A 57,671-nucleotide genomic window follows, 5' to 3' on the forward strand; every position below is an offset into this window, starting at 1 on the left:
TGGAGCACGCGAGGCGCTCCGCGGCCCCCGGTAGGGTCATCGAGGCGACCCTGCCTGCGCCACTGGCCCCCGCTGCCCGCGGCTTCGGCCGCTTCCTCCAGACCGGCCCGCACCGTGGCCTCGCGGTCCTTCAGACTCTTCCGGAATTCCTCTCCCGGTCTCGCCGATTCACCGATCGGGAACAGTCCGGCGATTTCACGCATGCGGAGGTTCGCGGCGTGCAGGGCTTCGCGGGCGTTGAGATGGGCTGCTGACCAGCTCGATTCGTGATCGGCCATACAGGTGCGGGCCGCGTCGTCCTGATCGGTCAGCTTCCACAGGGTGGCCCGGGCGATGAGATCGGCGCGCCGCAACCGCAGCAACGCACGTTCGACCCGGTCGGCATGGGCGATCCGGCGCCGGTGCGGGGCGCCTGCGGCTACTTCGGCGTCCTCGGCGGCGAGCGCGATATCGCGACGCTCGTCCGCTATCCATGTCGTGAGGCGGCTGTCGAGGTGGCGGGGGTTCTCGAGCGCGGCCTCGGCGACGGGTATCGCCTCGAAATCCCCGTCCTTCAGTTTCCGAATCGCGTCCTTCTCGCTCCGGATCTCGGCTTCCAGACTCCGGATCAGGCGCTTCTGTTTCCTGATCTCGGCTTTCCGATTCGATTTCTGGGCATTGTGTTTCCGGGTCCGGGCTTTCTGTATCCCGCTCTCGGCGTTCCGTATCCGGATCTCGGCATTCCGTATCCGGATCTCGCCTTCGAAGTCCACCCCGGCGTAGACGGTGAGCTCACGCAGATCGGCCACGATCCGCCGACGCCGCTCGGCCACCGAAGCCTCGGCCGCCCGGCGCACGTCGGCCAATTCCCTGCTATGGAATTCCGAGCTCCCGGCCGCACCCACCGCCGCCGGCCGCACCCCGGCACGCACCAAACGGTCCTGACCCGAGTGGTATTCGATGGCGGCTTCATACGCATCGGCCCCGGAGCGGAAACGCGCCGCACGCCGCTCGACCAGGAATTCGGCATCGGTCAAACCACCCTTGATCAGGCGAGAAGAACCGATATCACGCCGATCGGCGGCGTCCATCCGGCCACGGATCGCGGCGAGGAGTTCACCCACATCGGTAACCTCGCGGTCGACCCCGTACTCGGTCGCGATCGCCCGCAGCCGACCATACGCCGCCTCGGCCCGCTCCCGGATCTCTGCATCCACCCCCGGGATCTCTGCATCCACCCCCGGGATCTCTGCATCCACCCCCGGGATCTCCGCGCCTACCTGCTGGATACGAGCCACCTGTCCGTCGGCGGCCGCAATCAACCCTAGGAGTTCCCGGACCGCGCGGAAGCGACGGGATTTCGCCTCGTCGGAATCGCCGCCCGCCAGCTCCCCCGCCTCACGGGCCGACAGGTTCTCCGTCACCAATCTGCGCGTTCCCGGGTTTTGCGACTCCAGCCACCGATCGACGGTTTCCGCGCCGGCGATCTTCCGGACGTGGCCGAGTACCGCCGCCGTGTCCACCTCCGTATGGGACGCGAGCCATCGCGACATCGCCTTGCGCTCTTCGTAGAAGCGGCTCTGCGCCTTCCTGAGTTCGCCCGGCGACATATCGGATTCGGCCACCGTGCCGTCGGCAGTACGCATCGCGGTCCGCCGCATCAGCTCACGCACTGCCTCCGGATCGGTCTCGAGGCCCTTACCCGTCAACTCCTCGACGACGGCGGCGAGAGCAGCGTCGAACGTACCGTCCTCGCGCACCCACGATTCGCGGATGATCAGCCACTGCTCCTCCGGTGTGGGAACGCCGCGCGCGAGGGTGTGCGCCAGCGCGCCCACCGCACCGAGAACCTGCTGCGGAGTCGTCCCGTCGGGTGTCCCGGCAAGAACCTCCGGCAGGGATGCCGCCAGGACCTGTGCCGCGCCGCGGGCATCCGGTCCGGCCCCGATCAGATCCTCCAGCACCACGCGATGCTTGGATTGCAGCACCCGCAGAGCGCGCTCGAACACCTCTGGAGCAGATCCCGCCACCGCCCGGACCAGCTCCCACGCCTCCACCTGGGATTCCGCCACCGGCGGCGCCGGATTACCCAGCGTCGCGGAAGGATCGGCGGCGAGTGTGGTGAGCAGCCCGGACAGGATCGCGACCGGCCGGGGAACATTGTCCGGGTCGACCCTGGTCCACGTGTACGCCTCCACCACGGCCTCGCGGGCGTTCAACGAGCCGTCCGGGTCGAAGCTGTACCCCGACAGCTCCTTCAGCCAGCCTCGATAGTCGGCCCCCTCCAGTTCCGCCCTCGTCTGCAGGTGCAGTTCCGCCCGCCGCACGGCGAGTCCGGCACCCGCATGGTTCAGCGCGTGCCCGATCTCGTGCGCGAGCACCGCCCGTACCGGCCGCTCGCTCGCCCGCGGGACGAAGTGGCCCGGGGAGTTCACGGCCGGTGCCCACCGCGCCGGGCGGCCGGGCTCCTGCCCGACGATGCGGCGCGAGGTCTCCCCCGCCCGCACCCACCGCCGCAACCGCGCCGGGCTCTGGACCACGGCACGATTCAGGATGATCTCGGCGGTGTACTGCTTGCCGGTTTCGGGGTCGATCGCGCCGACGGCCTCGGACAGGTCCCCCTGCCCGGGCATATCCTCGATACTGAGCCCGCGCACATCCACCGCAGGGGCTGCCGCCAGTTCACTCTCCAGATTCCGGGCGACATCGCGGAGCACCGCGACACTGAGGAGCGCGGGATCGGAGGTGTCGGAGGTACCGTCCGGCGCCGGATCGCTGAGCTCCGGCCCGAAACCCTGCAGCGCGATCTCCGGGAACTTCTCGCGCAGCCGGTGGACCACATCGGCGACGGTGCGGGCGGTGGACCACTCGTCGTCGCGCAGTTCGGCCGGCACACCCAGGATGTCGTCCGCGGAGGACGCGAGCATCGCGCGGTCGAGTTCGGGGACTCCGATCAGACCGGCCGCGCGCATCAGGTCCCGGCGCGGGACGGTCGCCTGCGTGATCACCGGTTCCGGAATCAGACCGTGTGCGTATTTCCATGCCGTGCGGAAGAATTCGCGGTAGGTCAGGCCCGGCGACAGCTCGGTGCCGGGGAGTGCGTCGCGCAAGGCGTCCAGGCCGGCCTCATCCGGATCCGGATCACTGCCGGCCGGCACGCCGGCCCGAGCCTCGGTGTCCACCCGCTCCAATGGGGTCACGGGAATATCGAGTCCCACGCGGCCGGTTTCGCTCAGCGCCCGCAACTGCCGCCGCACGACGTTCTCGACGGCAGCCAGCTGCGCCTGTTCCTCGACCATGACGGTCTCGAATTCCTCGAGGGTTGCCGTCAGGATGAATTGCCGTGCTTCACCGGCGGTCCGGCCGCCGTGTTCGATGCGCCAGGCGGTCTGGGCGAGGGCCGTGATCCGGTCGATCTCGGTATCGCCGGGGTCGAGGACCAGCAGCCCCTGCGCGGGGTAGTACCGGGCGGCGGCGTGGGACCGGTATTCGATCCGGAGGCCGGCGGTCCGCAAGGTGTCGGCGACGACCGCACCGATGGGCGTCTGCCGAAGTATCCCGAGCAGCCGGTCGATGTCCCGGGCTGTGTTCCGCTGCGCCGACGTCGACCCGTCGCGGCGGCTCGGCGGATCCAGGCGATCCAGATGATCCAGCGTGGTGCGGGCACGTTCGGCCGGCCAGTCGGCCCTGCGGGCCCGGATCAGACCATCGGCGCCGACTTCGACCTCGACATACACCTTGACGAGGTCGGCGTCGTGGACGAAGTCACCGAGTTGGGCAGCTGCCGCCTCGAGTGCATCCGCATGCTCTCCTCGTCGCGCGACGATCACCAGCTGATCGGAATCTCCCGATACGAGCGCGACATCGCCGGTGCGCATCGTGGCATCCGGGGCTTCGAGGTCGAGCACCCTCGGCATCACCAGAGCATCCACGTGCCGCTGCGCGGCCCGCCATTCCGCTACCCGCCGGAGATACTCGTCGTGCAGATCGATGAGCCGATGCAGTTCGTGCCGGTAACGACGGAGTTCGGCTGCGGCAGCGGCGGATTCGATGCCCGCGCGCTCGAGCTTGCCGACGCGCTCGATCTCCTGATCTATCGGGTGCCGGCTTGTCAGGTCACCGAGACGCTCCGAGATCGAGAGCCGCTGGGCGAGCAGGACGGCCTCGGCCTGTGCCGCGTGCCGGCGGATATCGGCGCTGTCCAGATCCTGCAGCGCACGCCGCAGGGCGTCGTCGACCTGCAGACCCGGTACCCGCTCCCACCCCTCAGGGGAGCCCGGGCCGTGCCGCTCGGCATCGATCTGGCGGTTCGCGTCCCGGTGCGCCTGCCGGTGCCGCTCGGCGTGCGCGGCATAGAGCAGTCCGCGGACCGCGCCGACACCCTCCTCGTGCGCCTGCGCGGCGCGCTCCGCACCGGCGTCCGGCAACCCGAGGATCTCGTGTACGGCCGAGTCGTAGGCGATTTCGGCGGTAAAGGTGTCGACCGGGTACTCGACGCGCAGTTCGGCGGCGAGCCGGCGGGCCATCATCTCGATATCGGTGTCGATATCGTTCATGGCTTCGACGTATTCGTCGAGCTCGGCGGCGCGCGGATCGGGAATCAGGCCGTCGCGTTCGTACTGTGCGCGCAGGGCGATTCGCGCCAGATCCAGTGCCCGGGTGGGCAGTGTGGTGCCGCCGGTGGACACGGACGCGACGAGACTGTGTGAATCGTGGTGTCCCGGGACAGTGGCAGAGTCACCGGTCGTGGACGGGGCGGCGGGGTCGGCTGCACTGAACTCGATCCGCATGGGCAGGGACCGCAGGACGGCCGCGAGGGGCCGGCCGGTCTCAGTGGACTCGAGGAGGTCGTAGACCTGCTGATCGGGGTCGTCGAGCGCGACCGTCATGAGCTCACGCGGGGCTGTGGCCACGAGCTCACGCGGGGCCGTCTCCACCAGCAACTCGCGCCGAGCCGTCGTCACGAACTCACGCAAGGCCGTGTCGTTCAGCTCGTCTGCCGCGGCTTCGGCGAGTGCCTCGTGCGGGGCGCGCTCCGGGTCCCGACCCGATCCCCCCGCCGGCGGCGCGTTATCGACGGACTCCGGCAGATACTCTGCTGTTCCGTCACCCCCACCCTCCGGCGTCCCCGGCCGTGGCGGCACACCGCCCCGCGCCTCCGGGCCCGGAGCTGTCGGGGAACCGTCGCCACGAATCCCCGCGGTGAACGTCCGCTCGACACCACCGGGCCGGGAGAAATCGAACGGCACCGGCCCGCCCGATACCCCGTCGTCGATCATCACCGTATCGCCCTCGAGATACAGCGCATACGGGCGAGCGTTCACCCCGTTCGCATCGGCACTCCCGTACTCCTCGACCACCACCAGCGTGCCGCCGGGCCCGAGCTCCTCCAGCGACTCCCGCATATGATCCGCAGTCGACGCCTTCTTCCAGTCCTCCCCCTCGATACCGCGACGCTCCTCGGCCAGACGCCTCAGGCGAGCTTTCTCCCGAGTCCCCCGCTCCACGAACTCCGCGGCCGCCCGCGCCCCCGCAACCAGCTCCGCCTCACGGGCCTGTTCCCGCTCCGTCCACATCTGCTGGATCTGTTCGTCGAGTATCGCCCCGTACACCCTCCGGCGACCGGCCTCGGACATACCTTCCACATCCAGACCCCGCGAACGCGCGGCACCCGCCAGCGACGCCTCGATGTTCGCGCCGAGATGCTGTCCTGCCGCCAACCCCGCCTGCGCCTCGCGCAACCGGTCAACCGTAGCGCGCACCTTATTGAGCGGCCGCGCCTGCTTTTTCACCGCCCGCGCCATGCTGTGCCCTATACCGGCCAACCGGCGCTCCTCGTGGGCGGCCAGCAACCGCAATCGCCACGACTCCTGCCGCGGCGTCGCCCCACGCTCGGTACCAGCCCGCACAAAATTCCCGTCGAACACCTGCTCCAACGCCCGCATATCCATAACGGACGCATCCACCAGATCAGGCCGGACCAACCCACCCGGATGCCGCGCAACAAGCGTATTCGCCAGCGCCGCAAGCACCCCTGCCGGTTCACGACCGTCGCCACCCGGCGGCACACCGATATCGCCCGGCGGCACCCCCCCTTCGTCCCCACCGGCACCGGCCCCGCGATCGGCCACGGAATCCGCACCAGTCGATTGCCCGGAACCCACTACCCCTGAATCGGGCCCGTCCACCGCAAGCGCACCGTGGTCACCGGATCCGGTCCAGGCCTGCTCGCCCTGGTCACCGGATCCGTCTCCCGAAATCCTGTCCCCGGCAACCACACCGAGCGCAGTCGCATCCGATCCCGCGCCGGCGCCGAATTCTGGCTCACCCGAAATAGCTTCACTCGAGCCTGCACCGTCCCGCAGACCGGTGTCGGAGTCCTCGGCAACCGGCTGGTCACCGCCGGGTACCGGCCCGGGCCGGCTTCCCCTCTCTTGGCCGGGCTCGGTGCCGGACGTCGAATGCTCGCTGCCGGCCACAATATTCTTGCCGAATCCGGCGTCACCGTCCGCGGCACGTGCCGCGATCGACGCCCCGGCCCCGTCCACTGCGGACGATCCCCATTCGTCCGCCCCGGCACCACCGTCCACGACCCCCGCATCCACCGGCATCCCCGCCCTACCCGCACCCGGCGGCGCCCATCGACTGTCATCGCCCTCGCCCCCGCCACGCCCGGCAACACCACTCGCTCCCCCGGCCTGCCCATCCGGCTGCTCGTTCCCCCCCACACCAACCGGCGCATCACCCAACACCGGATCCCCCACCTGCACCCGCCGATAATCATCGGCAGTAATCGGCCGACCCGAATAATCCGAACCCCCGTAATACCCATACACCGCACTCGGAAAAGCCCCGCCCACCGCACCCGTCAACATCCGCGGATCGAACGCCCCTCCCTGAATCGCCCACACCGCCAACGAACCCGCCAACTCCGCCCCCGTCCCCACCAACAGACCACGCGCTGCACCACCCCACCGATCCACCCCCAACGGCAACCGCGACACCGCCCGCACCAACCCCTGACCCGCCCCACCCGCCGCCGCGCCGGCCAACGCCGACAACCCCGCATTCGACACAAGAGCACCGACGTCATACCCCTGCTCGTACCCCTCGTGAATCAGAACCGACCGAACCCCCAGTTCCTGCACCGTCCCCTGCACAACCTCCTCGAACGCCTCCTGCAACACCTCATACACAAAGCGCGACAACCCTGTCCGCAACCCCCGCTCCACCACAAACCGCCCCAAACTCCCCATAATCCACCCCGACAACCGCAAACCGATCATCCGGAAGAAATACCGAGCCGCCGCAACCGCCGTCACATGCCCCAACGGCCCCAACGTGGACGCCCACACCAACTCCGCCAACAACCACGACAACCCGATAATCGCGTTCAGCTTCGCAGCAAGAACCTGACCACCGAACTCACGAATCACCTCCGCCTGGCGACCGAGCTCCTCCGCGGTGGCCTCCACATCCCCACGCACACTCCGCAGCTGGGCGACGATCGCCGCACCACCATCACCATCGGGATATGCCGCACCCACCGCGGCAATCGCCGCATCGATCCGCGGCAACTCCTCATCCACAAGCTGCCGCACCACCCCCTTCAACCCGTCCCACATCACATCGGCGAAATCCTCATTCGCCTCCGGGATCTCGAAACCCCCCACCCACTCCAGCAGGCCCGCCAATTCCGCGGGGATGGTAATAGCCATCAGATCACCAAGTGGAACCGAGAATCGGAGGATCGCTCCGACCACGGCCCTCGGCCCGGTCGACCTCCTCCACATTCTCGAAGACCAGCACCGGGTCGGCGGCCACCTCGGCATCCTCCGGGTCGGGAAGAACTGTCGGCACCGCAGGCTCCACCGGCATCATCGCCTCGATATCGGGCAGGCCGGGCACGATCTCCGACAGTTTCGGCCGCTGCTCCCGCTCACCCTTCAGCGGCGCAATCAATTCCGCGTTCTTCCGCGCGACCTCGGCGGCCGCCAGCTGCGTCGCCTCCGTTACCGCCGCCGCGATCTCCGCATAACTCAATTCATCGATATCGTCGGCGAATATCGTCTCGACCAACAACCCATCGGCATTGACCGTGGCCGTCACCCGGCCCTCACGCACCGATACCGTCGCGGTCAACCGCACCCGCTGCCGCTGCGCCTCGGCGATCAACGCCAGTTGCCGCTGCAAACTCTCATACGCAGCGGCGGCTTCCTCCGCATGGTTACCGGATATCACCACTACCGCCCGAACCGCCTGCTCGACGATTCATCCGTATCGATATGCGCCTGCGCCGCACCGCGGCCCACCCCCATATCCTCGGCGAGCCCGGTGACGATTTCCGCAATCCGGTTCAACTTGTCCGCGGCCGCTTCCCCCTGACTCCGGAAACCCTGAAGACCACCGGCGAACTCCTGACCGAAACGGTCGGTACCACACGCTATGTCGGTGTGTTCCATAACGCTGTTCGCCTTGTCGCGGGCCGCCGCCAGATTCTGGCCGATCTCGGCAACCAATTTCGCCGCGTTATCGAGCAACGCCGGGTCGACTTCGACTCTTTTCGCCATCACCGATCCTCACCCTCGCCGGAGCATTTCCCTGCACTCATACCGCCGTCCCACGCCGTTCGTGGAAACGCTGCTCGAAACCGCTCGCGAACACTGCAGGCGCCACCGACGAGGAGGAATGCTCGAGCACCCCATCATCGGCCACATAGAAAATCGCCCGCCCGATCGCCATCTCCCCCTGCGGAACCGGCACATAGACCATCCATCCGCAGTTGATGCGCTCCCCGATCAATTCGTCCAGGGGATATCCGGTGGTATCCAGACCCCGGCTCTCGATATAGGTCCGCACCCGGTGCACCGCTTCTTCCTCGGACATCTCTACCGGAAGTGCGGTCAGCACACCGGCGGTGTCGAGCTGATAGACCGCTGCGTCGACATCGAAGATGTCCTCGTCGAACAGGGCGGTCACGGTATCGCGTGTGGCCAGCCCGAGTTCGGCCGCCTCGACCAGTGCCGACGCCGCGGCCCGGGTCTTCGCCGTGGGCGGGTTCGCCGCCAATCCGGCCAGCAGCCCGGCCACCGTATCCGCCGTCCAGACTCCGGGCACCGCCGTGGCGCAGTCCTCGGCATCCGGAGACTCCCCCCGATACCAGCGACCGGCCTCCCACCAATAGACGAACGACAGCAACCCGGTCCCGGCGCGTGGATTCAGCACCGGATTGGCCACCCAGCCGGGAGCGCCGGCGAAGAATTCCGGCATCGGAGCGTCCTCGTTGTAGGTGGCGTCCAGTGCCGGCGCATTCCAGACCCCGCCGGAGAGCACGGCCCGGCCACCGGGCAGCGAAAACAGCGTCGACCCGCCGCGGCGTGAACTCTCGAACCAGCCCATCGCCGGCGCGACTCGTGGCCCCCACTCCGACCGGACCGCCACGAAACCCGCCGCCAGACAGGCCCAGCGGGCCCACAGCTGCGGAAAGGCCGGGAATTCACCGGCGGCCACATCCGGCCAGACTCCGGCCTTCCGGTCGGCGCGTGCCGCCCGGGCCGCCTGCTGCGGGGTCCGCGACTGCCGGTCATCGTGCGAGATATAAGCGGCCAGCCAGACCGGTAACGATTCCCGCGGATACTCGTCGAGGTCCAGTCGGTACGCCTCGGGTTCGAAAAGCTGCCCCTCCGGGAACGGCTCGGCACCGAAGTCGTAATCGATAGCGAGTCCGCCCGCGGCATCCGCGCGCACCAGCATCCGCCACCACGGCCCCTCGGCGGATTCGGCGGCCAGGGCGCGCTGGCTGCGCACCTGCTCGAGCACCTCCGGCGCGGGTTGGACCCGCACGGAACGTGTGCCTTCGGTGTACCGCACCTCCGCGAACACCGCGGTGGTGGTCACCGCGAACACCGCTTCCATCTCCTGCCAGTCCGGTGGGCCGGAAACGCGTAAAGCGGAGGCGATTTCGCGAGCAGCGGCCTGGTCGGCCGTTGAGCCGGTACGGGAGTCGTTGCGGGCATCGAGACGGGCGGTATCGCCGGGCGGGGTGACGGCAGAACCCGCATCGGGCGAGGCGAGCCGGAAACCGATATCCGGCGACTGCTCGTCCACGCTCTCCGGCTGTTCCGGATCCTTGTCGCTCACGTTGCCCACTCGCTCACAGTTCGATCTGCTACCGACCGCGTCACCCGTCCACGCGGTAGCGGAAATACTTCCAGCACCCTTGAAAGCCGATTTCCCAGAATCGGGAAACAAACTGCCGACAATGACGGAAGCAGCTCACAACGGACACGGGAAACTCACCACGGCCCTTTACACGGGTAGGCTTCACCATTCCCGCCAGTGGCGATACTGAGACAGGACCGGCTCCGGCCGGCCGTATTATGCGCGCCTACGACGAGTGACCTGAGGTGCCATGACTACGGAAACGGAAAACGATTTCGAACCGCAGCGCCGGCCGAGGTCGATATGAGCGAGGCAATGGATGCACTGGAGGCGCGGGTGCACCGCCAGCTGAACCTGATGCACGACCTGGCGGACCGGCTCGCCGCGATCCGGGTGCGTGAAACCTCACCCGACGGCACCGTGACCGCCGAGGTCGACGGCAACGGCGCACTGTGCGATCTCGTTCTCGCACCGGCGATTTCGGCAATGTCGCCGAGTGAGTTCGAATCGGTGGTGGTGGCGACCGCCGGGCGGGCCGCCCATCTCGCGATCACCCGGCGCGGTGAACTGGTCGAGGCCTTCAATACCGAACTCGCCGAGTCGATGCCGGGGTACGACTCCGGCCACTGACCGGTTCACGATCCCGCCCCAAGGCACGGAACTTCCCATCAGCGGCAAGTTCCCGGTAATCGGCACGCACCAGGACTGGATACGTTTATCGGCGAGAATATCAATTCCCGGCCCCTAGGCGTTCAAATGACTGATCTTGTGGCGGAATCCCATGTTGTGCGTACGTTCGGCGATGCTTCGGCTGCTCTAGCAGTGGAGACAGCGGCGGCCGGAGCAGTGAACCAGGCCGCGCTCATCGCGGCCGCGATCCCGGTGTTCGGCCTGATCGGTCAGGATTTCCTGGCCGCTTTCGCCTACGCGCAAGCCAACAATCTCAGGTCGGTCAACGAGCTGGCCGGCGTCCATGCCGCGACAGCGCTGACCTCCTACGAGGGCGCTACCGCCTACGAACTGACCGAGGAGGCCTCGGCCGCCGAATTCGGCGCGATCGGCAGAACGGTATGAGCGGACCGATCGACGAGACCGTGCTCGAACTGCTGCGCCGGAGCGCGGCCGGCCCCGCGTTGGACCGCCCGGTCAATGCGGTTCTCGCCGATATGGGTCTCGGACCGCTGCCGCAGTTGCCCGCACAGATTCCGCTGCCGGAACTACCGCCGCTGCCGGCCCTGGACCTCTCGCTGATCGCGAAGCCGATCACCGATCTGGCCGACAGCTTCGGTACCGGGCAGTTCGCCGGCGCAGCGGATCGCGATCCGTCCGAGGTGTTCTCGCAGATCTCCACCGTCCTGCAGACCGTGATGCAGCTGGGCGCGTCCGCGGTGCAGACCGCGATGGCGTTGTGGCAGGGCATGGGTGCGACGTCGGCAGCGAACAAGTCCACCGCGGCACAGCGTGACGGCGTGGCGATAGCGGGTCAGAGCGCCGGCACCGCGGCCGGTACGGCTGCCGCGACAACGTCGGTCTTCACGGGCGCCACCGCGATGGCGGCGGTTGTGGCACGCTACCTGGCCTCTGTCGTCGCCGCCGGTCCGTTCCTGGCGACCGGGGCCGGACAGGTGTTCCTGCTGGCGGCGACCACCGAAACCCTCGCGGAAGCCACCCTGATCATTGCGAAGACCCGCACCGAATTGGGTGTGGAGAGCACGAAGATGATGGCGACCGGCGAGAAAGTACCGGTGACGAACGCGCCGACCGGTGTGGATCCGCTGCAGATCGTTTCGCAGCTGATCCAGATCGTGCCGTCCGTGGTGGGTGCGGTGTCCACCGGAGCGCAATCCGTCGCCAAGCTTCAGGAAACCCTGAACCCGGTGAAGCCGATCGCCGACGGAGACCGTGCGGATTCGGCTGCCCGGATCGGTGGCGCAGGCGTGCCCGCGGCCGCTCTCGCGGGTGGCGGTGGAATCGTGGGCGGCGGTGGAATCGCGGGAACGCCCGCGCAACCGTTGGCACCGTGGCCGGGAACGCGCGCCGGCGGCAATGCCGGTGCGAGCGCCGGAAGCCCCGGCAGCTCACCGGCTTCCGTGATGAGCAGCAGTGCCTCCCGCACCGTGGGCGGAGCCCTCCCGATGGGCGGGGGTCTGGGCGCTGCCGGGCTCCCCCGGGGCAGTGAGTCGTCGACGGCGGACGGCACGCGCGACCATCTCGTCAACGCAGCGCACGGCAATGAGGTCGTCGGCCCGATGGACGGGGCGTCGCTGCCGGTTGTCGGCACGGCCGAGCGGGTGTCCGTACCGCTGAGCGGCGATTCGCCGGATAAACCACTGACTCTCTGACAGGAGATCGGCATGGAATTCGATCCACCTCAGGTCCGGCAGGCCGGCACCGAACTGGACGCCCTGGCCGCACGGCTGGAAGACGCACTACGGGTGAATCTGCCGGCCCTGGCTGTCGAACCGGCCGGTATGGACGAGGTGTCGGTCCGCGCGGCGGACACCCTGCGGGCCGTGGCCACCTCCTACGACGATTCCACCACCCGCGGTGTCCACGAGATCCGGAAACTGGCCGCGGCGCTGCGTGCGCAGACCGATCAGCTGGTCCGGATGGACGAGGGCAATGCCGGCGGCTTCAGGACAGCGATCTAGCGGCGGAGCACAGCGATGATCGAACCACCGATACCCGGTTTCACCGGCGTGATCTGGGCGGCCCGGCCCGCGGAGAAACTCGCCCACGATCTGACCACCGGTCCCGGTGCGCGGCCCATGACCGATGCGGCAGCCGCATGGTCGCGGCTGGCCGCGGAATTCGGCGCGGCAGTGCTCGAATACGACCGGATCATGGCCCGGATGCGGGAGGCGTGGCGATCGACCGAGAGCGGTCCCGCGATCGACCGGTTCACGACGCTGCGGCACTGGCTGGTCGATGCCGCCGCGGCCGCCGGGCGGAACGCCGCGCTCGCCGGTGGACAGGCAGTCGCGTACGAGGTGGCCGGTCTGGCCATGCCACATACGGCCGATATCGCGGCCCTGACAGCGACGATACGGAGTCTCGAACAGGTAGGGGCCGCGCTCGGCGCGCCACTGGTCGCGACAGTCGCCGATACCGATGCCGAACAGCACCTCGCCAAGGCGAACGCGGCCCGGGTCATGCACAGTTACGAATCGGCGTCTGCGACGCTGGCCGAGCCGTGGCAGCAGGCGCAGCCACCGGAAATCGTGTCGAGTACAGCGTGGGCAGCCGAGCGTAGTAGTGCGGCGCCTCCGGTATCCGGGACGACGCTGCCGGTATCCGCTGCGCTTTCGGCCGCGACCATGGGTGCGGGTTCCGGTATGCCTCGAGCGCCGCGGGCCCTGTCTCCCTATCAGGCGAAGACACTCACGGCTGCCGCACCCGCGACGGTACCGGTGCAGTCCTCACCCGCGGCCGCGCAGCCGGCGGGGACTCCGATGCTCCCCGCCGGGATGAGCCCGTCATCCGCCCTGGCCGGCGCCGACCGCCCCGGCCGGGCCGGCGTCATCGACGAGGACACCGATGCGGCGATGGAGATCGATGCCGGGATCCAGGCGGCACCACCGGTGCTGGGCGCCGCCGAGACCTCCCGTCCGGTCCCGGCATCGGGGGCGTCGTGACGCGGCACTTACCGAGGGGGACGAGATGGCGACACTGACCAATGACGGCCTGCTGGCCGTGACGGGCCTGCTGGATGTGCAAACTCTTCCGCTGGTACTCGCGGTGGGGCCCCAGCAGGATTCGGCTGCCGCCTGGGCTGCCGCACAGAACGAGGCACTCGCCGGACTGCGCAGGTCGGGTCTGGTGGACGGCTACGGCGACGTCGACACCGAGCTGGCCGCGGCCCTGCATGTGCTGGCGCAGCCGGAGCGTGAACTGGTGGCCCGGATCCACACCGGGGTGGGAGTCCGGCGGGCGTGCCTGGCCCGCCGCGGCGATCGGCATGCGGCGGCCATTAGGGACGGTGACACCTTCGACGTGCGAACGACGTGGGCCGATGCGACGGGCGCGACGTTGGCGCGCCCACTGCTGGAAGCGCTCGGGACCTGCCCACCCGCGGCGACAACGAGTTTCAGTGCGCCGGCGGCAGCGTTGCGGGAGCGCCTCGACGGTGCCACCGACTCCAGCGGGTACACCCAGGCGCTGTACGAGCTGGGCGTCGAGGAACGGACAGCGATCGAGTTCGGTCTCGCCCTGTCCACCTGTACCGCGTACTCCGAAATCGTCGCCTACACACATGACGACGGTGTCACCCACCGATCCGCAGGAGCGGTCGTGGTGTACGACACCGAGCGCGGCCGGTTGGTTGCCGGCCCCGGCGTTTCGCCCGACCAACAGGTCTGGTCGACCTTCACACCGGGCTCCGACCACCGGATCGCCGAGGCGGTATCCGCCGTCGTCCACTCGCTACCTGTTGGGGGGTGGATGTCCTAGACCACCGACTCGGCCCGAGATCGTTGGATCTCGACGGAAATACAACCTCACGAAAGGATCCCGATAATGACAACAGTAGGTACTGATCTCGATATCCCGCTGGTCACGAAGGCCACGGGCGCGATGTACCAGGCCATCGAGAACTTGCGGCTGTCGGTGCACGCCGTGGACTCGGCCAGCGATGAAGCCCGCGCGGGCTGGAAGGGTAACGCGAGCGCGTCGTTCGTCACCTCCTCGCAGGCGTGGAGCGATGAGTCCGACAAGCTCAACCGGACGCTGGAGGAGCTGACCAGGGCCACCGAGGATGCCACCAAGTCGATCCTGAACATGGACGAGGACTCCTTCATCCCCGGCGGGGGCTACTCCAGCTCCAGCGGTGGCTACACCACCCTCTGATCCGCCCCGGCGGCTTTTCACCTATCTGCTCGACTGAGAAGGAATTTGGACAATGAGCGGCAATCCAGAAGATCGCATCCTCTACGACAAGCCCACGATGGATGCGCTGTTCGACGCGCTGAAGACCCAGGGCAGCAAGATTCAGGGTGAGATCACGGCCCTCGAAACCGCCAAGAACGACTTCCTCGCGGCCATGGCCAGCGCGGGCGCGCAGGAGGGGTTCACCGCGGCATACAGCAAGGTGAACACCGAGCTCGAGGACACCCTGCACAAGCTCGATCAGCTCGCCATCGCGGTCGAGGAGGCGCTGCAACGCGCGTTGGACAACGACAAGCAGATCTACAACGGTTTCAACGCGTTCGCCTGACGGCCGGGTTGCCATGGCCACCACCCGCACGTAGGGCAGGCGGTGGCCCGGCGATCGCTACGGGTCGATCACCCGGCGTACGCGAGCAAGGTGAAGACCGAGGCCCGTATCGGTTGAGGCGGTTTCCCATGTGGACGCCGCCTCGACCGGACGGGGCATCGAGCCGTTCCCCGCCCGCCGCTACGGCCCCTCGTGCTGCTGGTCGATGATCTTGAACAGGTCCTCCAGACTCGCGTTCTCGACCTCCTCCTGAGTAACCGCGGGTCCCGCGGCCACCCGGGCCTCGGCCAGGAGTTCGTGCAACCCCGCCGTGAGCCGCTCCCGCTCGGCGCGCGAGGGCGGCGCCGCCAGGAATGCCCGGAGAGCGGCCAGCTGCTCGTCGACCGCCGAGGTCGCGGAGGCGACGGGGATCTTCGACAGCAGGAATCCGGCCAGTGCGGCGGCGGTCGGATAGTCGAAGACCAGGGTGGCGGGCAGTCGCATACCGGTCGCGGAGGAGAGGCGGTTGCGCAGTTCGATGGCGCTGAGGGAATCGAGACCCAATTCGCTGAACGCCGTCTCGGCGTGGAGCGCACCGCCCGCGGGCAGCCCCAGCACCGCCGCGATATGTTCCCGGGTCCGGGTGAGCGCCAAGGTCTCCCGCTTGTCCTCGGGTGCGGCGGCGAGTTCGGCCAGCAGCCGGCCACCGGCCGGCCCCGCAGGCATCCGGCGGGTTCTGGCGGGCACCAGGTCGGTGAGCAGCTCGGGGAGTGCCCTGTCGGCCGCCCGCGCGAGCAGCGTCGTGGTCTCGAACTCGGCCGCGATGACCACGGGTTCGGCGGAACCGAGTGCCGCATCGAAGAGAGCCGGTCCGGAATGCTCGTCGAGCATCCGCATTCCCATCCGTTCTACCCGGCTGATCGCGGCCTGATCCAGATCACCGGTCATGCCGGTGGTCTGGTTCCAGGGCCCCCAGGCGAGGGACAGCGCCGGCAAACCTTCGGCACGCCGGGTGTGGGCGAGGGCGTCCAGGAACGCGTTGGCCGCCGAATAGTTGCCCTGTCCAGGGGAACCGATGGTCGCGGCCACCGAGGAGAACAGGATGAACGCCGCGAGATCGTGCCCCCGGGTGAGTTCGTGGAGATTCTGGGCACCGGCGACCTTGGGCGCGAGGACGCGGTCGATCTTGTCGGGGGTCAGGGCCGTGATCGTGGCGTCGTCGAGCACTCCGGCAGCGTGGATCACGGCGGTCAGGGGATGGTCGTCGCCGATCGTGGCGAGCAGCGCGGCGACGGCGGACCGGTCCGCGACATCACATGCCGCGACACTGGTGTCGGCTCCCAGCGCAGCCAATTCGGCGACCAGTTCGGTGACACCGTCCGTGGCCGCGCCACGCCGGGAAACCAGCAGCAGATGTCCGACCCCGTGCACCCGGACCAGATGCCGGGCCAGAACCGCCCCCAGACCCGCGGTGCCGCCTGTGATGAGCACGGTACCGTCGCCGAGCGCACCGACCGGCGCCGGACGTGACTTCTCGGGTGCGCCGTGGACAAGTCGCGGCACGAAGATATGGGAATCACGCACCATGACACGCGGCTGATTCGACGCGAGCAGGCCGTGCACCAGATCGGCGTGGAGTTCCCCGTCATGGTCGACTACGACGATCCGATCGGGAGATTCCGCTGCGGCACTGTGCGCCATTCCCGCGATTGCGGCGGCTGCCGGGTCCGCCGGTTCTCCGTGGCGGCCGCTCGCCCGCCGGGTCGCGATCACCAGGCGGGTATCGGCCAGGCGTTCCTCGGCCAACCATGACCTCAGCCCGTGCCATGCGGCATGAACGGCATCGCGCACCGAGGTGACATCCGCACCGGGAGACCAGACGATCACGTCGGGCGTGGTCTCGGCGGCGACGAGTTTCCCGAGATCCGCGTAGTGGTCGTCGATACCGGGCACGCGCACCGATCCCCAGGTGGCCAGAGTGGCGGCCGAGACGGCGGAGTGGGCGGGGACACCGGGTATCCAGCGCATGACCAGGGGGGTGTGCGGGGACACCGGGCCGGACACGGGTAGCGCCGCGGGATCTATGCCGCGCAGGGCGATCGTCTCGATGGTCAGCACGGGCGCGCCCGCGGTGTCGACGAGTTCGACACTCGCTCGGCCGCCCTCGTATCGGCGCACGCGTGCACGAACGGCCACGGCGCCGCGTTGCCGCAGACGCACCCCGGCGAACGAGAACGGCAGGGGCACCTGTCCGGCGGGCAGCCCCTCGGAGAGCAGGTCGACACCGGCGTGCAGGCAGGCATCCAGGAGTGCCGGGTGCACCCCGAATCCCCCTGCGCCACCAGCTGTTTCGTCCAGTGAAACCTCGGCGAACACTTCTTGACCGCGGGTCCAGCACGCGGTCACTCCTTGGAACGCCGGGCCGTACCCGAAGCCGTGCACCGCCAGCCGGTCGTACAGCACCTCGGTGTCGGACGCCTCGGCGCCGATCGGCGGCCACTCCGGTTCGAGCGGGCCGGTCACGTTTTCGGCGGCCTCGGTGAGAGTTCCGGTGGCATGGGTCGTCCACTCGGACGGCGCGCCGGGATCGCCGCCGGTCACCGAACGAGAATAGATCACCACACCGATCCGCCCCGATTCGTCCGGGCGGGCGGCGATCTGCAGATTCACCGCGGCGGTCGCCGAGAGCAGCAACGGAGCCTCGATGAGCAATTCCTCGACGAACTCGGCCCCCAGCTCGCGGCCGACCGCCAGGGCCAGGTCGGTGAACCCGGTGCCCGGAAAGAGCACCGCTCCCGACACCACATGATCTGCCAGCCAGGGCTGTTCGCGTAGCGAGAGACGACCGGTGAACAGCCATTCGTCCGTGCCCGCGAGCGCCACCGCGGTGGTCAGCAGTGGGTGCCCGAGGGCATTGTCCGTGGTGGGCGCGACCGGCCGCGGCCAGTACCGCTTGCGCTGGAAAACGTAAGTGGGCAACGAGACCCGCTCCGCGTGATGACCGGTGAACACCACATCCCAGCGGACCGGCATCCCGGTGACGTGTGCCTGCCCCAGAGTGCGGACGAAGTGGGCCGTTTCATCCGCCGCGCGCCGGGTGGCGGAGGCGGCCACCAGCACACTCTGCTCGATCTCGGGGCGCTCGGCCAGACAACCCCGGGTCATCGCCGACAGGACGGCATCCGGACCCACCTCGAGGAAACGTCGTACGCCGGAATCGATCAGGGTCGTGATCCCGGGCGCGAACAGCACCGCCGACCGGACCTGACGGACCCAGTACGCGGGTTCGGTCAGTTCGATCGTGGCGAATTCTCCGGTCACGTTCGACACCAGCGGAATCGCCGGCTCGTGGTAGGTCACTCGCTGTGCCACCGATTGGAACTCGTCGAGCATCGGGTCCATGAGCGCCGAGTGGAAGGCGTGGCTGACCCGGAGGCGGTCGGTCTCGACCCCGGCGGCGACGAGCTGCCGCTCGATCGCGGCGATACTCTCGGTGTCGCCGGACAGAACAGTTGACGCGGGATCGTTCACCGCCGCGAGGGAGAGCCTGCCCTCGAAGCCGGCGATCAACTCCGCTGCCTTCACGGCCGGCACCGCGGCCGCCAGCATGGCCCCGCCCTCGGGCAACGCCCCCATCAGCCGGCTTCGGGCCGACACCACAGCGCATGCGTCGGTCAGCGACCACACCCCGGCCACATGGGCGGCGGCCAGTTCCCCGATCGAATGCCCGATCACCACATCCGCGGTGACGCCCACGGACTCCCACAGCCGGAACAGCGCCACCTCGAAGGTGAACAGAGCCGGTTGCGTCCATTCGGTGTGGTTCAGCACCGCTGCCGAATCCGCAGCGAACATGACCTCTTTCAGCGTCGAGCCGGTGCCCGATTCACCGTCCACCGATCCCGCCAACGCGGCGAATTCGGCGCTGATCCTGTCCACTTCGGCCGCGAAGACGGGGAAGGACGCATAGAGTTCACGACCCATGCCCGGACGTTGCGCGCCCTGTCCGGTGAAGAGAAAGGCGGTCTTCCCGGACACCAGGGCACCGCCGGCAAGGTTCGGACTCGACGACCCCGAAACCAGGGCGGTCAAACCGGCAATCACTTCATCGCGGTCACGTCCGGCCACCACTGCCGACCGATCCAGGCGCGCCCGGGATTCCAGCAGCGTCCGGGCCACCGACCGCAGATCCGCGTCCGGATGCTCGAGCAGCCAGTTCCGGAGCCGGTCGGCCTGACCGCGCAATGCCTCCGGCGATTTGGCGGAAACCACCACGGGCACGGCATCGACACGGCCCGCGTCCGGCGTCGCGGTGACACCCTCGGAAACCGGCCGCGCGGCTCGGTCGGGAGCCGGCGATTCTTCGATGATCACATGGGCGTTGGTGCCGCTGACCCCGAAGGACGATACCCCGGCGCGGCGGATTCGCCCGCCGGCCGGCCAAGGAGTGTTCTCGGTCAGCACCCGCACAGACCCCGCCGACCAATCCACGTGCGGGCTCGGTTCCGCGGCGTGCAAGGTCTTGGGCAGGGTTCGATGGCGCAGCGCCTGAACCATTTTGATCACCCCGCCGACGCCGGCGGCAGCGATCGTATGTCCGATATTGGATTTGACCGACCCGATGCGCAGCGGATCGCCGTCCCGGTCACGACCATAGGCGGCGATCAAGGCGTTCGCCTCGATGGGGTCGCCGAGCACCGTGCCGGTGCCGTGGGCCTCCACCGCGTCCACCTCGGCCGCCGTCATCCCGGCGTTGGCCAGGGCCGCGGCGATGACCCGCTCCTGTGCGCGGCCGTTGGGGGCGGTCAGTCCGTTGCTCGCACCGTCCTGGTTGACCGCGCTGCCCCGGACCACCGCCAAGACCTCGTGGCCGAGCCGGTGCGCATCGGACAGCCGCTCCAGGACCAGCACGCCGACACCCTCCGAGAATCCGACCCCGTCGGCCCCTGCGGAGAAGGCTTTACAGCGCCCGTCGGGCGCGAGACCACGTTGCCGGGCGAAGTCCATGTGCACATGCAGACTCGCGGAAACGGTCACACCGCCGGTGAGGGCGAGCGAGGTCTCCCCGCTGCGCAACGCCTGGCACGCCTGATGCAGGGCAACCAGCGACGACGAGCAGGCCGTATCCACGGTCACCGCAGGCCCCTCCAGGCCGAGGGTATAGGCGACCCGGCCCGAGACCACGCTGGACGAGGTGCCGGTCAACCGGAATCCTTCCAGCTCGTCGCTGGTGACCTGATCGAAATAGCCCGAGTAGCAGGCGCCGGCGAAAACACCCGTGTCACTACCCCGCAATATCTGCGGATCGATCCCGGCGTGTTCCAGCGCCTCCCACGAGGCTTCCAGGAACAACCGCTGTTGCGGGTCCATCGCGGTGGCTTCGGCGGGCCCGATACCGAAGAAGGAGGCGTCGAAATCACCGGCGGAGGCCAGGAATCCACCACGCCTGCTGTATATCGTGCCCGGGACGTCCGGGTCCGGGTCGAAGATCCGCTCCAGGTCCCAGCCTCGGTCCGTCGGGAAATCGCCGGTGACGTCGGCACCTTCGGTCAGGATTCGCCACAGATCACCGGGAGATTCGATCCCTCCGGGGTATCGGCAGCTCATCCCGACGATGGCAATGGGGTCGTCGGCCACCGAACGGGCCGGGCCGGGCAGCGCACGCACTTGCCGAGCCGCCGCGGCCGCCTCCTCGGGTACGACCAGCGAAAGGATCCGGGCCGCCAGGGCGGTCACAGTCGGATAGTCGAAAACCAGTGTGGTGGGTAAGGACAGACCGGTGGCAGTGGCCAGGCGGTTGCGGAACTCCATCACGCCCAGGGAGTCGAACCCGATTTCCTTGAAGGGTTTGTCCACGGCGATCGATTCGGCGTCGTCATGTCCCAAGACCGCCGCCGCCTGATCGCGGACAACGGAATACACGATCTCCTCACGCTCCGCCGGTGAACAGCCCGCCAGGCGAGCGGCCAACCCCGAAGCCTCCCGGACGCCGGCACCGGCCCGACGCCGGGCGGGACGAGTGAGTCCCCGCATGACCACCGGCAGGCCCGCGGGATCTGCCCCGGCGAGCGCGGACCGGTCGACCCGGACGGTGACCTGACCGGGCGCACCCGACGCCAGCGCCGCGTCGAAGAGCTCCATACCGTCGGCTTCCGCCACGGGCAGGAAACCCATACGCCGTAGCCGCGCCAGGTCGGCCGCACCCACACCACCGGTCATCTCGGTACCTTGCTGCCAGAGACCCCACGCCATGGCGGTGGCGGGTAGTCCCTCCCGGTGGCGCTGGTGCGCCAGGGCATCCAGGAAGGTGTTCGCTGCCGCGTAGTTGGCTTGACCGGGGCTGCCGATGACGCCGGCGAGTGAGGAGTAGAGAACGAAGAAGGACAGGTCGAGATGCCGGGTGGCCTCGTGGAGATTCCACGCGGCGTCCACCTTGGGGCGCAGCACCGCGTGGATCTGCTCGTCGGTCATATCGGCGAACAGCGCGTCGGACAATACGCCTGCAGCATGGACGACACCGGTCAGCGGGTGCTCCGGTGCGATCGTCGACAGCACCCGGTCCACCGCGGCCCGGTCGGCCGTGTCACAGGCGACCACCTCGACATGTGCTCCCAGGCCGGTGAGCTCCGCCCGGAGTTCGGCCGCGCCCGGCGCGTCCATACCCCGGCGGCCCGCCAGGATCAGCTCGCGCACACCGTATTCGCTGATGAGATGCCGGGCCAGCACAGCTGCCAGCCCACCGGTTCCGCCGGTGATCAATACCGTTCCGCCCGGAATCGGCGGGGCCGGGACGGTGAGCACGTTCTTGCCGATATGACGAGCCTGGCCGAAGTACCGGAACACCTCCGGAGCCCGGCGTACGTCCCATTGCGTGGTGGGAATCGAGGTGAGATGTCCGTCCTCGAAAAGCCCGGCGAGGGTGGTCAGGATCTCACCGAGGCGGTCGGCGGACTCGTTCAACAGGGTGAACGTGCGATAGTCCACGCCCGGGTAGCGGGCGGCGACTTCGCCGGGGTCGCGTTCGTCGGTATGACCCAATTCGATGAAGCGACCACCGCGCGGCAGGAGCCGGAGCGAGGCGTCGATGAAATCACCGGTCAGCGAGTTCAGGACGATATCCGCGCCGCGCCCCTGAGTCGCCGCCGAGAATCGGCTCTCGAAATCCAGGGTCCGCGAATCGCCGATCGCGTCGTCGTCGATCTCCAGGGCACGCAGTACATCCCATTTGCCCCGGCCGGCGGTGACCAGGAGCCGCAGCCCGAGATGGCGGGCCAATTGGATAGCCGCCATACCGACACCACCGGTTGCGGCGTGGAGCAGCAGCGTCTCCCCCGCCTTCGCCGAAGCCAGGTCCACGAGACCGTAATATGCCGTGCCGAATACCACAGGCACGGCGGCCGCTCGCCCGAAGGACCAGCCGGTCGGCATATGAGCGAGCAACCGCCGGTCCGTCACAGATGTGGAGCCGATTCCCGAGGTGAAACCGAAAACCCGGTCCCCCGGCGCGAATTCGGTCACATCGTCGGCGACCTCGAGGACGACACCGGCACCTTCGGAACCGATACCGGCCGCCCCGGCCTGCCCCTCGGCGAACTGATTCAGGGTGATCAGGACATCGCGGAAATTCAGGCCCACCGCGCGAACAGCCACGCGGACCTGCCCCGGCCCGAGCGGCTCCGCGGCAGCCGAACTCTGGGTGAGGGCGAAATTCTCATCGGCCAGCGTGCCGGCCGATCCGGTCGTCAACTCCCAGGGTTCGCCGAGGAGAACGTTCACGCTGCCCGGAACCGGCGCATCGTGACGCTGCAATCGCGGCGTGTACGCCACCCCGTTCCGAATGGCGAGCTCCGGCTCCTCCGCTGTCGCCAGAGCCAGTTCGACATCGTGCCGGTACCCCTCGAGATCCGCGATATCGACGGCGAGGACCCGGCCGGGATACTCGGTCCGCGCGACACGCAGCAGGCCCCACGCCGCGGCGACGGCGGGGTCCACCCGCTCGCCGGACCGTGTGGCGACAGCGTGGCGGGCGATGACGACCACGGACTCGGCACGGTCGAGCAACTGCCGTACCCGGGACATGAGTGTGGTGACGAGTTCCCTTGTCGCGGTGGGAACATCGTGCTTCTCCGGCCGTTCGGGGAGAGCTAGGACGACCACCGTCCGATTGCCGAGGGTGACGGTTTCCGTGCCGTCGACCGACTCCCAGCGGCCGGCATCGGTATGTGATCGAGGGGGTAGTTCGACCCAATTCACCACATAAGCCTCACCGCCCGTTCGCCGGGTCGGCACGGCGAGCGCGGCCGGCGACAGCGGCCGCACTACCAGGGCACCCACCCGAGCCACCGGCAATCCCGCCGCATCCGCCAGGTCGACCGTGATCACGCCGTCCGGCGAACGGGTCGCATGCACCCGTGCCGTGGTCGCGCCGGTCGCGAAAAGTGCGACATCCGCCCAGGAGTAGGGCACCTCGATCGCGCCCTCGCCCGCCGGGCGCGCCGAACCATCGAGCAGGACGGTGTGCAGTGCGGCATCCAGCAGCGCCGGATGTATCCCGAACTCACCCACTCGGGCACGCGCGGAGTCCGGCAGGGCGACCTCGCCGAAAATATCCGCGCCACGGCGCCACAGGGCGGTCAATCCCTGAAAAGCCGGTCCGTACCGATAGCCGGACTCCGCCAAACCGGTGTAGGCGTTCTCCAGGTCGATACGCTGGGCACCGGCGGGCGGCCAGACTGCCACCTCGGGGTCCGCCGCGGCCGGTGCCGAGTCCGCTGTCACGGTCGCGACGCAATGGCGCGTCCACGATCGATCATTCTCGGCGGTCCGACCATCCTCGGCCACACGGGAATACACCGCCACCTCGCGGGCGCCGTCCGCAGCCGGCTCCGCGACCACCACACGCAACTCCACCGCCCCCGCCCGAGGCAGCGTGCACGGCGTCTCGATCACCAATTCCGCCACTCGCGGGCAGTCCGCCACCGCTCCCGCGTGCAGAGCCAGTTCGACCATGGCCGCACCGGGCAGGAGCACCGTTGCGGCCACCGCATGATCCGCCAGCCACGGCTGGTCGGCCGCGGACAACCGTCCGGTGAACACCAGGTTCGCCGAGTCCGGCAGGCGAACCAGGGCGCGGAGCAGGGGATGCCCGGTCTCGTCCAGACCGGACCGGCGCATATCGACGGCCACGGCCGGTTCCAGCCAGTAATGCTTGTGCTCGAAGGCGTAGGTCGGCAAGGGCACCCGCGTGCCGATCGGGGTCAGCGCCCGATCGTCTACTCCGACACCGGCACATCGCGCCGCCGCCAACGCCGCGGTGATCCGCCGGATATCCCCCTGATGGCGACGTAGCGTTCCCAGCACGGTCACCTGATCGGTCGAACCGACGGTCAACTCCACGCCCATGGTCAGAACCGGATGCGGGCTCACCTCGATGAAGGTGTTGATGCCCGAGTCTCGGGCCGCCGCTATCCCCTCGGCGAACCGCACCCGGTCCCGGAGACCCCGATACCAGTAGCCGGCGGTCAGCGCATCCGTCTCGAGATGGTCCGCGGTGACCGTCGACAGGAACGGGATCGAACCCACCACCGGGCGCACCGGCTCCAGCTGGGCCAGGACCTGCTCCCGGACCGATTCCACCGCCCGGGAATGCGACGCGTAATCGACCGGTATCCGCCGCACCCAGATGTCCTCGGCCGCACAAGCGGTCACGAATTCGCCGACAGCCGCCGCTTCCCCCGACACCACGACCTGACCCGGGCCGTTGACCGCCGCGATCGACAACCGATCCCCGAAATCGGCCAGCCGCCGCGCCACCGCGTCCGCATCGAGATTCACCGAGGCCATCCCACCGCGGCCGGCGAGTTCGGCGGCAACGATCCGCGACCGAAGCGCCACCACCCGCGCCCCGTCCGACAGGGACAGTCCACCGGCCACCACGGCCGCCGCGATCTCCCCCTGCGAATGGCCGATCACCACCTCCGGTTCGACCCCGGCAGCCTGCCATACCCGGGCCAACGCCACCATCATGGCGAAGAGCGCCGGTTGCACCACGTCGACCCGTTCCAGTGACGCCGCCCCCGGCTCACCGCGCAGCACCGCCGTCAACGACCAGTCCACGAACGGCGCCAGCGCCGTCTCACACTCGGCGATCGCTTCCGCGAAGATACCGCCGGTAGAGAGCAGCTCGGCTCCCATACCCGCCCACTGGCTGCCCTGGCCGGGAAAGACGAAGGCCACCCGCCGGACGGCGGACCGGGCGGACACCACGTCCGCACTCTCGGTTTCCCGCCGAGCGGACGGATCCACCAGCGCCGCCAGACCGGTGAGCAGATCCGTTCGGTCCCGCCCGACGATCGCGCCGCGCCACTCCAAATCAGCACGATGCCGTAGCAGGCTGTGCGCGATATCCCGCGGATCGGCCGCCGGATGGGCACGGACCCATTCCGTGAGCCGGCCGGCCTGTCGCCGCAACGACTCCTCCGTGGCCCCGGACAGGTGCCACGACAGCACATCGGTCTCGGCAGCAATCGGATTGCCACCACCCTCGCCCGTGGTGGCCGGTCGCGCACCGGGTGCCTCTTCGAGTATGAGATGGGCATTGGTGCCGCTGAGCCCGAAGGAGGAAACCCCGGCCCGGCGAATCCGGTCACCGCGCTGCCAGGGGCCGGCCTCGGTGAGCAGCCGCACATCCCCTGCCGACCAGTCGATATGCGGACTCGGTTCCTCCGCGTGCAGGGTTTTCGGCAACATCTCGTGGCGCAGCGCCTGCACCATCTTGATCACACCGGCCACGCCGGCCGCCGCCCCGGTATGGCCGATATTCGATTTGATCGAGCCGAGCAACAACGCCCGCTCGGCACGATCCCGACCGTAGGTGGCGATCAGAGCGCGAGCCTCGATGGGATCGCCCAGCGTGGTACCGGTGCCGTGCGCCTCCACCGCATCGATATCGGTAGCGACCAGGCCGGCGCCGGCCAGCGCCGCCGAGATCACCCGTTCCTGTGCGAGACCGTTGGGCGCGGTCAGGCCATTGCTGGCACCGTCCTGGTTCACCGCCGAGCCCCGCACGACGGCGAGAATGTCGTGCCCGCGCCGGCGCGCGTCGGACAGCCGCTCGAGCACCAGCATGCCCGCGCCTTCGGCGAAGGCGACACCGTCGGCGGCCGCGGAGAACGATTTGCACCGGCCATCCGGCGACAGCCCGCGTTGGCGAGCGAAATCGATATTGATATAAGGGCTGCCGAAGATACTCACACCACCGGCGAGCACCAGGGACGACTCGCCCTGACGCAGCGCCTGGCACGCCAGATGCAGGGACACCAGCGAAGAGGAACAGGCCGTATCGACCGTCAGCGTGGGCCCTTCCAGGCCCAGGGTGTAGGCGACTCGACCGGCGATCACGCTCGTGGTGTTGCCGGTGAGCCGATACCCCTCCAGCTCACCGGTGACCTGATCGACATACCCCGAAGCGATGGCACCGGCGAACACACCGGCATCGCTGCCGCGCAGCGAGAGCGGGTCGATTCCCGCGTCCTCCAGGGCCTCCCAGCACACCTCGAGCATGATCCGCTGCTGCGGGTCCATGGCGGATGCCTCGCGCGGTCCGATGCCGAAGAAATCGGCATCGAAATCAGCTGCACCGGTCAGGAACCCGGCCCGCCGGGCATAGACGGTTCCGGCGTTGTCGGGATCCGGATCGAAGATACGTTCCAGATCCCAGCCCCGGTCGGTGGGGTAATCACCGGTCGCGTCCGTCCCGGCGGCCAGCAGATCCCAGAGTTCTTCGGGCGAATCGGCCCCGCCGGGGAAACGACAGGCCATACCTACAATGGCGATCGGTTCGTCCGTCCGCACCACTCGCGCTGTCCGCGCGGGGGCGCGCCGGGTCCCGGGCTCGATCCGTTCGAGCACCATTGTCGCCACAGCGGCCGGAGTGGGGTAATCGAAAACGAGGCTCGAGGGCAATCGCAGCCCGGTCACCCGGCTCAATCTGTTCCGGAAATCCACCGCTCCCAGCGAATCGAAGCCGATATCACCGAAGCGCTGATCCGGCCGGATATCTCCGGCCGAATCGAATCCGAGGGTGCGGGCGGCCTGTTCCAGAACCATGTCCAGGGCGATGCCGGCGTGCCGGGCCGGTGGCGCCCCGGCCAATCGCGCGGCGAACGCCCCGGCGGCCGGGCCCCCTTCCGCACCGGTGGCGGGCAGCTGCCGGGCACGGCGGGCGAATCCACGCAGAACCACCGGCACCGCGGCGATATCCCGCTCCCGCAGCAACACGGTCGGGTCCAGCCGCAAGGCGACCGGGACCGCGGCCCCCTGGGCGATCGCCGCGTCGAAAAGCCGCATCCCCTCGGCCTCGGACAATTGCCCCACACCCAGGCGTTCCATTCGGGCGAGCGCGGCCCGATCCAGGGCGCCGGCCATACCGATGTCCTGGTGCCACAATCCCCACACCAGCGAGGTTCCCGCCGACCCCGCCGAACGCCGCTGAACCATGAGCGCGTCGAGGGCGGCGTTCGCCGCCGCGTAATTGCCCTGCCCCGCCGCTCCCACCATGCCGGCGACGGAGGAAAAGGCCACGAAGGCCAGAACGTCACGGTCGCGGGTCGCCCGATCCAGGTGCCGGGCTCCGCGGACCTTCGGCGCGAAGACCCGGTCCACCTGTCCGGCGCGAAGAGTCTCGATGGTCGCGTCGTCCACGATCCCGGCCGCGTGCACCACGATCAGTTTCGCGGCCGGGTCGATGGTGTCCACCAGATCACGCACCGTCTCCCATTCGGCCACGTCACCGGCGACGATCCGGACATCGGCACCGGATTCGGCCAGTTCGGTGCGTAATTCCGCGCTACCGGGCGCCGCCGGACCGCGCCGCGAGACCAGCACCACGCGCCGCACCCCGTGCTCGACCACGAGATGACGCGCGCACAGCGCTCCCACACCGCTGGTGCCACCGGTGATGATCGCGGTGGCCGCGCCGAGCATCGGGAACTCCGCGGTGTCGTCCGGGGCCATCGGGGTCAGTCGCGGGACCAACGTTCGCTCACCACGCAGTGCCAGCTGTGGTTCGCCGCCTCCCGAAAGGGCCGCGATCCGAGCCACCTCCAGCGGCTCCACGGGATCCACGTCGACGAGTACGAACCGGCCGGGATTCTCGGCTTGGGCGCTACGCGTAATACCCCAGATCGCGGCGGCCGCCGGGGTCGGCGACTCCTCGGGCAGAGTCACCCCGCCGGCGGTCAGAACCACTAATTTGGTTTGCGCCAACCGGGTTTCGGCCAGCCAGCTGCGCAATACCGCGGCGGTCGCCCGTGCGGCGGCGCCCTCGTCATCGGCCACAGCCGGGTCGGTGGCCCGCCACAGCACCACATCCGGCACCCGATCGGCGGCGGCGAGCGCCGCGATCGCTTCCGGATATCCCTCGGCGGAACGCGCCGGGAGGGTTGCCGTTTCCAGGTCGGACCGGGGTTCGGAAGCCGCCGGCAGTGACTCCCAGCGCAGCTCGTACAGCCCCGCTTCCGCCGGGGTCGCGCCGGCGCCGAGCTCGTGCGGGTCATAGGACCGCATGGTTACGGAATCCACCGAGATGATGGGGTTTCCGTCCTGGTCCATCGCCGCGACCGAGATGCTGCCGGGACCGCTCGGCACGGCCACGGTGCGCAGGACGGTTGTCCCCTTGGGCCACTGCTCCCCGAACGCCTCCCGATGGAAACGTGCTCGCTCGCATCGGAACAGCACCCACCCGGCGTCGTCGTCGGGATCCTTGTCCCGCAGCACCGACGAGAAGCCGGCGTGCAGGGTCATATCCAACAGGGCCGGATGCAGGTCGTAACGTTGCGCCCCCACGGCCGCGTCGGTGTCCAGAACGATCTCCGAGAAGACCTCGTCACCACGGCGCCATACGGATCGGACACCGGTGAACGCCGGACCGAAGGTCAGTCTTATCTCACCGGCCAGGCGGGCGACGAATTCGGCGCCGTCCAGGGGTTCGGCGCCCGATGGTGGCCACTCCTCTGCCCGGAGCCGCGCGACCGATTCCGTATCCCCTCCCGCGTCCGCCGCGAGGGAACCTGTCGCATTCTCCACCCATTCCGCATCGACCGCGGCGCGGGAATACACCTCGAACCGGCGCTGATCGTGATCATCGGACGGCCGCACCAGAATCTGTATCTCGACGTCGTCGTCGCCGTGCGGAACCATCGGTGCGAGAAAAGAGACTTCGTCGACCGTGTCGTAGCCGATCCGCGCGGCCGCGGCGAGGAGTAACTCGACCAGCGCGGTCCCCGGCAGCAATACCGACCCGTAGGACATATGGTCGGCGACCCATGGGTGGGTCCGCAGGGAGAAGCGACCGGTGAACAACCACTCGTCGGTGCCGGCCAACCCCACCGCACCGGTGAGAATGGGATGGTCCATGGAATGGACCGACGGCCCGCCCGCATCCGCATCGGCCCAATACCGGCGACGCTGAAATGCGTAGAGGGGCAGCTTGATTCGACGCGAACCACGCTCGCGGAAAAACGGCGCCCAGTCCGGCCGGCCACCGGCCGTCTGGATGCGCACCAGCGCCTCGACGAATCGATCTCCCTCGCCCGGATCGCGCGCGCGGTCCCCGCCGGGCCCGGACCTCGGCCGGTGAGCGGTCGCGATCATCGCTACACCGGACTCGTCGACCGCGGAGTTCTCGTCGACACAGCGACCGGCCGCGGCGGTCAGCACCGCGTCCGGGCCCACCTCGAGGAAGGTTCGCGCGCCCAGTTTCACCAAGGTCGCCGTTCCGGTGGCGAAACGGACGCATTCCCGAATCTGCCGGGTCCAGTACTCCGGGTTCTTCGCCTCGTCACCCAGGAGGTCACCCGTCACGGTGGACACTATGGGCAATTGCGGGGTCTCATACCGGACACTTTGTGCCACGGAACGGAATTCGTCCAGCATGGGCTCCATGAGTGCCGAGTGGAAGGCATGCGACACCCGGAGCCGGTTCACCCTGATGCCCGCGCCGGACAGTTGCCGCTCGATTTCGTCGATCGCCGGGGCGACGCCGGACAACACCAGGGAATCCGGATCGTTGACCGCCGCCAGGGAAACCCGGCCCCGATGCTCGGCGATCAGATCCAGCCCGCGCTCCTCACCGATCGCGGCCGCCAGCATGGCGCCGCCCGCCGGTAACGCGTCCATGAGCCGGCCCCGCGCCGCCACCAGAGCGCACGCGTCCGGCAGGGACCACACCCCCGCCACGTACGCGGCAGCCAACTCACCGATCGAATGCCCCGCCAGCAAATCCGGGGTCACCCCGAACGATTCCAACAGCCGATACATGGCCACTTCGAAAGCGAACAGCGCGGGCTGGGTGATCGCCGTGCGATCCAGCAGCCCCGCGGTGTCGTCGGCGAACATCACCTGTTTCAAGGAGAAGGTCCCCTGATACGAGAAACCCGCCGCCGCGAGCAAGGGATCGAACCGCGCGCACACCTCGTCCAACGCCGCCGCGAACGCCGGGAACGCCGCGTAGAGCTCCCGCCCCATCCCGGCCCGTTGCGCACCCTGCCCGGTGAAGAGCACAGCGGTCTTCCCGAGCTCCACCTTCGCTCGGAGGGCATCCGGGGAATCGGCGGCCAGTTCGGCCAGACCGGCCAGCAGTTCCGCACGATCTCGGCCCACCACCGCGCCGCGCCACTCCAGGGACGCTCGCGAGGTCACCAGTGAGTACGCCGTATCCCACAGATCAGGTCCGGGGTCGCCGGCCAGGAATTCGTGTAAGCGACTCGCCTGTGCTCGCAACGCCGCGGCCGATTTGGCCGAGAGGATCAGCGGAACGAGATCGGTCCGGGTACGGGGGTTCTCCACCGGCGTGGCAGCCGTGGCCGGCGCGTCCTCGAGAATGAGGTGGGCGTTGGTGCCACTGGCGCCGAACGAGGAGATACCGGCCCTGCTCGCCCGATCGCCCGCCGGCCAAACCCGTGATTCCTCCAGCAATCGCACCGCGCCGGCCGACCAATCCACATACGGCGTCGGCTCGTCCACATGCAGCGTTCGGGGCAGGGTGTCGTGCCGCATCGCCTGCACCATCTTGATCACGGCGCCGACACCGGCCGCCGCGGAAGTATGACCGATATTCGACTTCAACGACCCCAACCACAACGGCTGGTCCCGCTCGGTCCCGTAGGTGGCGATCAGCGCCTGCGCCTCGATGGGGTCACCGAGTCGTGTTCCGGTGCCGTGCGCTTCCACCGCGTCCACATCGCCGGGCCGCAGACCGGCGGCCGCCAGGGCCGCCGTGATGACCCGCTCCTGGGCGCGACCGTTGGGCGCCGTCAATCCGTTCGACGCCCCATCCTGATTCACCGCGCTCCCCCGGACGACCGCGAGCACGGTGTGCCCCGCGCGCTGGGCATCCGACAGACGTTCCAGCACCAGCATGCCCACGCCCTCGGAGAACCCGGTCCCGTCGGCCGCGGCCGCGAACGATTTACACCGCCCGTCCACGCACATGGCCCGCTGCCGCGAAAAGGCGATGGGCAGCGACGGATCCGACATGATGGTGACCCCGCCGGCCAGCGCGAGATCCGTATCCCCCTGTCGCAATGCCTGGCAAGCCAGATGAATGGCCACCAGGGACGACGAACACGCCGTGTCGACCGATATGGCCGGCCCCTGGAACCCGAACAGGTGCGCGATCCGGCCGGACAACACGCTGGCTGCACCGCCGAGATAGTGATGCCCCTCCGCTTCGGCGGTCAGGGCCGGTGAACCGATCCGCGGCCCGTAGTACTGGTGGATCACCCCGGCGAAAACCCCGGTCCGGCTCCCGCGCAGGCCCGTCGGATCGATTCCGGCGTCTTCCAGCGCCTCCCAGGATGTCTCCAGCATGAACCGCTGTTGCGGGTCCATCGCGGTGGCTTCCCGCGGCCCGATACCGAAGAACGCCGCATCGAAATCACCGATGGACTCCAGGAACCCGCCGTGGCGGGTGTATACCGTGCCCGCGACATTCGGGTCCGGATCGTGGAGCCGATCCAGATCCCACCCTCGGTCGGTGGGATAGTCACCGATCGCGTCGGTTTCGGCGGCCACCAGACGCCACAGGTCGTCCGGGGTCCGGGCACCACCGGGGTAGCGGCACGCCATTCCCACGATGGCGATGGGTTCGGTCTGTTTATCGGTGAGCGCACGTAGCCGCTGTTTGGTCTCGTGCAGCTCCTTGGCTGTCTTCTTCAGGTATCGACGGAGTTCGTCGTTATCAGCCACGGGTGCACCTCTGGTTTCGTAATCTATTGCTCATCCACGTCATTCGATCTCGCTAGGCGGTGTCGAAGCCGAGGGAACGCAGCCATCGACGGATTGCGGCCGCAACCTGGGGAGCGGCGTCGCCGATGAGGGAAGAGTGATCGGCGTCGACCTCGACGAACCCGCCGCTGTGCTGCCAGGCCGGCATCGGGTCGACCGTTTCGAGCCCCGGAATCCGCTCGGTGGCCCGCAGGTCCAAGGTCGGTGCGGCGATGGCGCGCGCGGGACGCTCGTGGTTGATCAGCGCGTACCTGCCCATGACGACGAGCGAGCGATCGTCGATGGGCAACAGGGCACCGGCACGGCCGAGAAGCATGCTCAGCGCCTGGTTGAGGACCGCGGGGGCGAGATCCGGCGCATCGGGGGAATAGGTATCCATCATCACGACACCGGCGGGTTCGTGTCCCCGCTCCGCCAACCGCCCGGCCAGCGCATGGGCGATCGCTCCGCCACCGGAATACCCGATCAGCGCGAACGGCTCGGAGCCGACGGTCGCTGCGGTCACGTCGGCCAGATCGTCCAGCAATTCGTTCCAGCTCCCCGGCACGGTCTCGCCCGCCCGGGTCCCCGGTAGCCAGAGCGCGGATACGGCCGGGCCGTCCCCGAGTTCGCGGGCCAGCCGAGCGAATTGCACGGGCCCGTTACCCACCAGATACGAGGGCACACAGATTATCCGGGGGCCTTCATCGGTCCGGGTGAGCGACAACGCGGCGGACGGTACCCGCCGCTCGCCCTCGGTATCGTCCAGGTCTCTGCTCACCGAGGCGCTCTCCAGGAGCAATCGCATCGCGGCGGATATGTCACCGCGCCGGTGCGCCTCGAGGAGCAGGTCGGTGAGCCAGCCCCCCTCGGCGGGCGCGGCGGGCGCGACCAGCTCCCGCGCCGGCCCGATATCCGCCAGACGCGTCAGGACGAACTCGGCCAACGCGGCAGCGGTGGGATATTCGAAGACCAGGGTCGAGGGCAGCGAGGTACCGGTTCGGTTGGCCAGCTGGTTCCGGAACTCCACCCCGGCCAGGGAATCGAATCCGATATCGGCGAACGACGCATCCGGCGCCACCGCCTCCGGCGAGCTGTGCCCGAGCACCGCGGCGGCCAGCGCACGAACCTCCGCCACGACCACCGCGTGCCGCTCGGACTCCGGAATCGTGGCCAGCCGCTCGGCGAGCGCACCGGACGAAGGCTTCGCCTGCTCACTACGTGCCGCCGGAACGAGGTCACGCAGGATCGCCGGAGCCTCGAACCGCAGGGCCGCGAGGTCGAATGCCGCCGGCAGCAGCAACTCGCGATCGGTCGTCAACGCCTTGTCGAACAGCTCCAGCCCCAGCTCCGGGGGGATCTGCTCGAGCCCGAACCGGGCTCGGCGCGCGGCATCCACGGCATTGTCCGTATCGGCCATCCCGAGCGCCCAGAGCCCCCACGCGAGCGACTGAGCCGGCAGGCCCGCCGCGCGCCGGGCATGGGCGAGTGCGTCGAGGAAGGCGTTGGCGGCGAGGTAGTTACCCTGTCCCGGGCTGCCCAGGGCGTACGCGGCCGAGGAGAAAAGGACGAACGCCGACAGGTCACGATCCCGGGTGAGTTCATGAAGATGCCAGGCCGCATCCACCTTCGGCCGCAGCACCCGGTCCACCTGGTCGGCCGTAAGGGTTGCCACGGTGCCGTCGTCGAGAACCCCCGCGCTGTGGATCACGGCGGTCAGCGGGAAGTCCGCCGGGATGGTCCGCAACAGTTCGGATACCGCTGCCCGGTCGGCGAGGTCACAGGAGACCACCCGGACCTCCGCGCCCGCGGCCGACAACTCACCGGCGAGTTCCGCCGCCCCCGGGGCGTCCGGCCCGCGCCGCGACACCAGGAGAAGCCGCCGGACACCGTGCTCGGCGACCACGTGCCGGGCGATCAACGCCCCTATTCCACCGGTGCCACCGGTGATCAGCACTGTTCCGGTGCCGAAGGACACCGGGCTCGGGTCCGATACCCGCACCCGTTCCAGCCGGGGGACGGACAATTCATCGGAATACACCGCGACCCGCCCCTCTGCCGATGCCACGGCGTCGCGCACGACCTGCGCGGTCAGTTCCGTCTCGCCGTCATGGTCGATTCGCACGATCCGTCCGGGGTTCTCGGCCTGGGCACTGGCGATCAGGCCGGAGACCGCCGCCATCGCCGGATCACTGCTCCGGCCGGACATCTGGGCCGTATTCCGGGTCACGACAACGAATGTCGAGTCCACACTCCGCTCATCCGCCAGCCATTCCCGGACCACGGCCAGCGCGGCCGCGATATTCTCGCGGGCGGCGTGGGCACGGTCGGTCTCCGCACGATCTGGGGGAGACCACACCACGATGCCCGGGATGGATTGCTCCGCCGCGAGTGTGGACAGGTCCGGGTAGGAATGAGCACCGGGTATCGCCCCGTCACCGAGTACCGCGATACTGCGCCGCGCCGCCCGGTCCACCACCACCGGCGTCCACCGCATCGCGTAGAGCGGCTGAGCACCGGTCTTGGCTCGATACAGGGTCCGGGCATCGATCGGACGCGCCAGGAGGCTGTCGATGGATATCACGGCGCTGCCGTCGGAATCCGCGGCGTCGATGCGAAGGGTGTTGTCGTCGCGCTGTTCGATCCGCGCCCGCAGCCCGGTGGCCTCGCTCCGGTGAATCCGAACACCGGTGTAGGAGAACGGCAACGGGAGCTGTCCACCGCTCGCATCGTCGATCATCTGCCCCAGCGGCGCGTGGAACACCGAATCCAGCAGCGCGGGATGAATCCGGAATCGCCGGCCGTCCATCTCCGCCGGCAGTGCGAGTTCCGCGAACACCTCGGAACCACGGACCCACACCGCACGGACGCCCTGGAACGCCGGCCCGTAGTCGAACCCGATTGCCGCCAACCGCGCATAGAGAGCGTCGGCGGGCACCGGCGTGGCATCCGCGGGCGGCCACACCCGCGCCTCCCACCCCGTATCTCCCGCCCCAGGGGCCAGACCACCGACCGCGTGGGTGACCCATTCGGCGGACTCGTCCGCTTCGGCTCCGCGGGAATGCACCGTGAACCGTCGGACTCCGCGAGTATCGGCCGGTTCCACCACGAGCTGGAGATCGACCTCCGCCTCGTCGAGGATCAGCGGCGATTCGATCACCATCTCCTGGACAACGGGTGCCCCCACCCGCGCCCCGGCGGCAAGGGCCGATTCCAGGAACGCGGTCCCCGGGACCACCACCGAGCCGAACACGGCATGATCCGCCCACCAGGGCTGAATTCCGGGTGAAATCCGCCCGGTGAACAGCCACTCGTCCCGCCCGGCCACCGGTACCGCATTGGTCAGAATGGGGTGGTCCGCCGAGCCGGCGAGCGCGCCCGCCGCCGGGTCCAGCCAATAGCGCCGGTGTTGAAAGGCGTAGGTGGGCAACGGGATCCGTGTTCGCGGTGTCTCCGGGAAGAACGGCCCCCACCGCACCGCAGCCCCGGAGACGTGAAGCCGCGCGAGGCAGCTCGTGAACTGCGTGGTCTCGGCCACCGACCGCCGCGAACCCGCAACGATCGACACCTCTTCCCGAGAATTCGCCTCCACCGTCAGACAGTGCCCTGCCATCACAGTGAGGACCGCGTCCGGGCCGATTTCGACGAAGCGACGGACCCCCTTCTCGTGTGCCGTCGCCACCGCCGCCGCGAAACGCACCGTCGCCCGGACCTGCCGAACCCAATACCCCGGATCGCCCCACTCCACCGAGGCCGGCGCACCCGAGACCGTCGACACCACCGCCGGCCCCGGCTGACGATAGGATATCCGGTCCGCGACCCGCTGAAAGTCCGCCAGCATCGGTTCCATCAAGGCCGAGTGGAAGGCGTGGCTGACCCGCAGCCGGGTCGTCTTCACCCCGGCAGTACCGAGGAATTCGGCCACGCGGTCAATCGCGTCCGCCGCGCCCGAGAACACCACGGCCTCCGGCCCGTTGACCGCCGCCAGCGACACATCCGGGTGGTCGCCGACGATTTCCAGTGCCCGGTGCTCCGAGACAGCTGCCGCGAGCATCGCACCGCCCGGCGGCAGCGCGCCCATCAACCGGCCTCGTGCCGCGACCAGCGCGCACGCGTCCGCCACCGACAGCACCCCGGCCACATGCGCTGCCGCGAGCTCCCCGATCGAATGGCCGATCACCAGGTCCGGGGTGACCCCGAACGAGGTCATCAAACGGTAGAGAGCCACTTCGAACGCGAAGAGGGCCGGCTGCGCGAACTCGGTGCGCTCCAGAACCTCCGCCGGGCCGTCGAACATGAGCGCACGCAGCGACCACGCCGAATCCGGCGCGTGTTCCGCGGGCCGGACCAGCGGATCCAGCACCGCACACAGCTCGTTCAGCGCGGCGGAGAACACCGGAAAGTCGGCGGCGAGTTGCTTACCCATTCCCACTCGCTGCGCGCCCTGCCCGGTGAAGAGGAACGCCGTGTCCCCCACGACGGCTTCCCCTCGGACCACACCGGTCGCCTCGCGCCCCGCCGCCAGGTCGGCCAGGGCGGCCGCCGCGACGTCGCGATCTTCGGCGAGTACCACCGCGCGGTGCCGGAAACCGGCCCGCTCGTGCACCAGAGCTCGTGCGGCCGCGTCCAGATCGATCTCCGGGTGGTCGATCAGCCACGTGTGCAGACGATCCGCCTGCCCCGCGAGGGCTTCGGTGGTTTTCGCGGACAGCACCAAGGGCACCATCGGGGTACCGAGGCGATCGACCGGCTCCGCCCGGCCCTCCGGTGCGGGCACCGGTGGCGCCTCTTCCACGATCACATGCGCGTTGGTGCCACTGATCCCGAAGGACGAGATCCCGGCCCGACGCGGCCGATCCGTAGCCGGCCAGGGTCGCGGTTCCCGGAGCAACTCCACCCGTCCCGCGGACCAATCCACATGGGGACTCGGTTCGGTGAGATGCAGTGTCTTCGGCAGGAGTTCGTGCCGCAGGGCCTGCACCATCTTGATCACACCACCCACCCCGGAGGCCGCCTGCGAATGCCCGATATTCGATTTGAGCGACCCCAGCCACAAAGGTGCCGATCGATCGCGGCCGTAGGCGGACAAGAGTGCCCGCGCCTCGATGGGGTCGCCGAGCGGGGTGCCCGTCCCGTGCGCCTCGACCACGTCGATATCCGCCGGCTGTAAACCCGCGTCCGCCAGCGCCGCCCGGATCACCCGCTCCTGAGCCGGACCGCTCGGCGCCGTCAGTCCGTTCGAGGCGCCGTCCTGGTTGATCGCGCTGCCGCGCACCACCGCCAGCACTTCGTGGCCGCGGCGGCGCGCCTCCGACAACCGCTCCAGGACGAGCACTCCCACCCCTTCGGCCCACCCGGTGCCATCGGCGTCCGCGGAGAACGATTTGCACCGCCCTGCCGGGGAGAGTGCGCGCTGCCGGGAGAAATCGATGAACAGCCGCGGGGTGGACATCACTGTCACCCCACCCACCAGCGCCACCGATATCTCTCTGCCCCGCAGTGCCTTACATCCGAGATGAAGCGCCACCAACGAGGAGGAACAGGCGGTGTCCACCGATACCGCCGGCCCCTCCAAGCCCAGGGAATAAGCCACGCGCCCGGACACCACGCTGCCCGCCGAACTGGCCGTCATATACCCTTCGGCCACCGCACCGGCCCCGTAGGCCACCTGGTCGTAGTCCTCGTACATCACGCCGGAGTAGACCCCCGTGTCACTGCCCCGCAAGGACATCGGGTCGATCCCCGCATTCTCCAAGGCTTCCCAGGAAACCTCCAGCAGCAAGCGCTGCTGTGGATCCATAACCTTCGCCTCGCGCGGTCCGACACCGAAGAAACCGGCGTCGAAACCGGTGACGTCCGTGAGAAAACCGCCCTCGGTCGCGTAGGTCGTGCCGGGGTGCTCCGGATCCGGATCGAAGAGTTTCCCGATGTCCCAGCCCCGGTCCTTCGGAAAACCGCTCACCGCGTCTGCACCGGACCGGACGAGATCCCACAGCTCGTCCGGGGACCCCACGCCACCCGGGTACCGGCAACCTATTCCGACGATGGCGATCGGTTCCTGCAAATCCGACCGCAGCCGGCTCAGCTCTTCCCGGGTCCGCACGAGATCGGTGGTGGCCTTCTTGAGGTATTCCACCACCCGGTCGGCGGAGTTACTGTCGGGGCCGGTGTTCATCATGCGCCGAACTCCTGGTCCAGGAAGTCGAAGAGTTCCTCGTCCGTCGCGGCCGACAGGTCGTTCTCGTCCTCCGCGCTGTCACCCAGATGAGTTCTGGCGGTGGTGTCGAATCGTGCGAGGGCGAGGCCGGCTGCCCGGCGATCGTCGTCGGTGGCGAGTTCGGCCAGCAGGGCCTCGACCTGGCGCAGCGCACCGTCCAGCCGATCGAGCGGCCGCGGCGCGGGCGGGGCGGCCAGATGTCCGGCGATGTAGTCGGCGACATCGCGCGGGGTGGGATGGGCGAAGACGAAGGTCGGGGGTAGCCGCAGCCCGGTTTCCGCGGTCAGGAGATTGCGCAGCTCCACCGAGCCCAGTGAGTCCAGGCCCAGTTCGGTGAATTCCTCGGCCGGGTCGATGGCGGACCGGATATTCGCGGCAATCCCGACCTGCCGCAGCACCATGTCGAGGATGGCGGAATGGCGGGCAGCCTCGGTGAGGCCGGCCAGTCGAGCCACGAATCCCGAATCCCGGGCCGGCGCCGATCCTCGATCGGAGGGGCCCGGTGTGGTCGACGGGAGCGCCAGGGCGCCCGCCAGGAGTTCGGACCCGGTATAGGTGTGGGAGGCCTGCGGATTGAGGCAGAGCGGCACTACCACGGGCCGGTCGGTGTGCAGAGCCTCGTCCAACAGAGCCAGGCCGGCCTTGACATCCAGCGGTATCAACCCCACCCGCGCCCAGCGCGCCCGGTCCACCTCGGCGAGCCGGTCACCCATGCCCGCCGACCACGGTCCCCAGGCCAGGGACAGCGCCGGCAAACCCGCCGCCCGACGGTGGGCGGCGAGCGCGTCCAGCGCCGCGTTGGCCGCGGCATAGTTCGCCTGGCCGGCCGATCCCATCACTCCGGTCATCGAGGAGAACAGGACGAAGGCCGAGAGGTCGAGGGAACGGGTCAGTTCGTCCAATACCCTCGCACCCGCCACTTTGGCGTGCCATACGCGCGCCACGCGTTCGGCGGTCAGGGAAACCACGGTGGCGTCGTCGAGCACGCCCGCCGCGTGCACCACGGCGGACAAGGGCCGATCGGCGGGGATATCCGCGAGCACCGCGGCCATCTCCGCCCGATCCGTCACATCGGCCGCCACCACCCGCACCCGGCAGCCGATCCCTTCCAGTTCCGCCACCAGATCGGCGGCGCCCGGCGCCGCCATCCCCCGGCGGCTCACCGCCACCACCTGCCGCACGCCGTGCTCCGTCACCACGTGCCGCGCCACCAGCGCCCCGAGGCCACCGGTGCCGCCGGTGATCAACACCGTCCCCGACCCCCAGCGGCCGGCCGGCGGCTCGACAACGCTCTCGCCTGCCCGATCATTCCGATCGATCGTCACCGGGCCGGTCACCCGGTCGAGCCGCGGCACCCACATCGCACCGTCGCGCCACACTATTTGCGACAGGCCGGATCGCGCGATGGCGGTCCAATCGACCTCGGTTTCGTCCGCACGATCCACCAGAACGATCCGGCCGGGGTGCTCGGTCTGAGCCGAGCGCGCCAACCCCCAGATCGCCGCGCCCGCCACCTGCGGCACGGTGTCGGCGATTCGCACCGCATGCCGGGTGACCAGGACCAGCCGGGAATCGAGGAACCGCTCCCGGCTCACGAATTCCTGGATCGACGCCACCACCTCGGCCACCGCGGTGAGATCGTCCTCGCTCTGCGACAGGCGCTCGGCCAGATCGACGATCACGATATCCGGCGCACCCACCACCAGCGCCGGATCGCCCTGCGGCGCTTCGGCGACCAGAAGTTCCACCGCCGGGACGACGTCTGTGAGTACTTCCGAATCCGTTCTGGACCACAGCAGTTCGAAAAGCGCTCCGGTGTCCCGGGAGGCGCGCGCACCGAGGAGTTGGGCCATCTCGACCGGTCGATAGACGAGAGTCTCGACGGAGATGACCGGAGCGCCACGCTCGTCCACAGCGGCGAGGATCCAGGACGAATCGCCGGCGACGGCCACTCGTGCGCGAAGTGCCGTCACACCGGACTGATAGCGGCGCACCCCGTTCCAGCTGAACAGCATCCGCCCGGCGCCCACGCCGTCGAGGGCCAGCATCCCGCCGCCCTGAACCACCGAGTCGAGGAGACCGGGATGGATGCCGTAGCCCGCGGCGTCCGGTGCGAGGTCGAGGGAGATCTCGGTGTAGAGCGCGCCGTCGTGCAGCCAGGCCGCGCGGATCGCATGGAACGTGGGGCCGTAGTCGTAGCCGACTTCGGTGAGGCGCTGATACACCTCGTCCACGGCGACGGGCCGGGCCCCGAGTGGCGGCCACGTTCCGTCGCGCAGTGCGCCGAACTCGTCCCCGTGCGCCGGTGCCGTGGTCGCGAGCACACCGGCGGCATGCCGGGTCCACCCGGATTCGGCACCGCCCTCGGGCCGGGAGTACACGGTGATCGCGCGGGCGCCCCGATCGTCGGGCGCCGCGAGATCCACCTGGAGCCGCACTGTCTCCCCCGCGGCCAGCACCAAGGGAGCGGCGAGGGTGAGTTCCTCGAGCACCGGGCACCCGGTCCGATCACCCGCGAACAACGCCATATCGACGAACGCGGTACCGGGCAGCACCGCCATGCCGAGCAGCACATGATCGGCGATCCACGGATGCGAGGCGAGCGACAGCGATCCCCCGAACACCACATGGCCCGTCGAGGCGATCACCAATTCCTCGCTGAACACCGGGTATCCCGGGCCCGTCCCGGCGGCGGCACGCGGACCGAGCCAATAGCGCTGTCGCTGGAAGGCATAGCCCGGTACCGCCGTCCGCCGCGCCCCCGACCCCGCGAAGTACCGCTCCCACTCCACCCGGCCACCGCGGCAATACAACTCGCCGATCGTCCGGATCAGCGTTTCGACCTGTCCCCGGCCGCGGCGCTGCGCCGCGAGCACCACCACGTCCGGCGCATCACCGGCACCGCGATCGTCGTCCAGGTTGTCGCCCATCGCACTCGCCAGGACCGCGTCCGGCCCGATTTCCACGAACCGTGCCCCGCCTCGGGCCCGCGCCGCGGCCACGGCGTCGGCGAACAACACCGGCTCCCGTACCTGACGCGTCCAGTAGCCGGGGTCGCTGAACAATGCCGATTCCACCGCACCCGTCACCGACGACACCATGGATATACGCGGGGGCCGGAACTCCAATTCCGACACCACGGCGGCGAAATCCTCGAGCATCGGCTCCATCAGCACCGAATGGAACGCGTGACTCACCGCCAGCCGGCGGAGCCTGCGATCGGCCCACCGGCTCTCCAGCTCCGCGATACCGGCCTCCGGTCCGGACACCACCACCGACTCCGGCCCGTTCACCGCCGCCACCGACACCCCGTCCGGCAGCTCCGCGACCTCACCCGCCGGCATCCGGACCGCGAGCATCGCCCCACCGGCCGGCAGTTCTGCCATCAACCTGCCCCGCGCCGTCACCAGACGCACGGCGTCCGCTTCCGACAGCACCCCCGCCACGCAGGCCGCGGCGATCTCCCCCACCGAATGCCCCACCACGACATCCGGCACCACGCCCCACGATTCCAGCAACCGGGCCAGACCCACCTGGATCGCGAAAATCCCCAGCTGCGCGTTCTCCGTGGCGTCCAGCTCGGTATCCGGCCCGAAAAGCCACTCCGGCGCGCAGATCCGGCGTACCACATCCGCGAACACCGGAAACGCCTCGAACAGCTCCCGGCCCATCCCCGCCCACTGCGAACCCTGTCCCGAGAACGCGAACACCGTCTCCCCCGCGACCGCGCGCACCGGTACCGCACCGTCCCGATCGATCCCGATACCGCCTGCGCGATCGGCGGAGTCCGCGAACAGCACGGCCCGCCACTCCAGAGGCGAACGCCGGCAGGCCAGTTCGAATCCGATATCGAGCGGTGACGCCTCGGCATCCCGTTCGACCCAGCTCCGCAACCGATCGGCCTGAGCGGTCACCGATGCTTCGGTTCTGCCCGAGATGAACCAGGGCACGATACCTGCCGGATAGCCGGCCGCGTCGCCGCCCACCCGGGCCGGTTCCGGCGCGGGTGCCTGCTCCACGATCAGGTGCGCGTTGGTCCCGCTGATCCCGAAGGATGACACCGCCGCCCGCCGCGGCCGCCGATCCCGCTGATCCCATTCCCGCTCCGCGGTCAGGAGTTCGACATGTCCGGCCGACCAATCGATACGTGGATTGGGCTGTCCCACATGCAAGGTCCGGGGCATCACCCCGTGCCGCATCGACTCGATCATCTTGATCACCCCGGCCACACCGGCCGCGCCCACGGTGTGGCCGATATTCGATTTCACCGAACCCAGCCACACGGGCCGGTCCCGCTCCTGTCCATACGTGGCCAGCAGCGCGCCGACCTCGATGGGGTCGCCGAGCGGGGTGCCCGTGCCGTGTGCTTCCACCACATCGATATCCGAGGCGGACAGACCCGCGGTGGCGAGGGCCGACCGGATCACCCGTTCCTGTGCAGGACCGTTCGGGGCGGTCAAACCATTGGACGCCCCGTCCTGGTTCACCGCGCTGCCACGGATCACGCCCAGAATCCTGCGCCCCTTGGCCCGCGCGTCCGACAGCCGCTCCAGAACCAGGAGACCGGCCCCCTCGGAGAAGCCCACGCCGTCGGCGTCGGCGGAGAAGGTCTTACAGCGACCGTCCGGCGAAAGACCCCGCTGCCTGGCGAAATCCACGTACAGGTACGGCGACCCCCAGACCGACACGCCACCGGAGAGCGCCACGGAGCAGTCCCCGGCCCGCAAGGACTGGCAGGCGAGATGAATGGCCACCAAGGACGAGGAACAGGCGGTGTCCACCGTGACCGCCGGGCCCTCGAAACCGAAGGTGTAGGCGATCCGGCCGGAGAGGACGCTCTGGGTGGTGCCGGTGAGCCGGAACGTCTCGAGTTCACCGGGTACGGAGGCGACATAGTCGGAGGCACTCGCACCGGCGAAAACACCGATGTCCTGCCCACGCAGCGATCCCGGATCGATCCCGGCGTCCTGGACGGCATCCCACGCCACCTCCAGGAGGACCCGCTGCTGCGGATCCATGGCCGTGGCCTCGCTGGGCCCGATACCGAAGAACTCCGCGTCGAATACCGTGGCATCGGCCAGGAAACCGCCGCCGCGGGTGTAGACCGTGCCGGGTTCGTCGGGATCGGGATTGTAGAGCCGGCCCAGATCCCAGCCGCGGTCGTCCGGGAACCCGCCGATGGCGTCGGTGCCCCCGGCGATCAGCTGCCAGAACTCTTCGGGTGAGGACACATCGCCCGGGTAGCGGCAGGCCATACCCACGATCGCGATCGGCTCATCGGCGGGCGCGGCAGGCGCGACCCGCTTCGCGGGTACGGGCGTTGTCACGGATGTGCCCGCCGTGAGCTGGGACAGCACGAACTCGGCGACGGCTTCGGGCGTCGGGTAGTTGAACACCAGGGTCGAGGGCAGCCGGATTCCGGTGACCCGGCCCAGACGATTGCGCAGGTCCACCGAACCCAGAGAGTCGAAACCCATGTCACTGAAGGGTTTTCTCACCTCGATGGCCGAGTCGGAATCATGCCCCAGCACCGCGGCGACTTCCCGGCGGACCAGGTCCAGCACGAGTGGAAGCCGCTGCTCATGCGCCGCCGAAGCCACCCGGGCCGCCGGCGAATCGGTGCCGGCGGTTTTCCGGCCGCCGGTCCGGCCGGCGAATCCGCGCAATACCGCCGGTATGAGATCCAGCTCCGAAGCGCGGCGTACCGCGGTCCGGTCGAACCGCAGCGCGGCGAGGGGCCCCGGCCGGGTGGCACCGCGCAGTGCCGCGTCGAACAGCGCCATTCCCTCTTCGTGACCGAGCCGGCCCAACCCCCAGCGCTCCCAGCGCGCCAGCGCCGCGTCGTCCAACCCGGCCGTCATCCCACCGGTCTGCTCCCACGGTCCCCAGGCCACCGAAACCCCGGGTAACCCGGCCGACCGGCGGTGCTCCATGAGCGCGTCGAGCGCGGAGTTGGCGGCGGCGTAGTTGGCCTGACCGGCCGACCCCAGCAGCCCGGCTACCGAGGAAAATGCCAGGAAAACAGGAATATTCCGGTGCCGGGTGAGTTCGTGCAGGTGGATCGCGGCATCCACCTTCGGCGCGAAAACCGACGCTGTCCGCTCCGGAGTCAACGCGGTGACGGTCACGTCGTCGACCACACCGGCCGTGTGGATCACGGCCAACGGGCCGGAGGGATCGATGGTGTCGAGCAGTTCCCGCACATTCTCCCGCCGAGCCATATCGCAGGCGACGATCCGGACGCTCGCGCCGAGATCCGTCAGCTCCGTGGCGAGTCCGGCCGCTCCGGGCGCCGCCGTACCGCGGCGGGAAGCCAGCACCAACTGCCGCACCCCGTGCCGGGTGACCAGGTGCCTGGCGACCACGGCCCCCAGCCCGCCGGTCCCCCCGGTGACGAGCACGGTGCTGTCCGTCAGTTCCGGCGCAGCGGTATCCGGGGCGGTGGTTGCGACCAAGCGAGGTACCAGAACATCGCGCCCGCGGAGCATCACCTGGGGCTGCCCCGAGGCCAGGACGGCACCGACGTGCTCCACCGAAAGCGGCTGCGCGGGTTCGATATCGATCAGCGTGAAGCGCCCGGGGTGCTCGGATTGCGCACTGCGCACCAGCCCCCACACGGCGGCGGCATCCATCCCCGATTCGACATCCGTGGGCTCGGCGGTCGCCGCGCCTGCTGCCGTACCGAGGCCCGCGGGGGCCCCGGCACCGGCGAACCCGCCCGAGGTCACGACAACCAGCTGGGTGTCGGCCAATCGTGGTTCCGCCAACCAGGATTGGACGAGATCGAGCACGGCGTATGCACTTTCCAGGATGGCTGCCGAACCGGTACTCGCGCTCCCGGTGGAGGTCTCCGACCGCCACACCACCGCATCCGGAACATCGGAGACCGTCCCCACGCGATCCGCACCGGTTCGCGCCGGATCCGCCGCATCGGTCCCCGTGCGACCCGCGGCATCGGTCCACTCGCCCTCTACCGCGGCGGTCCGGGCACCGGCCGCGATCATGGCCGCTATCGACACGTGGTGCCGGTCGAACCCCGGTACCGGCTGCGGGGACAGTGCCGCCACGTGCATCGCCGGCGCGGCGGGCACCTCGATCGGTTCCCACTGCTGCGCGTAGAGCGCCACGGTGCCGCGGCGCCCGCTACCGGCCGCTTCGGCCCCGGTGTACGCGCGGGCGACCACCTCGTCCACCGAAACCACGGGATTGCCGGCCGGGTCGATCGCGGCGACGGCGATACTGCGCGGCCCGTTCGAGACCGCGATCACCCGCAACCGGGTCGATCCTTTCGACCACGACGTCCCCTCCATCCGGTGGAAACGCGCGTTGCCCCATCGGAAAAGCAACCACCCCGTGTCGGCCTCGGTCTGCGACTCCCGGCCGGCGGACTCCGGATAGAGCCAGGCGACCCCGGCATGCATCACGAGATCCAGCAGAGCGGGATGCAGATCGAAACGGGTCAGATCGGTGGCGGCCTCGGTATCGACCTCGACCTCCGAATACACCACGTCACCGTGCCGCCACGCTTCACGCACACCGAGAAACGCCGGGCCGTAGTGCAAGCCGCCGGTGCGCATGATCTGATCCGGGATGCCGGCGCTGTCGAGCGCCTCTGCTCCCGGCGGCGGCCAGTCCTCGTTTCGCAGACGGTCGGCCAACGACACATCCGTGGATTCGGCGACCAGGCTGCCACTGGCGTTACGAACCCAGTCTCCGCCCGCGACGCGGAAGGAGAACTCGAAAGCCCGCCGGCCGTCCGCGTCCGCGGCCCGAACGAGGGTCCGCAGTTCCACCGCATCGCCCGGCCCCGGTGAGATCGGTGCCAGCAGAGTCAGCTCCTCGACCACTGGGCAGCCGATGTGACCGCCGGCGACCAGTAGGAATTCGATCAACGCCGCACTCGGCAGCACCACCGTGTCCCCCGAGGTGTGATCACCTACCCAGGGATGGGTGTCGAGCGAGAAACCACCGGTGAAAAGCCATTCGTCGCCGGCGCCCAGATCGAGGACACCGGTCAGGATGGGATGGTCCATCCAGCCCCGCGACGGGCCGGTGGACGGCGCTTCGAGCCAATACCGGGATCGCTGAAAGGCATAGGTAGGCAGGGCAATTCGCCTGGCGGTCACATCGGGCAGGAGTGCATCCCACCGTACCGCGGCACCCGAGGCATGGGCCTGTCCGACGGCGCGGACGAGATGCGCCACTTCGTCGGCGGAACGCCGGGAGCAAGCAATGGCCGCCACATCGCGCCCGGCAGCATGCTCGGTCGCACAGTCCTCGGTCAGCGCCGTCAGGACGGCGTCCGGGCCGATCTCCACGAAACGCCGGACCCCGGCCGCCAGCAGCGCATCCACTCCCGGCGCGAAACGGACCGACGCCCGAACGTGGCGCACCCAGTAGTCCGGATCCACAGCGGAGTCCCCGATGAGCTCACCGGAAACATTCGAGACGATGGGAAGTGACGGACTCCGGTATTCCACCCGGGCCGCCACCGACCGGAATTTCTCGAGCATGGGTTCCATGAGCGCCGAATGAAATGCGTGGCCGACCCGGAGGCGAGTCGTTCTCACCCCGTCGGCCGCAAGCCGGCCCTCGATATCCGCGATCGCCTCGATCTCCCCAGAGAGCACCGCAGCGGAGGGTCCGTTGATCGCCGCCACCGACAGCCGGTCCCCGTACCCGGCCACCAGTTCCCGCGCCCGTCCTTCGGGAACCGCGACCGCCAGCATGCCTCCACCGGCGGGCAACCCGCCCATCAGCCGGCCCCGCGCCGCCACCAGCACACACACGTCTTCCAGAGACCACAGGCCCGCCACGTGGGCGGCGGCCAACTCCCCGATCGAATGCCCGGCCACCACATCGGGTGTGATCCCGAACGACTCGATCAGCCGGAACAGGGCCACCTCGAAGGCGAACAGCGCCGGCTGAGTGAATTCGGTGCGCTGCAATATCGCCTCGGGGCCGGTGAACATCACTTCCCGCAACAACGATCCGGAACCGGATTCGCGGCCGGGCAGGGGCTCGAGCAGAGTCTCGAACTCCGCGCAGATCTCGTCCAAGGCCGTCGCGAACACCGGGAAGGCGGCGTAGAGGTCACGTCCCATCCCCACGCGTTGCGCGCCCTGCCCGGTGAACAGGAACGCGATCTTCGCCGCGGCCGCCGTCCCGGTGATCACACCCGGGTGGTCACGACCGGCAGCGAGCTCGGCCAAACCGGCGAGTACCTCGTCGCGCCCGGCACCGAGTACCACGGCTCGACAGGGCAGTTGCGCGCGCCGGTGTGCGAGCGCACCGGCCACCGAGCCGAGATCGACCTCCGGACGGTCCACCAGCCATTGCCGCAATCGTCGCGCCTGCGCGGGCAGGGCGGCGCCGGACGCGGCGGAAACCAGCAGCGCGAGCGTCTCCCCGGACGGCACCCGCTCAGGCACCGGCTCCGGGTCCCCGGGAGCCGGTGCCTCCTCGAGAATCATGTGTGCGTTCGTCCCGCTGATTCCGAACGAGGAGACACCGGCTCGTCGCGGCCGATCCGATATCGGCCAGGGTTCGGCCTCGGTGAGCACCCGCACTCCGCTGTCGGCCCACTCCACATGGGGCGAGAGTTCGTCCACGTGCAAGGTCCTCGGCAACACCTCGTGCCGGAGCGCGGACACCATCTTGATCACGCCGGCGACCCCGGCCGCCGCCACCGAATGCCCGATATTCGATTTCAGGGACCCGATCCGCAAAGGCCGGCCGGCCCGGTTACCGCCATACGCGGCGATCAATGCCCGCGCTTCGATGGGATCGCCCAGCGTCGTACCGGTGCCGTGGGCCTCCACCGCCGCGATGTCCTCGGGTGCCAGCCCGGCATCCGCGAGTGCCGCCCGGATCACCCGTTCCTGAGCGGGACCGCTCGGCGCGGAAAGACCGTTCGAGGCCCCGTCCTGGTTCAGCGCGCTCCCGCGCACCAGAGCCAGCACCGGATGGCCCAGGCGGCGTGCGTCGGAAAGCCGCTCGACGATCACCAGGCCCGCGCCCTCGGACCATCCCACCCCGTCCGCGGCCCCGGAGAAAGCCTTGGAGCGTCCGTCTTTCGCCAAACCGCGCTGCCGGGCGAAGTCGACATACAAACCGGGATCGGCCAGTACGGTGACACCACCGGCCAAGGCCAGCGAGACCTCTCCGTTGCGAAGTGCCTGTACCGCCAGGTGCAGGGCGACCAGCGACGACGAGCACGCCGTGTCGACGGTGACCGCCGGGCCCTCCAGACCGAGGGTGTAGGCGACCCGGCCGGAAATGACGCTGCGTGTCGTACCGGTCAACCGGTACCCCTCGTGCGGACCGGCCACCCTCCCCGCGTACCCCGAGGACCACGCCCCCACGTACACCCCGGTATCGGTTCCCCGCAGGGAGGCCGGATCGATCCCCGCGTCCTCCAACGCCTCCCAGGCCACTTCGAGGGTGAGGCGTTGCTGCGGGTCCATGGCGGTGGCCTCGCGCGGGCTGATCCCGAAAAAGGCCGCGTCGAAACCCGCTGGATCGGTGAGGAACCCACCCTCCCGCACATACGTGGTTCCCGGTGTGTCCGGGTCCGCGTCGAACAGCCGGCCCAGATCCCATCCCCGATCGGTGGGGAACGGACCGATCACATCCTGCCCGCCGGCGACCACATCCCACAGGTCGTCCGCCGATGCCACCCCACCGGGGAAACGGCAGCCGATGCCGACGATCGCCACCGGCTCCTCGGAGCGCGCGCGAGCAGCGAACGACTGTGGACGCCGGGAGGTCGCCGGGTCTGTCCCTTCGATCCGGGACCTGATCAGCCGGGCCACCGCCCGCGGCGTGGGATGGTCGAACACCAGGGTCACCGGTAACGCCACCCCCACAGCTGCCGTGAGCAGAGTGCGTATCCGTTGTCCACCGAGGGAATCGAATCCGGCCGCGCTGAAGGGCCGATCCGGGTCGATATCGGCGCCGGGTCCCACCACACCCGCGATCTGCTCGAGTACCACCCCCAGCACCAGCGCGTCACGATCCCGCTCGGCGGCGGCGAGCAGCCGCGTGGCGAACGGCCCTGCCGCGGATGATTCCCGCGATACCGTATCCGGTTCCCCCGCGGTCGCCCCGTCGAGATCGAACAGCGAGCCCGGCAACGCCACCGGATCCGCGGCCGGAGTCAGGACCTCCGCGGGAATGTCGATTCCCACGCAATAGGCCCGGGCCAGGGCTGTCGCGAATTGGTCCGGTCCGCCCCGGCCGAAGCGCAAGGTCTCCACGGTGGCGATCCGATCCGCCCGCCCCAGCGAATCCGCGATCGACTCGATCGAGGACAGGAAAGCCGGGTGCGGGCTCAGCTCGATGAACGCGTTCATCTCCGCGTCCAGCAGGCATTCGATCGCCGCGGCGAAACGCACCGGACTACGCTCCTGCCGATACCAGTACCCCGCGTCCATCCCCGCGGTATCGAGGAACTCGCCGGTCAGCGCCGAGCACAACGGGATATCACCCGACCGCGGCCGGATCGGCGCCAAGTCTGCCAGTACCCGGTCCCGGATCTCCTCGATCGCCGGCGAATGCGAGGCGTAATCCACCACGATCCGCTTGGCCCATACCCCCTCGTTCTCGCATCGGGCCACGAACTCCGCCGCGGCGTCGGTACCACCGGTGATCACGGTTTGCCGCGGCCCGTTGACCGCCGCCAGGAACAACCGGCCGCCGAAATCCGCCAGCCGTTCCCGCGTCTCCCCTTCCGACAGCCCCACCGAGACCATCGCCCCGGAACCGGACAACGTCTCCGCCACGATGCGCGCCCGCGAAGCCATCACCCGTGCCCCGTCCGACAGGGACAGCCCGCCCGCGACCACCGCCGCGGCGATCTCACCGATGGAGTGGCCCACAACCGCGTCCGGCTCCACGCCAAACGACCGCCACAACCGTGCCAAAGACACCGTGACCGCGAAAAGTACCGGCTGCACCACATCGACCCGCTCCAGCGAAGCGGCATCGGATTCACCACGCAACACCTCGGACAGCGACCAATCCACGAAAGGCGCCAATGCCGCCTCGCAGTCGGCGATCGCCTCCGTGAACACACCCCCGCCGCCAGCAGCTCCCCGGCCATACCTGTCCACTGACCCCCCTGAGCGGGACAGACGAATACCACCCGCCGACGCGCCACCCGGCCCGGAGCCACCACTGCACCGGCGGCCGCCCCCAGCGGGTCGGCCAAGGCCGCCAATCCGGCCGACAGTTCTTCCGGACCGCGGCCCACCACCGCACCCCGCCAGCCCGCGTCCCCGGTACGCAGCAACGAGGTACCGATTCCCGGCAGATCGCCCGCCGGCTGCGCGGCGGCCCACTCCCGCAGTCGGGCCGCCCGACGACGCACCGCACCCGCGTCGTGCCCGGATATCACCCAGGTCAGCAGGTCCGAATTCGCCGGTTCGGAATTTTCGAGAAATGCGTTACCTGCCACGCTGACAATTCCTTCGATAAAACGCTGACAATCGAATCAGCCGAACACCCGCCGCGATCCGTCCGTCCGCCGGGCGGAGACGTCGGGAGTTCAACGGAACCGGATCCTTCCGGCGATGCCACTGTCCGCGCACAGGACGAGATACTCGGCCGGCTCTCGACCGGGTGAGGGGCGTTCCGCCGGAACGAACCGGTTCGCCCGAGCGCACCTCGGATCAGCGATGGTTGCCTGTAGATAACCCGACCATCCGAACACCGGGCGGACGAGGCACTTTCGTGTGCGCTCACGCGCCCAGTGAAACCGCCGCCGGGCTCCGACGCAACCGGAGGCGGCTCCCACCGGTGAACGGACGATGAAATTTTCCGCACCGCGTTCGTCGACGACGGGGTTCGCCGCATGCTCCGGCACCGGCACGGCCCTGGGGCCTCGGTGGCCGGCGGACGGGTGCGACCCGGTTCCGGCCCGAGCCGGCGATTGTCAGCGAAGTCGCTCGGCAAGCCGGGGCAGCAACGGCTGCTGGCCGGTGATCAGCTTGTCGTGCGCGGTGGACAGATCGAACCATTCGACCCGATCGATCTCAGGGAAAGCGCGGTACTCGCCCGACCGCGGCGGCCATTCCATCTCGAATGTCCCCGGCACCACCCGAGCCGGATCGAGCTCGCCCTCGACCGCCCACACCGTGACCTGCTTGTTGCCGTACCGCACGTCACCCAGCGCGATCCACTCCCCGTCGGGCACCGGCACCCCCAACTCCTCGCCGAATTCGCGGCCCGCGGCGGCACGGGCCTCCTCGGTCACCGGCTCGTACTCGCCCTTGGGGATCGACCACGCCCCCGAATCCTTACGCGCCCACAGCGGCCCGCCCATATGCCCCAGCAGCACGTGGACTTCCGGCTCACGGCGAAACAGCAGGACTCCGGCGCTGTACTTCATGGCGTGCAGTCTGCCGGAAGCCCTCCCCGATCAGTGCGAGGCCACGGGCCGTTTCAGCGCCGCGAGCAGTTTCGCGCGGTCCTCGGGCGAACCGGCCCACTTCGCGTCGTCCCCGACGATATCGGCCAGGGCGCGGAACACCACGTCGAGCAACCCGGGGAACCGGGCCTGCAGATCCGCGTAGCGCAGGCGCATCACCCTGGTACGTCCGGTGACCGTCGTCCGGGTGATTCCCGCTTCGCGCAGCACCCGGTAGTGATGCGAGAGCGTGGACTTGTGCAATTCGATGTGCCGGCCGAGTTCGCCGCAGTTCTCGCCCTCGTCGGCGGCCAGGCAGGCCACCAGTTGTAGCCGGATCGGATCGGACAGCGCGTGCATGACCGCCGCCAGTTCGAGGTCGGCGGTATCCGGGTGCGACAACTCGGCGGGCACGACCGCACCTCCTCCAGCTCTTGACAGTTTGAGAATCATACAACAATTATTGTTGGAAGTTTTTCAAACAATTAGGAGGCAGAATGTCCGGCGCAGCAGCCACACCCGTCGCGGTCCTGGGACTGGGACCCATGGGTTCCGCGATCGCGAAGACCTTCCTGGCCGCGGGATATCCGACGGTCGTGTGGAACCGCACCGGGGCCAAGGCCGATGCGCTGGTCGAACTCGGCGCCGACCGGGCGCCGTCGGCGGCCGCGGCCATCGCCGACGCTCCCCTCGTCGTCGTCTCGCTGCTCGACGACGACGCGGTGGGCGCAACCCTGCGCGACGCGGGGGCGCAACTGCACGGGCGGGTGCTGGTGAACCTCACCTCCTCGACTCCCGAACAGTCGAGGAGGCGCGCCGAGTGGGCCGGCCACCACGGTGCCGAGTACGTGGACGGCGCCGTCATGGCGGTGCCGCAGGGCATCGGCACACCGGACGCGCTGCTGCTGTACTCGGGTTCCGAAAGTGGTTACCGCACAGCGGAACCGGCACTGAAGACTCTCGCCGAAAAGGGCAGCTACCTGGGTGCGGACCACGGGCGCGCGGCCGCCTTCGACGCCTCGCTGGTGTCGATGTTCTGGCTCTCCTACGTCGGGGTGGCCCTGGGTATCGCGCTCGGCGAGGCCGAGGGAATCAACGGCCGCGAACTCGTCCCGTTCACCCCCGCAGTGGTCTCGCTGCTGCCCGATATGGCGGCGCAAACCGCCGCACAGGTCGAAGCCGGGCACTATCCCGGTGACGACACATCCATCTCCTCGGCCTACACCGCGTTCACGACACTCCGCGAGGTGATCGCGCGCCACGGTATCGACACCGGCGTACTCGACGCCACGGGCCAGGTCTTCCGGCGTGCGCTGGCCGCGGGCCACGGAGCCGAGGGGCTCGCCCGTCTCGTCCCGATACTCGCCGGGGACCGCTGAGGGTCGAGCCAACTCGCGGCCTGGTGGCGGGACCCGCTCGCGCGCGGTTGCGGAGTGTGCGGGACAGTTAGGGTTGCGGGCATGACGTCTCAGCGCCAGGCCAATCGTGGTCCGGCTGCCGCTGCGGAGAACCGGGCCGCACTGATCGCGGCGGCGCGTGATCTGCTCGCCACCCGTGGCGCCGAGGTGCCGCTGGAAGTTATCGCACAGCAGGCCGGGGTGGGCAAGGGCAGCCTGTACCGGCATTTCCCGACGCGGGAAAGCATCATTCTGGCCGTTTTCGAGGACAACCTCGCCGAGTTGGAGCATCGCGCCGGCCTGCCCGGGACCACCGTGGAGGACTTGCTCGATGCGGTCGTCGACCAGTTGGTCGAGTCGGCGGCGTTCGTGGTGGTACTGGACCCTCGGGACAGCTCTGATCCCCGGATCGCCGCGGCGGGAGCGACGCTACGGGAGTTGTTCGTCGCCAAACTCGCCGATCCGGCGGCCCGAGGCCGGTTCCGCGCCGACCTCGACATCCGCGAACTGGTCGTCGCCGTGGGCATGATCGCGGGGCTGCTCGCGAGGACGCCCGCCGAGGAACGCCGCCCGGTCGCGCGCGAGGCATGGAAGGTGCTACTGCGGGGCATCGAACGCTCCCACTGAGACCGGACGAGTCCGGCAACGATTCCCAGGACGCCTCGGCTTCCCGTATGCAGTGTCCGAGCACCACCCGAACGCCGACGACCGCAATCCGGCTCTGCTGCGGCCTTGACTATTCGAGGAGAGGCCGCAACACTCAACCCAACCGGACGGTAACGTCCGGTTGCGTTCCGGTTGGTCGACACTTCTCGGCGCGCTCTCCTCGGGGAGTGGCTCGGCCGATGTCGAAAACCGCGATACACCAGACGAATCGGCAAGGAAGGCCATCGTGAAAGCCTGGCAACTGACCGCAGTCGGCGAACCACTGCGACTGATCGAACGCGACGACCCCCGCCCCGGCCCCGGACAGGTCGTCATCGATGTCCGGGCCGCCGGGATCTGCCACAGCGACGTGGGTTTCGCCGACGGCACCCTGACCCCGATGCTGCCCGGGCTACCGATGATCCTCGGCCACGAGGTGGCCGGAGTCGTCGCCGATATCGGCCCCGACGTCACCACCGTGCACCCCGGCGACCGCGTCGTCATCGCGGGTCCCGAAGACTTCGCCCCGGGCTGGGCCGTCGACGGCGGATTCGCCGATAAATGCCTGGCCCGCGCCGACGGACTGCTGACCGTGCCCGACAACGTCGGCTTCGCCCAGGCCGCCACCGCCACCGACGCCGGCCAGACCGCCTACGGCGCGGTCATGGGCGCCGGGGAACTACGGAAAGGTCAACGGGTCGGCATCGTCGGGCTCGGCGGCCTCGGCATGACCGGCGCCCGCATCGCCGTCATCGAAGGCGCCGAAGTCTATGCCGCAGACCCCAAACCGGGCACCTGGGCACCCGCCAAGGACCGCGGCGTGCTCGAGGTCGTCGACGACGTCCAGAAACTCGGCGCCTACAACCTCGACCTCATCGTCGACTTCGCCGGCTTCGGCACCACCACCGCCGGCGCGATCAACGCCGTCCGCCCCGGCGGACTCGTCGTCCAGGTCGGTCTCGGCGTTCTCGAAGCCACCATCTCCACGGCCGCACTGGTCGTCAAACCCGCCACCCTGCGCGGCTCCCGCGGTGGCCGGCCGGGCGATACCGACGCCGTCCTGCGGCACATGGCCACCGGCGCACTCGAAATCCAAACCAACACCATCGGTTTCGACGACATCCCGCACGCCATCGAACGCCTCGCCACCGGCGACGTGATCGGCCGGTTCGTCGCCGTGCCCGACTGACACCACCGCCCGTTCAGATCGCAGCGGTAGGCACCCGGTTGAGCATTTCGAATCGGTCGATCTCGACGGACCGGCACTCACCGCCGACACCACCGATGGCTATCATCCAGACCTCGAAGCGATCGCCCGATTCGCTGTCCCGTCGCGGTGAAGGCTGCTGCGCGGCGGATACTCGCCCGGTTCTTCGTCGTCGGTACGCGGGAACGACGTCCACTGCGCACTCTTCATCGCAGCAACCGGCGGGGTCAGGGTTCGGGGATCTCGATCCCGAAGGTCGCACGGGTGATCTGCTCCGGCTCGGGGCCGCCGCGCAACCCCGTATCCAGCGCATCGATGGCTACCAGCTGATCAGCCGTGAGTTCGAAGTCGAACACCGCGAAGTTCTCCGTGATCCGCGACGGAGTCACCGACTTCGGGATCACCTGACGACCCTGCTGGATATGCCAGCGCAGCATCACCTGAGCCGGTGACTTACCGTGCGCTGCCGCAATCTCCCCGATCACCGGGTCTTCGAGAGTGGATCCGTGGGACCCGTCGCGGTAGAAGGTGATACCGCCGATCGGCGACCACGCCTGGTTGACGATGCCGTGCTCATCGTCGACCGCGAGCAACTCGGACTGCCGGAAGTACGGGTGCACCTCGATCTGGTTGACCGCCGGTACCACCGACGTGGCATCCAAGAGCCGGGTCAGATGATCGGGCATGAAATTGGAGACGCCGATCGCGCGGACCTTGCCGTCGGCCAGCAGCGTCTCGAGCGCCTTGTAGGCCTGAATCGTCAGATCGAATTCATCCGGCAGCGCCTGATGCAGGATCAGCAGGTCGATCTGCTCGATACCGAGCTTGCCGGCACTCTTGGTGAACGCGTGCAGCGTCGAGTCGTAGCCGTAATCGGTGATCCAGATCTTCGTCTCCACGAACACCTCGTCACGAGACAGCGCCGCGCGGCGGATCGCTTCTCCGACCTCGCGTTCGTTTCCGTAGGCGGCGGCGGTATCGATGTGGCGGTAGCCGGTCGACAGGGCCGTACCGACCGCCGCGATCGTCTCGTCCGGCGGCGTCTGATAGACGCCGAACCCGAGAACCGGCATCGTCACTCCATTGTTCAGCTCCATCGAAGGAATGCTCATACCGGCAAGGCTAGGTGTGCGGGCACTGTTCGAGGTGTCGCTCATCAGCGGGCTTCCTTTCTCGTTTCCGACTCGATATGGTCGCCCTTCGTTACCTGCGGGAAGCGGCATTCACTTCCGCCCCGGCCGGCACACCGACGTTCTATGACCCGCCGGACGTCTGTGTTCACGGCTATCACCGGCGACTTCCAATTCATGGGCACGACCGGCGATCGGTGATCCGATCGCCGATTATGCGTTTTCCGGATCCAACGCCGGTCGGGCCGGCGGCGATCGGTCCGGCGAGGTGTCCCCCGACGGCCGGATGAGTGCGGTGCGACCTCGATTATCCTGCGAGTTTTCCCGTGGTGGCCTTCGGCGCAGGGGATCCGCTGCCGGAGGGATACCGAACATACGTTTGTAGTCGCGGCTGAACTGTGACGGACTCGCGTAGCCGACCGCTGTCGCGATGCGCGAGATACTCTCCGTCTCGCCCGCGAGCAGCCGCCGCGCCTCGTGCAGGCGGATTCGTTTGTGATATTCCACGGGCGTAGTGCCGGTGGCGGCCTTGAAATGCCGGTGGAACGAGGTGACGCTCATTCCGGCGCGATGCGCGAGTGCCGCTACCTCGACCGGGGCATCGATATGGTGCCGCATCCACTCGGTCGAGCGACTGATCCGCCGTAGCACGCTGTCGACATCGACCAGGTGAAGCAAGGAATTTCCGTGTGGACTCGTCAATACTCTGTACACGATCTCACGTTTCACCCCGTCCGCGAGGATTCTCGCGTCCATGGGGGAATCGAGCAGTTGCAACAGCCGGAGCAGCGGATCGAGCACTGTATCGGGCAGCGGCCGCACCGAGACCGCCCGGGCCTCGACGCCCGGCAGCAGCTCCATATCCGTGGCGAGATCGGTCAGCACGGCGAGGTCGAGTCGCAACTCGACAGCAAGGTAGGGCCGCGTCTGCGCCGCCTCGGTTACCCGCGTCGACGCCGGTATATCCGTATACGCGATGACCAGGTCCCCACTGCCGTATTCGATGACCCGGTCGTCGAGCAGGATCTGCTTCCGCCCCTGGAACACCAAATACAGCATCGGTTCGAACAG

Annotated in this window: 21 protein-coding genes and 1 pseudogene (2 of these 22 running past the window's edge); 11 read left to right on the forward strand and 11 right to left on the reverse strand. The window is 68.9% G+C overall.

Annotated elements, in window-relative coordinates:
- The 4 genes in view from ACQEVO_RS13570 to ACQEVO_RS13585 are tightly spaced (at most 37 nt apart) and all read right to left on the reverse strand, a layout consistent with a single transcriptional unit that may run on beyond the window.
- Positions 1–7,697 carry the 5' end (the start) of an NUDIX domain-containing protein gene (locus ACQEVO_RS13570; protein ID WP_432912910.1) on the reverse strand. 53,179 nt of this gene lie to the left of the window's left edge, so the window shows 7,697 of its 60,876 coding nt (coding positions 1–7,697); the start codon lies at positions 7,695–7,697; its stop codon lies beyond the left edge, outside the window.
- Positions 7,698–7,701: 4 nt separating this feature from the next.
- Positions 7,702–8,223, reverse strand: a complete 522-nt coding sequence (locus ACQEVO_RS13575; RefSeq protein WP_432912912.1) for a YbaB/EbfC family nucleoid-associated protein — start codon at positions 8,221–8,223, stop codon at positions 7,702–7,704.
- Positions 8,223–8,549, reverse strand: coding sequence for a hypothetical protein (locus tag ACQEVO_RS13580; RefSeq protein WP_432912914.1), 327 nt, complete (start codon positions 8,547–8,549; stop codon positions 8,223–8,225). The genes ACQEVO_RS13575 and ACQEVO_RS13580 overlap by 1 nt, the downstream gene beginning before the upstream one ends.
- Before the next feature lie 37 nt (positions 8,550–8,586).
- Entirely contained in the window at positions 8,587–10,128 is a 1,542-nt protein-coding gene (locus ACQEVO_RS13585; protein ID WP_432912916.1) for a hypothetical protein, read from the reverse strand.
- 315 nt (positions 10,129–10,443) lie between these two features.
- On the opposite strand from ACQEVO_RS13585, the gene ACQEVO_RS13590 reads away from it, so the two are divergent.
- The 8 genes from ACQEVO_RS13590 to ACQEVO_RS13625 all read left to right on the forward strand — a co-directional run bounded on the left by ACQEVO_RS13590 (position 10,444) and on the right by ACQEVO_RS13625 (position 15,352).
- Positions 10,444–10,770 carry a YbaB/EbfC family nucleoid-associated protein gene (locus tag ACQEVO_RS13590; protein ID WP_432912918.1) on the forward strand — a complete coding sequence of 109 codons (327 nt, stop codon included), beginning with the start codon at positions 10,444–10,446 and terminating at the stop codon, positions 10,768–10,770.
- A gap of 126 nt (positions 10,771–10,896) precedes the next feature.
- Positions 10,897–11,214 (forward strand): hypothetical protein, encoded by a 318-nt coding sequence (locus ACQEVO_RS13595; RefSeq protein ID WP_432912919.1) that lies wholly within the window; start codon positions 10,897–10,899, stop codon positions 11,212–11,214.
- The gene (locus ACQEVO_RS13600; protein ID WP_432912920.1) at positions 11,211–12,482 is read left to right on the forward strand and encodes a hypothetical protein; all 1,272 of its coding nucleotides are present in this window, start codon (positions 11,211–11,213) and stop codon (positions 12,480–12,482) included. Before ACQEVO_RS13595 ends, ACQEVO_RS13600 begins: the two co-directional genes overlap by 4 nt.
- Positions 12,483–12,494: 12 nt before the next feature.
- On the forward strand, positions 12,495–12,791 hold the full coding sequence (locus tag ACQEVO_RS13605) for a PE family protein (protein ID WP_432912922.1): 297 nt from the start codon (positions 12,495–12,497) through the stop codon (positions 12,789–12,791).
- Positions 12,792–12,806: 15 nt separating this feature from the next.
- Positions 12,807–13,775: a PPE domain-containing protein gene (locus tag ACQEVO_RS13610; RefSeq protein ID WP_432912924.1), complete on the forward strand. Its 969-nt coding sequence runs from the start codon at positions 12,807–12,809 to the stop codon at positions 13,773–13,775.
- 25 nt (positions 13,776–13,800) lie between these two features.
- Positions 13,801–14,589: an ESX secretion-associated protein EspG gene (locus ACQEVO_RS13615; RefSeq protein WP_432912926.1), complete on the forward strand. Its 789-nt coding sequence runs from the start codon at positions 13,801–13,803 to the stop codon at positions 14,587–14,589.
- A 66-nt stretch (positions 14,590–14,655) separates the two neighbouring features.
- Positions 14,656–14,985 carry a WXG100 family type VII secretion target gene (locus ACQEVO_RS13620; protein ID WP_432912928.1) on the forward strand — a complete coding sequence of 110 codons (330 nt, stop codon included), beginning with the start codon at positions 14,656–14,658 and terminating at the stop codon, positions 14,983–14,985.
- Between the two features lie 52 nt (positions 14,986–15,037).
- Positions 15,038–15,352: a type VII secretion protein EsxR gene (locus ACQEVO_RS13625; protein WP_432912930.1), complete on the forward strand. Its 315-nt coding sequence runs from the start codon at positions 15,038–15,040 to the stop codon at positions 15,350–15,352.
- A gap of 180 nt (positions 15,353–15,532) precedes the next feature.
- Here ACQEVO_RS13625 and ACQEVO_RS13630 read toward each other — a convergent pair whose 3' ends face one another.
- The 5 genes and pseudogenes from ACQEVO_RS13630 to ACQEVO_RS13650 all read right to left on the reverse strand — a co-directional run bounded on the left by ACQEVO_RS13630 (position 15,533) and on the right by ACQEVO_RS13650 (position 52,635).
- Complete coding sequence (locus ACQEVO_RS13630) at positions 15,533–32,578, reverse strand: SDR family NAD(P)-dependent oxidoreductase (protein WP_432912932.1); 17,046 nt, start codon at positions 32,576–32,578, stop codon at positions 15,533–15,535.
- A 94-nt stretch (positions 32,579–32,672) separates the two neighbouring features.
- A pseudogene (locus tag ACQEVO_RS13635) lies at positions 32,673–38,741 on the reverse strand (SDR family NAD(P)-dependent oxidoreductase); the annotation flags it as partial.
- 29 nt (positions 38,742–38,770) lie between these two features.
- Positions 38,771–50,887 carry an SDR family NAD(P)-dependent oxidoreductase gene (locus tag ACQEVO_RS13640; protein WP_432912933.1) on the reverse strand — a complete coding sequence of 4,039 codons (12,117 nt, stop codon included), beginning with the start codon at positions 50,885–50,887 and terminating at the stop codon, positions 38,771–38,773.
- 860 nt (positions 50,888–51,747) lie between these two features.
- Entirely contained in the window at positions 51,748–52,203 is a 456-nt protein-coding gene (locus tag ACQEVO_RS13645; protein WP_432912935.1) for an NUDIX domain-containing protein, read from the reverse strand.
- Between the two features lie 30 nt (positions 52,204–52,233).
- The gene (locus tag ACQEVO_RS13650) at positions 52,234–52,635 is read right to left on the reverse strand and encodes an ArsR/SmtB family transcription factor (RefSeq protein WP_432912937.1); all 402 of its coding nucleotides are present in this window, start codon (positions 52,633–52,635) and stop codon (positions 52,234–52,236) included.
- An 83-nt stretch (positions 52,636–52,718) separates the two neighbouring features.
- On the opposite strand from ACQEVO_RS13650, the gene ACQEVO_RS13655 reads away from it, so the two are divergent.
- The 3 genes from ACQEVO_RS13655 to ACQEVO_RS13665 all read left to right on the forward strand — a co-directional run bounded on the left by ACQEVO_RS13655 (position 52,719) and on the right by ACQEVO_RS13665 (position 55,452).
- On the forward strand, positions 52,719–53,600 hold the full coding sequence (locus ACQEVO_RS13655) for an NAD(P)-dependent oxidoreductase (protein ID WP_432912939.1): 882 nt from the start codon (positions 52,719–52,721) through the stop codon (positions 53,598–53,600).
- Positions 53,601–53,681: 81 nt separating this feature from the next.
- Complete coding sequence (locus ACQEVO_RS13660; RefSeq protein ID WP_432912941.1) at positions 53,682–54,245, forward strand: TetR/AcrR family transcriptional regulator; 564 nt, start codon at positions 53,682–53,684, stop codon at positions 54,243–54,245.
- A gap of 265 nt (positions 54,246–54,510) precedes the next feature.
- Positions 54,511–55,452 (forward strand): alcohol dehydrogenase catalytic domain-containing protein, encoded by a 942-nt coding sequence (locus ACQEVO_RS13665; protein ID WP_432912943.1) that lies wholly within the window; start codon positions 54,511–54,513, stop codon positions 55,450–55,452.
- A gap of 245 nt (positions 55,453–55,697) precedes the next feature.
- Here the strand turns inward: ACQEVO_RS13665 and ACQEVO_RS13670 are convergent, their stop codons facing one another.
- Positions 55,698–56,582 (reverse strand): aldo/keto reductase, encoded by an 885-nt coding sequence (locus tag ACQEVO_RS13670; RefSeq protein ID WP_432922661.1) that lies wholly within the window; start codon positions 56,580–56,582, stop codon positions 55,698–55,700.
- A 231-nt stretch (positions 56,583–56,813) separates the two neighbouring features.
- A protein-coding gene (locus ACQEVO_RS13675; protein WP_432912945.1) for an AraC family transcriptional regulator N-terminal domain-containing protein crosses the window boundary here: on the reverse strand, positions 56,814–57,671 show its 3' portion. 126 nt of this gene lie beyond the right edge of the window; 858 of the gene's 984 nt are visible here — the last part of the coding sequence; its start codon lies off the right edge, out of view; its stop codon occupies positions 56,814–56,816.

It is taken from the genome of Nocardia sp. CA-290969, assembly GCF_050936135.1.
Classification (GTDB): domain Bacteria; phylum Actinomycetota; class Actinomycetes; order Mycobacteriales; family Mycobacteriaceae; genus Nocardia.

Excerpts from the sequence above, each read along its gene's own strand:
- ACQEVO_RS13670 (WP_432922661.1), bottom strand. The coding sequence starts at position 56,582 with ATGAGCATTCCTTCGATGGAGCTGAACAATGGAGTGACGATGCCGGTT.
- ACQEVO_RS13595 (WP_432912919.1), top strand. The coding sequence starts at position 10,897 with ATGACTGATCTTGTGGCGGAATCCCATGTTGTGCGTACGTTCGGCGAT.
- ACQEVO_RS13580 (WP_432912914.1), bottom strand. The coding sequence starts at position 8,549 with ATGGCGAAAAGAGTCGAAGTCGACCCGGCGTTGCTCGATAACGCGGCG.
- ACQEVO_RS13605 (WP_432912922.1), top strand. The coding sequence starts at position 12,495 with ATGGAATTCGATCCACCTCAGGTCCGGCAGGCCGGCACCGAACTGGAC.
- ACQEVO_RS13590 (WP_432912918.1), top strand. The coding sequence starts at position 10,444 with ATGAGCGAGGCAATGGATGCACTGGAGGCGCGGGTGCACCGCCAGCTG.
- ACQEVO_RS13620 (WP_432912928.1), top strand. The coding sequence starts at position 14,656 with ATGACAACAGTAGGTACTGATCTCGATATCCCGCTGGTCACGAAGGCC.
- ACQEVO_RS13615 (WP_432912926.1), top strand. The coding sequence starts at position 13,801 with ATGGCGACACTGACCAATGACGGCCTGCTGGCCGTGACGGGCCTGCTG.
- ACQEVO_RS13660 (WP_432912941.1), top strand. The coding sequence starts at position 53,682 with ATGACGTCTCAGCGCCAGGCCAATCGTGGTCCGGCTGCCGCTGCGGAG.
- ACQEVO_RS13645 (WP_432912935.1), bottom strand. The coding sequence starts at position 52,203 with ATGAAGTACAGCGCCGGAGTCCTGCTGTTTCGCCGTGAGCCGGAAGTC.
- ACQEVO_RS13600 (WP_432912920.1), top strand. The coding sequence starts at position 11,211 with ATGAGCGGACCGATCGACGAGACCGTGCTCGAACTGCTGCGCCGGAGC.
- ACQEVO_RS13610 (WP_432912924.1), top strand. The coding sequence starts at position 12,807 with ATGATCGAACCACCGATACCCGGTTTCACCGGCGTGATCTGGGCGGCC.
- ACQEVO_RS13625 (WP_432912930.1), top strand. The coding sequence starts at position 15,038 with ATGAGCGGCAATCCAGAAGATCGCATCCTCTACGACAAGCCCACGATG.
- ACQEVO_RS13655 (WP_432912939.1), top strand. The coding sequence starts at position 52,719 with ATGTCCGGCGCAGCAGCCACACCCGTCGCGGTCCTGGGACTGGGACCC.